This window comes from Acaryochloris sp. IP29b_bin.137, assembly GCF_028285745.1.
In the GTDB taxonomy this organism is placed as follows: domain Bacteria; phylum Cyanobacteriota; class Cyanobacteriia; order Thermosynechococcales; family Thermosynechococcaceae; genus Acaryochloris.
Window position 1 is genome coordinate 1 of sequence record NZ_JANQOP010000186.1, and the last position, 45,562, is coordinate 45,562.

General features: G+C 47.6%; 39 protein-coding genes and 1 tRNA gene. 20 read left to right on the plus strand and 20 right to left on the minus strand.

The annotated features are described in order from the left end of the window. The first annotated feature begins 37 nt into the window (after positions 1-37). Positions 38-928 carry a leucine-rich repeat domain-containing protein gene (locus Q0991_RS13470; protein ID WP_299489285.1) on the plus strand — a complete coding sequence of 297 codons (891 nt, stop codon included), beginning with the start codon at positions 38-40 and terminating at the stop codon, positions 926-928. Positions 929-1,182: 254 nt separating this feature from the next. Here Q0991_RS13470 and Q0991_RS13475 read toward each other — a convergent pair whose 3' ends face one another. From Q0991_RS13475 to Q0991_RS13485, 3 genes are read right to left on the minus strand one after another with little or no spacing between them, the layout of a single operon-like run. Continuing rightward, positions 1,183-2,286, minus strand: a complete 1,104-nt coding sequence (locus tag Q0991_RS13475; protein WP_299489243.1) for a substrate-binding domain-containing protein — start codon at positions 2,284-2,286, stop codon at positions 1,183-1,185. Between the two features lie 8 nt (positions 2,287-2,294). Next, the gene (locus Q0991_RS13480; protein ID WP_299489244.1) at positions 2,295-3,014 is read right to left on the minus strand and encodes a hypothetical protein; all 720 of its coding nucleotides are present in this window, start codon (positions 3,012-3,014) and stop codon (positions 2,295-2,297) included. Positions 3,015-3,056: 42 nt separating this feature from the next. Continuing rightward, positions 3,057-4,772, minus strand: coding sequence for a VWA domain-containing protein (locus tag Q0991_RS13485; RefSeq protein WP_366524954.1), 1,716 nt, complete (start codon positions 4,770-4,772; stop codon positions 3,057-3,059). Between the two features lie 421 nt (positions 4,773-5,193). Here Q0991_RS13485 and Q0991_RS13490 point away from each other — a divergent pair, with 421 nt between their 5' ends. Beyond that, on the plus strand, positions 5,194-5,712 hold the full coding sequence (locus Q0991_RS13490; RefSeq protein WP_299489246.1) for a pentapeptide repeat-containing protein: 519 nt from the start codon (positions 5,194-5,196) through the stop codon (positions 5,710-5,712). Between the two features lie 4 nt (positions 5,713-5,716). Here Q0991_RS13490 and accB read toward each other — a convergent pair whose 3' ends face one another. From accB to Q0991_RS13510, 4 genes are all read right to left on the minus strand, one after another. Continuing rightward, the gene (gene accB, locus Q0991_RS13495) at positions 5,717-6,190 is read right to left on the minus strand and encodes an acetyl-CoA carboxylase biotin carboxyl carrier protein (RefSeq protein ID WP_299489247.1); all 474 of its coding nucleotides are present in this window, start codon (positions 6,188-6,190) and stop codon (positions 5,717-5,719) included. A 15-nt stretch (positions 6,191-6,205) separates the two neighbouring features. Further along, complete coding sequence (gene efp, locus Q0991_RS13500) at positions 6,206-6,763, minus strand: elongation factor P (RefSeq protein ID WP_299489248.1); 558 nt, start codon at positions 6,761-6,763, stop codon at positions 6,206-6,208. A 186-nt stretch (positions 6,764-6,949) separates the two neighbouring features. Further along, complete coding sequence (locus Q0991_RS13505; RefSeq protein WP_299489250.1) at positions 6,950-10,036, minus strand: EAL domain-containing protein; 3,087 nt, start codon at positions 10,034-10,036, stop codon at positions 6,950-6,952. Positions 10,037-10,216: 180 nt separating this feature from the next. Beyond that, positions 10,217-11,311, minus strand: a complete 1,095-nt coding sequence (locus Q0991_RS13510; protein ID WP_299489251.1) for a response regulator — start codon at positions 11,309-11,311, stop codon at positions 10,217-10,219. A gap of 349 nt (positions 11,312-11,660) precedes the next feature. On the opposite strand from Q0991_RS13510, the gene Q0991_RS13515 reads away from it, so the two are divergent. Continuing rightward, entirely contained in the window at positions 11,661-11,837 is a 177-nt protein-coding gene (locus Q0991_RS13515; RefSeq protein ID WP_299489252.1) for a hypothetical protein, read from the plus strand. Between the two features lie 9 nt (positions 11,838-11,846). Here Q0991_RS13515 and Q0991_RS13520 read toward each other — a convergent pair whose 3' ends face one another. After that, complete coding sequence (locus tag Q0991_RS13520; protein WP_299489253.1) at positions 11,847-12,464, minus strand: exopolysaccharide biosynthesis protein; 618 nt, start codon at positions 12,462-12,464, stop codon at positions 11,847-11,849. A 265-nt stretch (positions 12,465-12,729) separates the two neighbouring features. Between Q0991_RS13520 and ahcY the strand changes: the two genes are divergently transcribed. Both ahcY and Q0991_RS13530 read left to right on the plus strand, forming a co-directional pair. Beyond that, a complete protein-coding gene (gene ahcY, locus Q0991_RS13525; protein ID WP_299489254.1) occupies positions 12,730-14,115 on the plus strand; it encodes an adenosylhomocysteinase in 1,386 nt (461 codons plus the stop codon). Between the two features lie 379 nt (positions 14,116-14,494). After that, the gene (locus Q0991_RS13530) at positions 14,495-15,184 is read left to right on the plus strand and encodes a tetratricopeptide repeat protein (protein WP_299489256.1); all 690 of its coding nucleotides are present in this window, start codon (positions 14,495-14,497) and stop codon (positions 15,182-15,184) included. Here the strand turns inward: Q0991_RS13530 and Q0991_RS13535 are convergent. From Q0991_RS13535 to Q0991_RS13550, 4 genes are all read right to left on the minus strand, one after another. Next, positions 15,174-15,563 carry a hypothetical protein gene (locus Q0991_RS13535; protein WP_299489257.1) on the minus strand — a complete coding sequence of 130 codons (390 nt, stop codon included), beginning with the start codon at positions 15,561-15,563 and terminating at the stop codon, positions 15,174-15,176. The genes Q0991_RS13530 and Q0991_RS13535 overlap by 11 nt on opposite strands. 44 nt (positions 15,564-15,607) lie before the next feature. Beyond that, a complete protein-coding gene (locus Q0991_RS13540) occupies positions 15,608-16,576 on the minus strand; it encodes a carbohydrate kinase (protein WP_299489258.1) in 969 nt (322 codons plus the stop codon). A gap of 125 nt (positions 16,577-16,701) precedes the next feature. Further along, complete coding sequence (gene hemC / locus Q0991_RS13545) at positions 16,702-17,670, minus strand: hydroxymethylbilane synthase (protein WP_299489259.1); 969 nt, start codon at positions 17,668-17,670, stop codon at positions 16,702-16,704. 149 nt (positions 17,671-17,819) lie between these two features. Beyond that, on the minus strand, positions 17,820-19,433 hold the full coding sequence (locus Q0991_RS13550; RefSeq protein WP_299489260.1) for a tetratricopeptide repeat protein: 1,614 nt from the start codon (positions 19,431-19,433) through the stop codon (positions 17,820-17,822). Positions 19,434-19,677: 244 nt separating this feature from the next. Between Q0991_RS13550 and Q0991_RS13555 the strand changes: the two genes are divergently transcribed. Continuing rightward, the gene (locus Q0991_RS13555; RefSeq protein WP_299489261.1) at positions 19,678-20,616 is read left to right on the plus strand and encodes an NAD-dependent epimerase/dehydratase family protein; all 939 of its coding nucleotides are present in this window, start codon (positions 19,678-19,680) and stop codon (positions 20,614-20,616) included. Positions 20,617-20,686: 70 nt separating this feature from the next. Here the strand turns inward: Q0991_RS13555 and Q0991_RS13560 are convergent, their stop codons facing one another. Continuing rightward, positions 20,687-21,769: an ATP-dependent 6-phosphofructokinase gene (locus Q0991_RS13560; RefSeq protein WP_299489262.1), complete on the minus strand. Its 1,083-nt coding sequence runs from the start codon at positions 21,767-21,769 to the stop codon at positions 20,687-20,689. Between the two features lie 342 nt (positions 21,770-22,111). Here Q0991_RS13560 and lexA point away from each other — a divergent pair, with 342 nt between their 5' ends. Further along, complete coding sequence (lexA, locus tag Q0991_RS13565) at positions 22,112-22,732, plus strand: transcriptional repressor LexA (protein WP_299489263.1); 621 nt, start codon at positions 22,112-22,114, stop codon at positions 22,730-22,732. A gap of 26 nt (positions 22,733-22,758) precedes the next feature. Here lexA and Q0991_RS13570 read toward each other — a convergent pair whose 3' ends face one another. After that, positions 22,759-23,055: a hypothetical protein gene (locus Q0991_RS13570; protein WP_299489264.1), complete on the minus strand. Its 297-nt coding sequence runs from the start codon at positions 23,053-23,055 to the stop codon at positions 22,759-22,761. A gap of 1,186 nt (positions 23,056-24,241) precedes the next feature. Between Q0991_RS13570 and Q0991_RS13575 the strand changes: the two genes are divergently transcribed. Continuing rightward, complete coding sequence (locus Q0991_RS13575; protein WP_299489265.1) at positions 24,242-25,699, plus strand: NB-ARC domain-containing protein; 1,458 nt, start codon at positions 24,242-24,244, stop codon at positions 25,697-25,699. Positions 25,700-25,763: 64 nt separating this feature from the next. Here Q0991_RS13575 and prmA read toward each other — a convergent pair whose 3' ends face one another. The 3 genes from prmA to Q0991_RS13590 form a co-directional block, all read right to left on the minus strand. Then, positions 25,764-26,705, minus strand: a complete 942-nt coding sequence (gene prmA / locus Q0991_RS13580; protein ID WP_299489266.1) for a 50S ribosomal protein L11 methyltransferase — start codon at positions 26,703-26,705, stop codon at positions 25,764-25,766. Further along, entirely contained in the window at positions 26,705-28,288 is a 1,584-nt protein-coding gene (serA, locus tag Q0991_RS13585) for a phosphoglycerate dehydrogenase (RefSeq protein WP_299489267.1), read from the minus strand. Before serA ends, prmA begins: the two co-directional genes overlap by 1 nt. Before the next feature lie 137 nt (positions 28,289-28,425). Continuing rightward, entirely contained in the window at positions 28,426-30,639 is a 2,214-nt protein-coding gene (locus Q0991_RS13590; RefSeq protein WP_299489268.1) for a Na-K-Cl cotransporter, read from the minus strand. Between the two features lie 1,132 nt (positions 30,640-31,771). Here Q0991_RS13590 and rpoD point away from each other — a divergent pair. Then, positions 31,772-32,887: an RNA polymerase sigma factor RpoD gene (gene rpoD / locus Q0991_RS13595; RefSeq protein WP_299489269.1), complete on the plus strand. Its 1,116-nt coding sequence runs from the start codon at positions 31,772-31,774 to the stop codon at positions 32,885-32,887. A 95-nt stretch (positions 32,888-32,982) separates the two neighbouring features. Here rpoD and Q0991_RS13600 read toward each other — a convergent pair whose 3' ends face one another. Beyond that, positions 32,983-34,698: a SulP family inorganic anion transporter gene (locus Q0991_RS13600; RefSeq protein ID WP_299489270.1), complete on the minus strand. Its 1,716-nt coding sequence runs from the start codon at positions 34,696-34,698 to the stop codon at positions 32,983-32,985. A 385-nt stretch (positions 34,699-35,083) separates the two neighbouring features. Between Q0991_RS13600 and Q0991_RS13605 the strand changes: the two genes are divergently transcribed. From Q0991_RS13605 to Q0991_RS13615, 3 genes are all read left to right on the plus strand, one after another. Then, a tRNA-Met gene (locus Q0991_RS13605) sits at positions 35,084-35,160 on the plus strand. 128 nt (positions 35,161-35,288) lie between these two features. Beyond that, a complete protein-coding gene (locus Q0991_RS13610; protein WP_299489272.1) occupies positions 35,289-36,740 on the plus strand; it encodes a DUF697 domain-containing protein in 1,452 nt (483 codons plus the stop codon). Positions 36,741-36,746: 6 nt separating this feature from the next. Beyond that, on the plus strand, positions 36,747-38,093 hold the full coding sequence (locus Q0991_RS13615; RefSeq protein ID WP_299489273.1) for a GTP-binding protein: 1,347 nt from the start codon (positions 36,747-36,749) through the stop codon (positions 38,091-38,093). Between the two features lie 2 nt (positions 38,094-38,095). Here the strand turns inward: Q0991_RS13615 and Q0991_RS13620 are convergent, their stop codons facing one another. After that, positions 38,096-38,491, minus strand: a complete 396-nt coding sequence (locus Q0991_RS13620) for a hypothetical protein (protein ID WP_299489274.1) — start codon at positions 38,489-38,491, stop codon at positions 38,096-38,098. Positions 38,492-38,644: 153 nt separating this feature from the next. Further along, positions 38,645-39,043, minus strand: a complete 399-nt coding sequence (locus tag Q0991_RS13625) for a pentapeptide repeat-containing protein (RefSeq protein WP_299489275.1) — start codon at positions 39,041-39,043, stop codon at positions 38,645-38,647. Positions 39,044-39,262: 219 nt separating this feature from the next. Between Q0991_RS13625 and Q0991_RS13630 the strand changes: the two genes are divergently transcribed. From Q0991_RS13630 to Q0991_RS13665, 8 genes are all read left to right on the plus strand, one after another. Next, positions 39,263-40,447: an HlyD family efflux transporter periplasmic adaptor subunit gene (locus tag Q0991_RS13630; protein WP_299489276.1), complete on the plus strand. Its 1,185-nt coding sequence runs from the start codon at positions 39,263-39,265 to the stop codon at positions 40,445-40,447. A 9-nt stretch (positions 40,448-40,456) separates the two neighbouring features. Next, positions 40,457-41,611 (plus strand): ABC transporter permease DevC, encoded by a 1,155-nt coding sequence (devC, locus tag Q0991_RS13635; RefSeq protein ID WP_299489277.1) that lies wholly within the window; start codon positions 40,457-40,459, stop codon positions 41,609-41,611. A 1-nt stretch (position 41,612) separates the two neighbouring features. Continuing rightward, positions 41,613-42,323: a DevA family ABC transporter ATP-binding protein gene (locus Q0991_RS13640; RefSeq protein WP_299489279.1), complete on the plus strand. Its 711-nt coding sequence runs from the start codon at positions 41,613-41,615 to the stop codon at positions 42,321-42,323. A gap of 393 nt (positions 42,324-42,716) precedes the next feature. Next, on the plus strand, positions 42,717-43,250 hold the full coding sequence (locus Q0991_RS13645; protein WP_299489280.1) for a ferritin-like domain-containing protein: 534 nt from the start codon (positions 42,717-42,719) through the stop codon (positions 43,248-43,250). A 76-nt stretch (positions 43,251-43,326) separates the two neighbouring features. Next, positions 43,327-43,569, plus strand: a complete 243-nt coding sequence (locus Q0991_RS13650) for an Asr1405/Asl0597 family protein (RefSeq protein WP_299489281.1) — start codon at positions 43,327-43,329, stop codon at positions 43,567-43,569. 10 nt (positions 43,570-43,579) lie between these two features. Beyond that, positions 43,580-43,807, plus strand: a complete 228-nt coding sequence (locus Q0991_RS13655; protein ID WP_299489282.1) for a hypothetical protein — start codon at positions 43,580-43,582, stop codon at positions 43,805-43,807. 44 nt (positions 43,808-43,851) lie between these two features. Then, the gene (locus tag Q0991_RS13660; RefSeq protein WP_299489283.1) at positions 43,852-44,412 is read left to right on the plus strand and encodes a (2Fe-2S) ferredoxin domain-containing protein; all 561 of its coding nucleotides are present in this window, start codon (positions 43,852-43,854) and stop codon (positions 44,410-44,412) included. Between the two features lie 142 nt (positions 44,413-44,554). Further along, positions 44,555-45,562, plus strand: a 1,008-nt coding sequence (locus Q0991_RS13665) for an iron uptake porin (protein ID WP_299489284.1), incomplete at its 3' end; no start/stop codon positions are given.

The window sequence follows — 45,562 nt, forward strand, 5'->3', positions numbered from 1 at the left end:
GGACAGACTCCCCCCTAACATCGGACAGCTTAAGAATCTGAAAAGACTCGACCTCTCGAACAATCAACTGAGTAGCCTGCCGCTGGAAGTCATTAAAATTAAGAGTCTGCAAAAGTTAAGCCTATCAAGGAATCGCTTGACTAGCCTATCTTCTGAAATCACTCAGCTGTCCCATCTGAAAGAACTTAACCTAAGGAATAATCAACTGAGCAGTCTACCCCCTGAACTCACTCAGCTTTCCAAACTGGAAGCGCTCAACCTCGGGGAGAATCAAGTGGACAGTCTACCCCCTAACATCGGACAGCTTAAGAATCTGCTATTGTTAGACCTCAGAGATAATCAACTGAGCAGTCTACCCCCTGACATCGGCCAACTTAAGAATCTGCAGGGGCTATTCCTCTCGAACAATCAACTGAGCAGCCTACCCCCTGATATCGGTCAGCTCAAGAGTCTGCTATCGTTAGATCTTAGAGATAATCAACTGAGTCGCCTACCCCCTGGCATTGGTCAGCTCAAGAACCTCCAAGGACTTGGCCTTGCAAATAATCAACTGAGTCGCCTACCCCCTGACATCGGTCAGCTCAAGAACCTTCAAGGACTGGCCCTTGCAAATAATCAACTGAGTAGTCTACCCCCTGACATCGGTCAGCTCAAGAACCTTCAAGGGCTATATCTTCAGAAAAATCAACTGCGCAGGCTACCACCTCAAATTGGACAACTCACCAATTTGAAATGGGTGTATTTCACTGATAATCGGCTGAATTTCTTACCGCAGGAAATTGGGCAACTGCACAATCTCACAGTGCTATTTCTCGATCGAAATCAGCTCAGCAGCGTACCCATAGAGCTTGAAAAGCTCCGGCCATCAACCCATATAGTAGTGGAGGAAAACCCACTGCCCCTCCATATTTTGAGCCAATATAGGTAGCCTACAGGTTAAGTAGTCTCAAACGGTCAGAGACAGGTGAAGTCGGCGATTTCTTAACGTGAGCTCAAGCATCTAGATTATCCAATCATCTCGTATCCACAATATTTAGTGCGGGACATCGATTCCACAACAAAGACTCCCTCAGGCACGAATCATTCTAGAGTAAATTGCCAGCATTGGTTCCAGATATATCGGCCATGATAAAGCGGAATCTCATTGGGGACCACTTCAGTGTATGGAGATCAGAGACACAATCAAGGTTGAGATCGCTCCCACAATCGCCCTACCTCTTTTAAGACGGGCACAGTCGGCGAGTCCATAACCTGAGCCTGAGGCTTCAATGCTATTCCCGTATCCTGTTTCCACAAGGCTGTTGCATTCTCTTCCAGTTTCACATCAGGATGAACTGGGCGAAAACCATATTCAATCAATACTTTTTGCTGATCTGGCTGTGACAGATATTCAATAAAGTCTTGGGCTTTTTTGGCCGTTTGCTCATCCACTTGGCGGCGAACAATGGCTGCTGTGGGTTTGTTTTCCACTGTCGGGTTGATTTCATAAATTTGATAGGGCTGGCCTTGAGACACCTTGGACTCCTGCCAGCGGTTCAGGGCTACACTTTCGTAATTGGTGATGATGTCGGCATCATTTGCTCCTCGGACTACAAATTCCTGCATCAGAATATCGCTAGAGCGGGCAGGCTGGTAGATCGAACGCTTCAGGGTAGACACCGCCGATTGGGCGGTCGGACTATTCAAGTCAGCTGCCTGCAAGGAAGACTTTTGCAGCTTATGGGAAAGCCAAAGACTTAAGGTCATTTGCCCGCTATTCGAGCGGGTGGGGTCCGTCATCACAAAGTCAAAACTGCCCCAGGTGGCAGAGCCACCGAACGAACCCCACTGCTGGGCCTTCATTGCCGTTTCGAGTCGATTCCAACTAAAGTTGCCGTCTGGGAATAGAGCCTTACCACGCTCCGGCCAGGTAATGGCAACAAGGCGGGTTTTCGCCACCGGGGTCGGGTCACCATAAAAGGCAGGCCCTGGGGCCGTCCATCGCTGCTCCAGGCGTTTAAGGGTGTCCTGATTAGCGGGAATTAATACCGTGGGTTGAAAATCATTGCGGTCATCAATAAAACGATTGACCATATCCAAGGACCCCTGCACCTTGAGATCAATGCGGATTTTGGATTGCTGCTGATGGAAGGTCTCAATCAGCTTTTTTAGGGGTGGCTCTAGTTCCGAGCCACTGACCACTACCAGGGTTTGGACCTGATCATCGGGCAAGGGATAAAACGTCAATCCTAGAGATGCAGCGATAATCGCCAGAGAAATATACAAGGACTGCTGAGACTTCACCATGTTTCTCCCTAGGTCAATACCAACACATCCAGGTTTTCTTGGAAATCTCGCAGCTCATCACTGAGGCTCTTCAGTTCAGCAGATTGACTCGCCTCAGCTAAATCTGTACTGCGCAACTGATTCTGCATGGCCTGCAATACACCGGCCGACTCAGCAATAAGCTGAGACAGACTCAAGAGCTGGGCTTGTCGGGCATCTTGGCCCTGCTGGGCCAGGCTGATATTGCGCTGGAGGCTTTGGTCAAGCTGTTGGAGTTGTTGTTGAGTCGCCCCAGTACTTTGAGCTAACTTCTTTTGGACGGTAACCCGCTGCTGCTGCAGCTCCTGCACGGACAAAATTGAGTCATCACCATGGAGGCGTTCGGCCATGGCTTCGATTTTTCGGGGCAATTCAGTGGTGCGATCGCAGGCATACTGCAACGTCCCCAACAACTCCATTTGTAAAGATTGGGTCAGCAAGCCTTGGGCTTCTGTCTTCAGTGCCTGGGCCTTTTGAGCTAGCTGGCTTGCCTGGGTACGCAAATTACCCAGTTCCTGTTCCACTACCGGACTCCGACGTTTGGGCTTTGCTGCTGGCGAAGACTCAGGTGCAATCACACCCGCTCCAACTGTAGCCACCCCAGCCGCTAGGGGCAGCATCACAAAATGATTGAGCTTAGCAATCCGAACACCACCCACTAAGACAATCCCCCCCGCCAATACTGCTAAAGGGTGGTACAAGGGATTCACCAGTTTCACCACAGCATCCTCATGACTGCCAATAGACCTTCTCTAGAACTCCACTTGTAAGTCTGCCATCAATGTCGCGATTGAAGCTGGATCTCCTTGACGATAATAGCCGCCATTGGCTTCGGCAACCTGTTTCAGCACATCCGGTGCAAACTCTCCCGCATTTCCATATCCAACCGTAAAAATAGCAATCCGCTGCTCGCCTTCAAATCCGCTTTTTCTCAAGGCAGCGAGTAACTGAGGGAGTCGCTGTCTGGAGCCTGAATCTTCGCCGTCGGTCAGCACGATCACGGCATTAATCGCTTGATCCCGTAAATTTTGAGTGAGCCATGTCTGAGCCGCGAGGATGGCATCATACAACTTGGTATTGCCATCGGCCTTTAAGCCAACGATAAAGTCTAAACCTCGCGATTGACCCTCTGGGGTTCCATCCACTAACACAGGCTTTCGAACAGCAGAGTCAAAGTCAATCAGTGTAACTTTCTCCTTGGGGCCTAGGTCTTTTAGGTAAGTCTGGAGGGTAGTCTGTACAGCGGCCAGTTTTGCCCCCGTCATCGACCCAGAAGAATCAACTACAATCACCACCTGAGAGGGTTTCTTCGCTGCAGTTTGCCACGACCGAAGCATTGCTTCAACGACTTCTGGTTTAGGTACTCGATAAGAATCATACTTTGGCTGTGCTTCAACCCCCCAGTTTTTCGTGAATTTTGCCCCCAGGCTTATTCCTGGCGTTCCGGGGCGTAATCCTAACGTGGTGGCAATCTGTTGGGTCTCGGGTTGGCGTAGGTATTGAATAATTTGCTCTGCGGCTTCTTTCTCTGCTGCACTAATCCACGGTCCAGTGGGCAGAATCCCCCGCATATTAGAGGTATAGGTAATGCCCGGGTAAACGGCTTGATAGCGGGGTTGCCCAGCGGGAACTTGGGCATTTGCCGCAATGACGGACGACTCATACACAGACCCCACCGACGCCCAAAAAGGGCCATTAGCTACCATCGCTTTAGCTAGGGAGGTTGTCGATGTCCCATAGCGGGTGATTTTCTGTTGAATCGCGCCTACTTTCCCCTGATGCGTTTTCACATCCGCAACCGTCAGCTGTTCAGGACGCTTTCCCGATACGGAGGCAAACTGGGCTGCCAGTGTCTGTAAACCTGAATTGGACCGAGTGGGGGCCGTATGCACATATCGCAGTGGCAAGGGCTGACTGGCGGCATCTAAGTCTTTATGGCTTTTGGCCGTCAGCAGGGCTTGGAAAGGATCCTTCGTTTTTCGCAGGCTCTCAGCTAAATCATCCCGCACCATAAACACCATCGGACTGTTAGCGAGGAGAGGGGCATCTGCTACGGTTGGCAAATAATTTTGCCCAGGAAAGAGCTGATTAAATTGATAGGCTAACTGGTCTACGTAAATATCACCATCAAGGGAAATCAGTGTAGGCCAGCTTTGATCCTCAGCGGCAAGATTACCATTCTTAAATGTGTCTGCCTGATTTAACAGTTCTGTAACAATATCTCCACTCCCTTTTGCAACGCAGGTCACATAAAAAGGACTGCCGTCTTTTAGTTTGGGGCCTGTTTGATTGAAGCGCTCCATGCTTTTTTGGCAGAATCCTTCCATTGCACTCCCAACCAAAAAGGTGACCTCCATTCCTTGACCACTCGAAGATGGTCCATTGGGGCCACTACAAGCACTCAAGGCCATGAGTAATGTGGCTTGACAAGGCAACAAGATTTGACGGGCAGAAAGTTTCATCACCATTGAGGGATATCCAGTCAGTATGGGAGTTAAGAGCAGTGCATGGCTGGTCCTGGAGAGTGAGTGGTTGGCATGATTATCGTCTCTGTTGGATCCAGTCAGAAAAATAATGCAGCTCTAGTTGAGGGTAGTTTACTCTCGGCTCTAGCATACCCGCTCACTGGGTGCTTGACCTATCGCAATAATTCAGCATCTTGGAAAGTATGCGAGTGACGACAGACCTGCAATGGTTCTTACAGCATGATGTGAGTTGTATATGTATGGGCATTCTTTTGTTATCGCTCAATTGAACCCATGGGTTTACCAATATGGCTAAGGCACAGTGTTCCTGCTGAATGTTATTTGGAATGAGATAGCTCTGACCTGGCACAATAGATCTATGCCATTAGATGTATTACCGGATTGATGATCACACTCAAAGGCTATGACGATTGAAGAACTTCTGCACCGTTATGCTCATGGTGAGAGGGATTTTAGTAGATCTAACTTTTCCAAACAAAATTTAAGTTTGGCACAACTCAATCACATTGTTTTGAAAGAGGCCAATTTAAGTTGTGCAGCACTCCATGGTATCGATCTACTGTGCGCTAATTTATCATCAGCCAATTTATCAGCTGCAAAAATCATTGGCGCCAACCTAACGGGTGCAGACTTAACTAAAAGTAATTTAAGTAACGCCTTACTCAGCAGTACAACTTTGACCGGGGCAAGTTTAGCTAAAGCCAATCTTCAGCGAGCGTCCTTAAATTATAGTAATCTCAGCGGTGTTAATCTCAGGGACGCTAACTTGCAGAATGCGAACTTTAAAGGCGCAGATCTGAGTGGTGCCGATCTTTTGGGAGCTGATCTCCACCAAGCTGATCTCACAGACGCCATCCTCCAAGACACTGTGATGCCTGATGGGAGTATTGCTTCATCCGCATTAGGGGTAGACAACGGGTAGACAACTAGCTGGATGGATTAACCCTCATCAACGTCTGGCCGTATTGAATGGGTTCGCCGTTTTCAACTAAAATCTCGACGATTTCACCACTCACTTCAGCTTCTAGTTCATTCATCAGCTTCATGGCTTCGATGATACAGACGGTCTGTCCTTTGCGGGCAATATCCCCAACTTCAACAAAGGGGGGTTCATCAGGAGCTGGTGAGCGGTAGAATGTCCCAACCATGGGCGAGATGACATCAACCCACTTTTTATCAGGTGTTCCTAAAGGAGGAGATTCTTGTGAAGCAGAGGCTTGTTCTGGGGCAGCATTATCAACCAAGGTCAGTTGTTCAGTAGGAGAGGAGACGATGGTTGAGGACTGATTCGCTTTGTGGATGGTCAGTTCAAAATCATTGCTTTTTAGACTCAGCTCATCAATATCTGTTTGATTGAGAATGGCTAAAAGCTCACGGAGTTGGTTGAGATCGAATTCCACCGTTGATGTTACTCCTTACTCTCGGCCTAGATAGGAATCAGTACGAGTATCCACTTTAATCCGCTCTCCTTCGGAGATGAATAATGGAACCATGACCTGCGCTCCTGTTTCCACGATAGCTGGCTTACTCCCCCCCGTTGCTGTGTCACCCTTGACTCCTGGGTCAGTTTGGGTGACCTCCAAAACGACAGAGGTTGGCAACTCTACTTCTAAAACTTGCTCTCCCCATTGGATAACATTGACTTCCATCCCTTCCTTCAAATATTTGACGCGATCGCCGATTTGGCCTTGGCTTAGGCTAGCCTCTTCATAGCTTTCCATATCCATGAACACAAATTGATCCCCGTCTTTGTAGGTGTGCTGCATAACGCGCTTTTCTAGATTCGCCTGCGGAACAGTCTCACCCGCTCGAAACGTTCGTTCTACGACATTGCCACTTTGCACATTCTTAAGTTTTGTACGAACGAAGGCAGATCCTTTGCCAGGCTTTACATGTAGGAACTCTACAACTCGCCATACTGAACCATCAAGTTCAATAGACACACCCGTGCGAAAGTCATTACTGGAAATCATCGATTTTCGACATGGAAGAACAATCGGCAATTCATTTTACCGTCCAGGGGGGCTGTCTGGACGTCTTGTTCCAGTACTCTTATCAAAACAATGGTGAAAATGCCCAGCAAATCCGTATTTTGCCAGGTCAGATGCTCCTCTGATCAGGGTTCCTATCCTCTTAGAGGACAGCAGAGGTCAAGATTTTTATTGAAAAACCCCTTGTTTCACAACATTCTGTAGGGGCATCAGGGCTGCCATTAGAGATTTACGGTTTAACGGTTGCCACTCTAACGCTTTAAGGACAGTGTTGACTTTAGTTAAGGTATCGACCAAATTTGACAGCACATTATGTTCAGCAAAGCCTGGTAAAAGATCAACCGCACCTTGATCGATCACTCTTTGGTATTCAGACAGCGCAACTTGGGGTTGGTCACCATTCGTAAAGATTAATTTGAGTTGTGGATAGTTGCTTGCACACCACCGACAAACCTCCTCCAGTTCTTCCGATAATGTGTGGGTGTCTATCAAGAGCAAATCAGGCAGAGGGTATCCGACACTATGCATTTTGGCTAAGGTTGCCTTGATGTCTACTTTATCTGCTTGCCAAGTGACGGATAGTCCCTGTGAGGTAAGAGCTGCCTGCCAAATCTCCCCTTGAAACTGAAAAGAATGGCACATTAACACGGATGCTTTGCTGTCACCGTTGACAGGCATTTCCCGGGGCACCGCAGGAGCCGTCTGCGCTTCAAAGAGAAAATTAGTGCCACCAATAAGCAGACGATCGCCATCTTGTAACAAGGTAGGGCGAGAGACGACTTGACCATTGACAACGACACTGTTGATGGGAGAAAGATTCACCAAGTAATAGTTGCCAGTTCCCATAAGCTGTAGCATGGCATGTTTGGGAGCCACATTAGACTCTGCTAATAAAATATCGCAACTTTGGTTGGACCCTATGGTCCAAGATGTTTTGCCGACTAAAGGACGATAAGAGTATGCAGCATTGACTCGGAATTGCAGCCGGGCCAGCGGTAGTATGGCCGAGTCTATGCTTTGAGGCTGGAAATGAGACTGCAGCAAGTGCTCAATAGAACCTGCATCCATCGGTTTAGAGAAGAAATAACCCTGTGCATACTGACAAGTCATTGCTCTTAATTGTGCGGCCTGCTCAGCAGTCTCTACCCCTTCAGCCACTGCTTTCATCCCGAGATTTTGCGATAACATCGTGATCGTTTGAACAATCTGTAAATTCTCATGACTATCCATCTCACTGACAAATGAGCGATCAATCTTCAAAATATCTACAGGAAAGCGATGCAAGTAACTGAGCGAAGAGTAACCTGTACCAAAATCATCAATGCCGAGCTGGATGCCTAAGGCCTTAATTTCAAGTAATTTGGTGGCTGTCGCTTCGGCCTGCTCCATAATGGCACTTTCTGTGATTTCCAGCTTCAAGCATTGAGGCGGTAAACCTGTTTCTTGAAGAATTGCCTCAATCCGAGAGATCAAACCCACTTCAGAAAATTGTTTACTCGAAAAATTAACACTGACAAACAGAGGGGGTTGCGACGGATACTGTTCTTGCCACTGGCTGAGCTGCCGGCATGCCTCATGCAACACCCACCAACTAATCGGAAGAATCAATCCTGTTTCTTCCGCAATGGGGATAAATTCTGCGGGTGAAATTAATCCTCGTATCGGGTGGTGCCATCGCAGTAATGCTTCAAAGCCGACAATTGCCGAAGTTTCTAGATAATAAATGGGTTGGTAATGTAACTGAAACTCTTGTCGTTCAATTGCTCGGCGCAGATCGACTTCCAACTGTAGCTGAGTTGAAGCATTGCTGTGCATATCAGCCGTAAAGACTTCCCACTGGGCTTTACCCATCGCTTTGGCACGATACATTGCTGCATCAGCATTGTGAAGCAGTTGTTCAGGGTCATCGTACCCCATCGTACTCAAGGCAACCCCAGTACTAACCGTAATTAGAACTTCTCGTCCATTTAGACAAAACGGTAAATTTAAGACTGTCTGAATCCGACTACAGACCTGTAGCGCATCACTCAGATCCTTGATCCCTTCTAAGAGAACCGTAAATTCATCGCCCCCTAAGCGAGCTAGGGTATCACTCTCGCGAACGCATGTGGTGAGTCTTTCAGCAATTTCAACCAGTAACTGATCGCCAGCCGTATGTCCCAGACTATCATTGACCACTTTGAACCGATCTAAGTCAAGAAAGAGAACTGCAAAAATTTGGTCAGGGCGTCGTTTCACACGCTTAATGCAGTACTCGAGACGATCCATAAATAAGGATCGATTCGGCAAGCCCGTTAATTTATCAAAAAATGCATCGTGCCGTAATTGTGCTTCTGCCTGCTTCAGTTTGGTGATATCGGTGATAAATCCTTCAACACCTAACACTTGGCTTTGTTCACCGTATATGCCCCTTCCTTGTTCTAAAAACCACTTTTGTTGTCCGGATTTCGTCCGAATCCGATACTCACTGGTGTAAGTGAGCTGTTTTTCGATCGCGGCAGAAATCGATCCCAAAAGGTTGGGTAAGTCATTGGCATCGATCAGCGCGTTATAGGTGAGATTGAACGTTCCTAGTAACTCTTCAGAAGCATATCCCGTAAGTTCCAAGCATCCTCGACTTAACGAACGTCTGGACCAGGCCAAATCATAATTACAGGTGAAAACAATACCGGGTAAAGAGTCAATTAGAGACTGAAGATCACAGCCTGGATAATCCGCATATTGTGCTGTCGGCCAGCCCACGGGAAGTTCAACATTATTTGTCGAAAGCGGATGACTGGAATAAGGCAATTCTAGGGATGAATTTAACCCTGTTGGATGAGGAGGAGACTGAATGAGATACTGTCTGAGTAGTACTGCCTTAAAGCAATGATTTGTATCAGATAAAGGAGTAATATGAAATTGAACAGATTGCTCAATGCTGCCAATAATGAAATGGAACTGCCCCAACGCCTCTTCCTGAACTGACAAAAGGTCAAAAACTTTGCTTATGTCATCGGGGACATTTGGCGCAATCGTTTCATAAAGATATACAGGATTCTGCCACAGTTCATGAACGGATTTTTCTGCTAGTCCCAGTAACTGGTAGTATGCAGAATTTGCGTAGAGAATTCTCGGCCCTTTCGTCTCTCTAATATAAGGTTCTGTGACAACAAGGGCTTCATGAGTTCCAAGGATTGTTTTTTCAAGCAACTCATTGCTATCTAGCTCATATTTTCCAATAAACTCTCGCCATTGGCTTTTCTGTTGAATCACAAAACACCCAACCTTGACCTTGAATCTTTATCCCTAGGCATATTGTTCCCGGTTGATTAACCGAATCTTTCTTGTTCAGCGACTGTCTTGAATGTCAGCATTCTAGATAAAGCAGAGTTCGTTGAAATATTGGGATAGCTCCGAGTCCGCTTATAGCAGATAAGCAGGAAGGCTTCTGGCTTAAGTGATTGGCAAGAATATAGATACTTTAGTGAATTCTTCAGGTATGCTTTCTACTTTTAATTCGCCACCATGAAGCTCAGTGATCAGTTTAGAAATGATTAAGCCTAAACCTTCATGCTCGTGTAAATATGAAGGGCGAGCGAATTGCATATGCGTATCGAAATCAGAAAGTAGTTCTGCCCGAAACCCTTTACCCTTATTAGCAATAATCAATTGAAACGTTTTGCCATGGGCATAGCTCTTTATACAGATAGGAGTACTGACGGATGAATAGTCAAAAGCATTTTTAACGATTTCCTCGACTATCTTTTTGAATTTCGGTGGGGCTAGCTGAACTTGAGCGTCCTCGAGCTCTAACTGCAAATCGGCCATGCGATCGCAGGTCTGAGACTGAACATGAGCAACATCAGTAATGATAGATGCCGTATAGCTTGTGCCTGGATGATTACGAAAAATACTCAAACGTTGAGGATCTTGCTCAATATCTACTAACTCTTTATAGAGCAGTATATTTTGCAATCGTCGGTAGAGTAAGTGCCCGGACTGGCTGATTTCCTTTAAAGCTTGTGCTAAGCGTTCAGGAGAGCCCAACGCATGAGGGCTGTGTAAAGGTAGAGATAGGTCTAAAATATTTTGCAATGGATGGTGGATTGTATCCGGTAATGACTGGATGAGCTCGCAGCATGTGTCATGCCATAAGGGAGGTTGATCGCTCTTTAGTGAAGAGAGCTTGTCTACTTGAGCATTGACTGCTTCTAATAATTCATCCCTTGTGAAGGGCTTTGTAAGATAATCGTTGGCGCCTAATTCCATGCCTAATCGCAAATCTGTTTTACTCGCTTTCGCGGTTAAAAAGATAAAAGGAACAGATTGAATATAGGGATTTTGGCGAAGCTGGGTCATTACACTATAGCCATCGAATTCTGGCATCATAATGTCGCAAATGACTAAATCAGGTAATTCTTCCTGAGCTAATAAAACGCCAATATGTCCGTCTTCTGCTTCTATTACATTAAATTTCTCAGCAGAGAGTATTTCGCAAATGATACTGCGAATATCATCTTGATCTTCTATGACAAGAATTTTGGACATGGTGATGCTATGTCAAGAAATTCATACGGCTTTTACAGCTAAGAATTATAGGTTTTGAAAAGGATATACTCAATGGTTTCCCTTAACTGATTTTATGGTGATTGTTCAAGCCGAACGCCTTTTTAATTTAGAAGGGTTCCCCAGAGCTATTTTAAATTTTGATAGAAAATTTAGAACAAGTATCTTCATGTACATCGATCCTTATTAGCGCTTCTTGCACCTAACAAGTTTTCAGTGTTACCGAGTTAGCCCTGGCGAACTTGAAACAGCCCTGAAAGAGCATCTTACTTAGAATGCCCAAAAAGTCAGTAGCTTATGCTAGTGACGATAGTATGGAATAGCTAAACCGTTGCACAGTCAATCACTAGCGCTGCTTGCTGGTGGAGTCTTGAGCCGCTTGTTGTATGCTTGGCAGCTTGAATCGCCCCATCATTCTTCTCCCTCAGCGATTTTTATCGGTATGCTGTCTGCTAGCGATTTCAAAGGCACCGATTCGTCTCAGGATATTTCGTCTCAGGATATTTAGACAAAGCCGTTAAAGTGACTCTTTGAGCAACTCGATGAGATTGCTCCCTCCCCAAATGAGTGCGATCACGATGGAAAGGGTAATAGCTGCCCCAAGGATGCTAATCACCAAACCCCCTAGGCTGATTGCTCCATCATCTTCTAACAAACCAAAACCAGTTACAAAGACACCGAGTGCAGGCACTGTATTGGTTCCTGGGATTGGAATCATCATAGAAATGCCCATCAATGCAAGAATGCAACCAATCATGCATCGGCCGATTACGCTGGTACAAACGGGGAAGAGGCGAGGCCGAGTGATTGTCTCTAATCGTGTTAGCCAGGGTAATGCTTTCTTAAGAAACCCTTGTACGGTCGTTAGGGCTACTGGATGAGTCGTAAAGCGCCTTGGAAACCAGGGTTGTTTAGACCCGGCTACTAGCTGGATAGAAAGTAGAAAAATGATGATGCCGAACGGAATGGAGTACCCTGGTGCTGGAACGGGTAGCGCTGAGGGTAAAGCTAGTAAAACAAATAGACAGCCAAAAACTTTTTCTTCAGCGAGATTCAGTAATTCCTGTAATGTGACATGAGCGGGATGTTCATGATCGAAGAATGTGCGTTGGAGCTCAGCTGACAGGCGTGCCATAACGATAGATGAAGCGAGCGAACCCAACTATAGTAAGGGATAATCCAATATTGTCGTATGGCTGGCTAAAATCCTGTTTCATGGCCGTCCTCGCTTTATGGTGAGGCAGCAATTCAGGAAAATAAGGTACGCGTAGGGGAAGAGAGCAGTAACCGTTTGTTAAATGCAGGGCCAAAAGATCTTCTCCGACAATTACACGGAGATGGCTCACTATAATTAACAAAGTATCAAATATTTGAGTACACCCGTTGTTGAGAAGGATCACATGAGCCCACAAGTACTGACCCGAGATTATAAGGTTGCGGATATTTCCCTAGCAGATTGGGGACGTAAAGAAATGGCTATTGCTGAGGGTGAAATGCCAGCCTTGATGGCGATTCGTGCGAAATATCGCGATAGCAAGCCTTTGCAAGGGGCTAAAATTATTGGCTGCATCCATATGACGATCCAGACCGCTGTCTTAATCGAGACGCTCTGTGAGTTAGGAGCTGAAGTACGCTGGTCGTCTTGTAATATTTTTTCCACACAAGACCATGCTGCCGCGGCTATTGCGGCGACAGATATTCCTGTATTTGCTTGGAAAGGGGAAACCGAAGAGGAATATATCTGGTGTATTGAGCAGACTTGTCGCATACCCGAGGGGCAGCTTTGGGATGCCAATATGATTTTGGATGATGGCGGTGACCTAACGGGCCATATCCATGAAAACTATCCTGAGATGCTTGAGCATATCCATGGTGTCACTGAAGAAACTACCACCGGGGTACATCGCTTGTTAGAAATGCTGGAGAAGGGAGAGTTAAAGGTTCCCGCTATCAATGTCAATGACTCAATCACAAAGTCTAAAAACGACAACAAGTATGGTTGTCGCCATAGCCTGAATGATGCCATTAAGCGTGGTACGGATCACCTTATGTCTGGGAAAAAAGCGCTGGTGATTGGCTATGGCGATGTGGGAAAAGGGTCTGCGGCTTCTTTGCGCCAAGAAGGCATGATTGTCAAAGTGACTGAGGCCGATCCCATTTGTGCGATGCAGGCATGTATGGATGGTTTTGAAGTCGTGTCGCCCTATGCTAATGGCCAGAATGACGGTACGCCTAGCTGCATTAACAATGACCTTCTAGCAAACACTGACCTAGTGGTCACTACCACAGGTAACCTGAATGTCTGTGATGCCAATATGTTGGTTTCGTTGAAGAAGGGGGCTGTGGTTTGTAATATTGGCCACTTTGATAATGAGATCGACACGGCCTATATGCGCAGAACATGGCGTTGGGAAGAAGTGAAGCCTCAGGTTCATCAAGTGTATCGGAGTGAGGATCCCCAGGACTTTTTAATCTTGCTGTCGGAAGGTCGCTTAGTCAATTTGGGTAACGCGACAGGCCATCCTTCCCGGATTATGGATGGGTCCTTTGCCAATCAAGTCTTGGCTCAAATGTTTTTGTTTGAGCGTAAGTTTGCTGACTTACCCGCCGATCAAAAAGCGTCATCTATTACTGTGGACGTCCTCCCGAAGCATTTAGATGAAGAAGTCGCTCGATATATGGTGGAAGGCTTTGGCGGCGTGATTACGAAGCTCACCCCTGAACAAGCCAAGTACATTAATGTTCCTGTTCAGGGTCCCTTTAAGGCTGAGAGCTACAAGTACTAAGTCTCCAATGAGGGCAAATGATATTAGTCGCCTCAAGCCTTCATTTTATTGGGGTTACTAGGCGCTATTGTCAGGATACAAATGGGGTTGATAGGAGCATAAATGCTCCTATCAACCTTTCGAGTGTTAATGGAAATTATGATCAACGTGCTTGTTGTTGGAACAAAGAATAACTTTGTTCTATCAACTCAAACTGAAGTCTGATATTCTTGCGGCTCACTGAATCAAGGGAACGCCGTTTATATGGAGCACTCTACCGTTCCAGCTAAGAATGTGCGTAGTCACTTGGCTCTTGTGAGAGGCTTAAGAGAGCCGTTATTCAGGGAAATCAGTAGGCAAGTGTCAGATCAGAGTTTTTTTGACGTTTCAAGGAGTATCGATGAAGAATTTGTCTAATTTTGTCATTAAACTGCGAATTGTTTCTCTGTCTCTAACAGTGTTGGGTAGTATCACGATTGGAGTAGGACCCTTGCGAGCTCAATCTATACCTGCAACATCATTGCCTACTGCTAAGGAGCAATTGCCCTCCCCGCCTGAAAGTTTGCCGAAAGCTGAGGTCAAAACACCTCAGACATCCTCGCAATCCTCGGTGACCGAAACAGTACGATTGGGAGATGAACGCTATGGGCAAGCTGATTATCAAGGGGCTGTAGAGGCATACAGTCAGGCTCTACAAGCCTATCAGCTCAACGCTTATGCACTCTATAATCGGGCCAATGCCTACCGACAATTAAAAGACTACGACTCTGCGATCGCAGACTACACTGCATCTTTAAAAATTGCCCCTGATAACAGGTTTGCCTACCTCTACCGGGGGATAGCGCTTTATGAAAGCAAGCAACTAGAAGCGGCGGTTGCGGATTTTTCCCAAGTTATTGCGCAAAATCCCAAGCATGCCCTAGCCTTTCAAAAACGAGGGGAAAGTTATTTAGCCCAAGGAAATCCATCAGCAGCTATTCAAGATCTAGAAAAAGCCGCATCCTTGTACGAAGATGAAGAGAAATTTCGTAAGGTTAGTCAGGTGCAAAAACAGCTTAAAAGGGCCAGAGCCGCAAAATCTAAGCAGTAGGGGGTTGTTCCGTTTCCGTGGAATGATGCTTGGCATACCACCATTGCTGCAAGGGAGAGGGGAGCCGATGGACATAGAGCGTGGTCACCAGAGGGGCAGCGCCCTGGTAGCCAATCAGTTCCACGCAGTACGACGGGTAACGTTTGGCAGATAAATCTGCAATGAGGCGACGGCCAATCCGACGCCAACTGGGCTCTTTTCCCCGCCATTGCAGCCGACAGCAGGGCCAAGGCAACTGCTCTCGGTCAAAGAGTCTACAGCAGGGACCAATGACGCGATAACTAAACTGATTGCCAGGACTTTGAAAAATATATCCTGTTGGCCAGGGATGGCTGATAGGAAGACCAGCCACTTGAGCTGATTTAGGAGATGAAGGCATGGTCCCGGTGGTTGGCATTTTGCATCCCGATTGGTAGGGCCTTGTTAACGCTGGGCTTGGAGAAAGTGCTCAACCTTATCGGCGCTGGGCTGAGCTGCGATCGCACCCGGTTTTGTGGTGGTTAGCGCGCCCACTGCGCTGGCATACGTCATCATAGCCTGCGCTAACTGCGAGGTTGTAGGCGGGCCGCTACGTCCCAGTTGATGAATCATACCTGCCACAAACGCATCTCCTGCTCCTGTCGTATCTTCAACCTCAACGGCGAAACCTGGACATGATCCACTCGTGCCTTGAAAACAATAGGCACATCCTCGAGCACCCGCCGTCACAATAATGCCCTGCACCGAAGGTAGCCGCTTAGCAATGTCTTGTGGCTGATCAGTGTTCCATAACCATAGGGCCTCTTCATCCGCCAATTTTAAATAATTTGCTGCAGGTAGGATCTGCAGAATCATTTGGCGGGCTTTATTCAGATCATGCCAAAATACAGGTCGCCAGTTCACATCAATTAAGATTTGGACCTGATGGCGTTGAGCCAGATGAATGGCTTGGCGGACAGCCGCTGCTGACTGGGGATAGGCAAGTTCTAAGGTGCCCAAGACTAAATAGTCAGCGCTAGCAAAGAGGTCTGTTGGCAACCGATCCGCTTGAAGTTGTGTATCTGCAAAGTCTGACGTGTCATAGTCCCCAAACCCAGCAAAGGTGCGATCTCCTTCTAAGGTCCGTGTTACATACACCTGTCGGGTCGGGGCCTGGGCATGAGTTTGAATCCCTGCCGTGTTCACTTGGAGCCCGTGAAGCAACTCTACTAGTTGAGTACCAGGTCCATCTTCACCGACACAGCCAATAAATCCTGCAGCGGTGCCTAACTTGGTCAATGCGCAGGCTACATTGGCAGGTGCCCCACCTGGATAGGGGGTCCAGGATTCGACATCTTGTAGGTCACGCCCCGGCTGATCAGCAAGACAGTCAAACAGAATTTCACCCAGACATAACACTTGGGGATTGGACATCCTGAAACTCCTGTCAGAACAGCATGACTCTACCACTTCGTCTGACTCGGTAGCGCCAAGCGCTAATTAAGCGATCAAAGAGATTTCAACTGCTGAGCCGAGCCCAACTGGTCACTATCAGACTATCAGAGATCGGAAGGACGAGCGGCGGCAAAAATTTCTTCAAGAATTTCTTGGGCCCCTTGTTCTCGGAGTTTGGTGGCTAAATCAACGCCTAATTGAGTTGCACTACTGATAGAGCCTGTGACGGTATCCTTGATCAGCCGCTGACCATCTAAGCTGGCAACCATACCCACTAGCGTTAATTGCCCGTCACTCAGAGACGTGTTAACCCCGATGGGAACCTGACATCCTCCTTCTAACTCATGTAGAAAGGAACGCTCTGCTGTACAGCGATGGGCTGACGGTTCATGTTCTAACGCCTTGATAAAGGTCATAATTTCTTCATCCCCTTCACGGCATTCAATACCTAAAGCTCCTTGACCCACCGCATGTAATGAGATGTCAGCTGGGATGACCTGATGAATCCGATCTCCAAAGCCCAGCCGCTGTAGCCCGGCAACGGCCAAAATAATGCCATCATATTCACCTGCGTCGAGCTTCTGGAGACGGGTATTTAAATTGCCACGAATATCCTTAAACTCTAGATGGGGATAGTTATACCGTAATTGGGCTAGCCGCCGCAGGGAAGAGGTGCCAATCACCGATCCATTGGGCAAGGTATCGAGTTGATAGTCTTTAAAGTTTTCATGGACCACTAGCGCATCTGCCGGATCAACTCGTTCAGTCACGGCTCCCAAACAAAGTCCTTCGGGTAAGTTAGTGGGTAAATCCTTAAGCGAATGAACGGCCAAGTCTGTCTCCTTGCGGAGCATGGATACCTCTAGTTCTTTAGTAAATAGTCCTTTGTCTCCAATTTTGGCCAAGGCAACGTCGAGGATATTGTCTCCTTGGGTTGACATCGTACAAACTTCAAATTCGCATTCTGGAAAATGCTTTTGCAATTCCCCCTGGACCCAGTGCGTTTGCACCAGAGCCAGTTGACTTTTACGGGAACCAATCCGAATCACTCGGGTAGGGCTGGAGACAGACATATCATTCAGGTCGCTGTGACAAGCAGCGGTAAAGATGAGCGTACTTCAACAGCTTACAGAATTGCGGGGGCACCCGAAAGAGGATACTAGGGTTTCACGCTGATAAAGCCTGTGTGGGATCGTCCAGTTGGCCAGATAGCAAATATCTGCTATGGCTGATCAGAGGATTTCTGAAGCTGAGTTTCCAGGCTTTTGATTAGCGGTTGAAGACGCTCATAATCCTGGGTTGCCCCCTGGGATTGGTAGATCTGTGCAGCTTGCTGGAAGTCGGATAAGGCTTCTTCTCGCTGTCCGAGGGCGGAGTGAACCAACCCCCGATTATTGTAGGCGGCGGCATTTTGGGGTTCCGTAGTAATCGCTTGAGTGTAGTCCTGTAAGGCAGCCTCCCGATCGCCTTGAGAGACATACAAGTTACCCCGATTGGTATAAGCAGCTGCATAGGTTGAATCAAGCTTGAGCACTTGCGTGTAATCTGAGATGGCCGCTTCGTTTTGTCCAGCAACACTGTGGGCAATCCCACGGTTATAGTAAGCCAATACATCATCAGCATTGAGGGTGATCGCCTGGGTAAAATCTGCGATCGCAGCGTTCGCATCTCCTGCCTTTAAATGGGCAGTGCCTCGATTTTTATAGGCGGCAGTATATTTGCCATCCATCGCAATGGCCGTTGAAAAATCGGTGATCGCGGCTGGATAATTGCTTTGATTGAGTTGCAACAGACCCCGGTTATAGAAGGCAGCGATATATTTAGGATCCAATTGGATAGCGGTCGAATAGTCTGCCAGGGCTGTGGTGTTGTCCCCAGTGTTGGTATAGGCGACGCCCCGGTTAAAGTAGGCCAAGGCTGATTTGGGTTGAATTTTAATCACTTGACTATAATCTTGAATTGCCGCTAAATGGTTACCTGTTGCAGCATGAGCCCGACCGCGATTTAAGTAGGCTTCAGGATTCTTGGCGTCACGCTGTAGGACCTGGTTATAGTCATTTAGCGCCGCTTTGTAGTTGCTGGCGGCGGCAAAGGCCAACCCGCGATTGAGGTAGATCCGAGTCAGCTTAATTTTGCTTGGGTTAAGCTGGATAACCTTGGTATAATCTGCGATCGCAGCCTGGCGATTGCCTAAAGCCGTATGGGCATATCCTCGATTCACATAGGCCAGGGCGTAATTGTTATTCAGTTGAATGGCCTTACTATAGTCCGCAATCGCACCTTTATAATTGCCTTTTCCATACTTCTCAACCCCTTGGCGTAAATGCACAATGGCTTGCGGATTGCCCCGCTGAGCGGTGGATTTGGGGGCTGGCTGAGTTTGTTTGACAGATTTAGGCGTAGTCTTCTGGGGCGGTTGGACAACTGGTTTGGCTTTCGTAGGGGGTTCGGCAGTAGGAGCCTGGGGTTTAATGGGTTGCGATTTGGGCTTTGAAGGCGCTGCTTGCTCTGTTGAAGTCTGGGTTTGGGCAGGCTTAGTTTCAGTTTTTTCTGCTGATTTTGAGGGGGTTGCAGGGGACGAAGGGGGGGGGACTTTGCGTGGATCTGGGGTGCGGATTGGGGCGGGTGCCTGCTCAATTAACTTGTTTGGGGGTTGAGCCGGGACATCAGCAGAGGGCGTCTTGGCGGGAGTTGATGATGAAGGAGTCGGCTTAGATTGGGCCAGAGTGCTATCAGGTGTCACTCCGCTTATGGCTGCCAACCCACAAAGGAGAAGCGTTGAGGACAAAAGCTGTTTCTTCAGAGGGGTTGGAGGAAGGATAGAATGACGTACCATCGCTCTAAAAATAAACTAGCCAACGAATATTCTGGCCCTACTATAGCGAGATCTGGGTGAAATGGCATAAGGGAGTCCGTCTTTCGCCTCAAATGATGTCTATGGGACTTGTTGAGAGTTCGGGAAAATCAATTGAAACAATTCGTTAAGCATAGAGGGCAGCACCCAAAAGGACGGCTTTTTGGGGATCGTTTGCCTAGGCTGATATGGTTCAACATGGAGCATCACCAGAGGGATTTGCATAATGCGCATATTGATGATGGGTGGAACCCGGTTTATTGGCGTTTACCTCAGCCAGATTTTAGTGAAGCAAGGCCATGAAGTCGTGCTGTTTAATCGCGGGAACCATCCTCCTGCGGTGGCAGGGTTAGCCCAAATTCATGGCGATCGCACAGATGCTGACCAGTTGCGAGCGAAGCTCGCTCATGAGCCATTTGATGCCGTTTTTGATAATAATGGTCGGAAGCTATCGGATACCCAGCCCTTGGCAGCACTGTTTAAGGACCGGGTGCAACATTTTGTCTATATGAGTTCGGCTGGGGTCTATCTTAAATCGGATCAAATGCCCCATCGAGAAGCTGATCCAACTGATCCAAATAGTCGCCACCTCGGTAAAGCCGAATCCGAGGCCGATCTGGCGGCCCAAGGTTTGCCTTTTACTTCGATTCGACCAACCTATATTTATGGTCCCAAGAACTATAACGATGTTGAAGCTTGGTTTTTTGACCGGATTGTCCGTCAGCGTCCGATTCCGATTCCTGGCAATGGCCAGCATATGACGCAACTAGGACATGTCCAAGACTTAGCTCAAGCAATGGCCTCGGTGTTAGGTAACCCTCAGGCGATTGGCCAAATCTACAATATCAGTGGCCATCGCTTTGTGACCTTTGATGGTATTGCCAAAGCCTGTGCTCAAGCGGTTGGTCAATCCCCAGATAGCTTGAAATTGGTGCACTATGACCCTGCACAATTTGACTTTGGCAAGCGCAAAGCCTTTCCGATGCGTCTGCAGCATTTCTTTGCTGATATTCACAAGGCTTGCCAAGACCTGAACTGGCAACCCCAATACGATTTGGTCAGTGGCTTGAAAGATTCTTTTCAAAAAGATTATCTCGCAAGCGGACGCGATCAAGCCCATATTGATTTCTCAATTGACGATCAAATTTTGGCAGCGGCAGCTTGACCCATACGATCTACAACTTCATACCTAAAAATTCATGAGTTTGGATGATCAAGGGCCGTTGATGTTCGTGCTAGTCGCCGAGGTAGATCCCTAACCCTCGGGCTGTTTTAACCAGTGTTCCGGTTGGATTTACGGCTCGATAATGGGCGATCGCATCCAAAATAGGGACGCTCAGAACTTGGCGATGTTGCCAGGTCACCATTTGGTCAAAATGACCTTCAGCAATCAAATCAACCGCCGCGACGCCAAATGCAGCTCCGATTAATCGATCGGAAGGAGAGGGCATTCCTCCTCGCTGCACATGCCCCAGCACCGTCACGCGGGTTTCTGCTACATGACGATTACAAATTTGTTCCGATAAATATTGGCCAATCCCCCCTAGTCGGCATTCACCTAACCCATCCGTATGGGTTAAAGGTGCCCCTCCTTCCGTGCGGACGGCCTCAGCCACAACAATCAGAGAATAGTTTTTCCCTTGACTTTGGCGCTCTTTGATTTTGGCGCAGACATTATCGATAGTGTAAGGGATTTCGGGAATTAAGATAATGTCAGCCCCCCCGGCAATGCCAGCGCTGATAGCGATATGGCCAGCATCTCGACCCATGACCTCTAGGATGATGACACGGCTATGACTGGCTGCCGTAAATTGCAAGCGATCCAGGGCTTCCGTCGCAATATTGACGGCGGTATCAAACCCCACTGATCGTTCGGTGACCCCCACGTCATTGTCAATGGTCTTGGGAATACCCACCAAGTTCCAATTACCCTGCTGAGCCAGCTTACGTAAGATGGCAATGCTGCCATCTCCGCCAATGCCAATCAGAGCATCCAAACCGAGCTTGTGATATCCCGCAATAATATCTTCCGAACGATCTACAACTGTGCCATCGGGCATGGGAAATGCAAACGGGTTTCCCTTATTCGTGGTCCCCAGCATGGTTCCTCCGGCCGTCAATAGTGGACTCATCTGCTGAGGGGTGAGGATCACGGCTTCGGGTGGGTCTTTTAATAAGCCATGGGTGGCCTGCCGAATACCAATGACCTCCCAGCTATAACGTTCAACTGCTCGGAGAACGACTGCCCGGATGGTGGGGTTGAGCCCTGCACAGTCCCCGCCACTGGTCAGAATACCGACCCGTTTTTGATTACCCATAATTACCCACGATGACCCAGAGGATTGGTATTTGAAGATAGATGTAACCTAAACCATAGACAGCAAAATTTCAGGGAAATCCAGGTTGAATTTATTTTTGTGAGGGTAGGTGCCAGGCCGATGCAAGATTGGCATCATCGGTTCTGAAAACTGGGATAGCGGTTTATCTTCTTCATGTTTGAAGAGCAAAATTTGTCGAAGAATGCATTGTGTCTGTATACTTTAATAGTACAGATGTTTTATGTAAGTATCCGATCGTTATCTTGATGCTCATCTTCATCCAGATATAGACCGCTTGCAAAACACCAGATTGACCCAATATTCATTAGGGCTGAATCAATAGTGGAACCTTTATCCAAAGCTCAGAAAGAATTATTTGATTGGCTAGTTCAATTTATTGAACATCACCAGCATGCGCCTTCTATTCGGCAGATGATGCAGGCCATGAAGCTGAAATCTCCAGCCCCAGTTCAGAGTCGTTTGGATCATCTCCGCAAAAAAGGGTACGTTGACTGGGAAATCGGCCAGGCCCGCACCCTGCGGATTGTTCATCCCGATCATCTCCAGCCCGAGGTAGAGCAAATACCGATCCTGGGTGCGATCGCAGCCGGTGGATTAATCGAGCCCTTTGTTGAAGTCGTGGATTCCTTGGAATTTAGTCCCAAACAGTTACCGCCAAAATCTTATGCCCTTAGGGTCAATGGGGACAGTATGATTGATGCTCACATCACTGATGGTGATATCGTCATTATGCGACCTGTCCAGGAACCCAAAACAGTCAAAAATGGGACTATTGTTGCTGCCAGAGTTGAAGGCGAGGGAACCACTCTGAAGCGTTTTCATTTAAGTAAAAATGAAGTCACCCTTGAAGCCGCAAATCTCAAATATCAGCCTATCAAAGTGGCGGCGACACAAGTCGAAATTCAAGGATCTCTCATTGGAGTTTGGCGGACTTATTTTTAGTTAATACTCAATAGCAAAGTAGCAATCTACTGAATCATCCGCAACTTGGCAATCCACATATCAGCGGGGTCACTGTAGTAGTCAATCTCATCTACTCGATACTCATGTAGCCCATCTACATCCCTAATTTGAATCAGGTCGCCACCTCGAACACCTGACTTACAAGATGTCATTAGGAAACCTGATTGATCCGGGGCGGCTTCTAAGCAAAAATCGCTATTCAGGTCAGCATGTTCATATCGATGGATTTTATTTGTGCGTCTCCGATTAGCAGCACCCCAATGCCGTAGCGAAGCAGGATGAGACAACTGTGTAAATACCATGTGGTAATCCCCCAAAACTCTGAAACCAACCTCCCTTCATATTACTTTATTACACTTGTCTGGTGAACCTATGATGAATAGTCACATACCGTTCACATCCCCCTACTAAGGTTAGTTGGGATAGGTTATAGGGATCAGTCTTTGAGGGAGGGACACCCTTCGTTACCCATGGTTAAGCCCTCTGTATTCGAAGAATTGTTGCTCAAGCGATGCCATCTGGCCAGTGATGTATGCAAATATCAACTGTTTCACGGGAAATAAAGCCTAATCGCTATCATGAAGTCAAATGACTGCAAATGACTATAAATGACGTCCAAAAGTGAAGACTCTCGTCGCCATCAATTTTGGAGGCCGACTGCTAGTCAAATTTAGGGGGAACATTCTTAGGGGCAAGCCATCAAAGGTAATCAGGGATATCGATTATACAAACGTCTCAAAACCCATATCGCTGATGTGATTAATATCACAAGGTCAAGGTTCAAATCGATGTATTTTCTCTGTATTAGCACTCTGCATCTTAATAGTTTAGCGGATAGAGAATGTCCTCTCATCCCTCAAATCCTTTAGTCCTGAGTCCTTCCCTATTGCGTCTTTTTTGAGTAATCTAGGTGTATGATTGTTAAGAAAATGTAAATAACTTAAAATATTGCGTAGATTGTTGTTGATTCATCGATAAAGTTAGTAGGCGGATAAATCTGTATTTATCTATACGGTACCTGACCTGCCAAAAACTCATTACATAATTTCTTCATATATCCCTAAAAAGTCACCTTTTCAGTTTCTTCTGAAATAGACATTGAAGGCGAAATTGTTGGTTTTGTAAAGCGTTTTTAGCGGCTATTTCCCCTCTGAAGTCCTGTTTCAAATTTTAATTATTGGTACCAGGATGGTTTTATTAAGCATGGATTCCATGCTGACGAACAACTTGTTCAGGCTTTATCCTACTGAAAAGCCTTATCGAAATCAAAATTTCGCTATCGGATAAATCGATTAAAGAGCGATGTCCCAATCATGTTTTTTCTGCCGTAAAACGTAATTTAGTGGATTGGCTTGGGCAACCTATTTAGTAGAGGGGCTTCAGTCCCGTTGGTCCTAGCAATTACTAAGACATGAAGATGCATCTGAAAAATCGTTTTAGGCTCCAACAACAAGCTTTTAAAACCAGCTAAGGCCAGGCTATTTAGATATGTACAACGGCGCCCATAACTTTATAAATGAAGCAATTCCCTATCAAGCAAAAGTGGCTGATCCGCTTTATCTAGTGCCATCTCTTCCTCAGGGACAACCAGAATTTAAGCAAGCCTACTTAATTCTGCAACGTCTATTTCCCACCGCCGAACTCAGCAACATTCAAACAACCGTTTTTTTGCAAGCCTGGCAAGGCAAGACGTATCAGCAAATTGCTCAAAGCACAGGATACGATGCGGACTATATCAAAGATGTGGGCCACAAGTTATGGCGAAAACTTTCAGAGCTTTTAGGGGAATCCTTATCCAAACATAACTTTTGCTCTATCCTCAGACGTCGATATCAGCAAATGGAAGATGCTGAGCTTGGCCTCGATGCTTCCAAAGCATCAGGGGTGCGATCATTTCAATCCCACAAATCGAAAAAAGGAGGAGAGGTCTCGCGCCAAGTCTGTGATTGGGGCGAAGCTGCAGCCGTTCCGGTCTTTGTTGGTCGTCAATTTGTGATGACCCAGCTCAAACGTTGGATCATCGAAGATCATAATCGTTTAATTGGCATCTTCGGATTAGGGGGAGTGGGTAAAACCGCTTTAGCGGTTAAATGTGTTGAACAAGTTGAAAGCTTTTTCGATTGCATCATATGGCGTTCGTTGCGCGATCAACCCAATTTCGATGCATTGATGACAGATTTGCTGGGGTCCATTGGGGGGCAAGGGATAGAATTACCGGAAACGGCACAAGAAAAGGTGACCTTGCTGATCAGCTACTTAGATCAGCATCGCTGCTTACTGGTGCTAGATGATTGGTTCTCCGTTCTAGCAGGCAATCAATTGGCAGGAAGTTATCACGTAGGTTGTGAAACCTATGGCTTGTTGTTAAGACGTATTAGTGAAAGCCGCCATAAAAGTTGTGTTCTGATTACGAGTCGCGAGCAGCCAGCAGGGTTAGCATTCACCGATAACGAGGCTTTCCCCAGTCGTACTCTCTATCTAGATGGTTTAGACCAAGATTCAGGGCGAGAAGCCCTCAAATCCTTTGGTCTGGAATGCTCTGATGAATGCTCTGATTTACTGCTTCAACGCTACACCGGGAACCCTCAAGCCCTCAGAGTAGCAGTGAAAACGATTGTCGATTTCTTTGCCGGGAATGTGCCCCAATTCCTAGAACGGGAAGAGTTGATCTATGGTGATATCAAGCGCCTGCTGCATCAGCAATTTGCTCGACTATCTGAACTCGAACGCTCTATTATGAATAGCCTAGCTAATCGAGAAGCGCCCGGTTCTCTAGCGGACATTGCTGCTGCTGGAGATATTTCCTTAGACCAGAATGACTTACTACTGGATGCATTAGAGTCCCTACATCGGCGTTCATTTATCTGGAAGAATAACGGTCGTATTAGCGTTCCTCAACTCCTGCAGGAATATCTGAAAGTATCCCAAAAAATAGGGCAAACTTAGAGAATTTTCTTCCTAGTCTTTGTTCTGAGATTTCTCTCCCAGTTCTTGTTTTGAGACAAATCAATTATCGGCTAATTATCAAGCAGCACCAGTCTTGGTCTTGATCAGTTTTACGAACTTCCCAGTGATGGCTGTGGAGCGCCTCAAAAATCATGGGCTTTTGAGTATCTAGAATGCCGCTGAGGATCCCCCAACTTCCCGGCTTCGCAATGTCAGAGAATTGAGGTATTAAGTCTAGAATCACGGAAGCCAGAATATTGCAGCAGAATCCTTGGACAGGATTCTGGATATGTTGTCTAAGCTGATCAATGCTTCCTTCGGTAACCCATAATTGATTGGAGGTCAGTCCATTTAGAGCGCGACTGGCTTGGGTTGCGCCAATGGCAAGGGGATCCAGATCAACGGCATAAGCTTTATCGGCGCCCAATAAGAGGGCTGCAATCGAGAGAATTCCTGTGCCACAACCAATATCAGCAATGGTGAGCGGATGGGACTGTGGTTCTTGCATCTGCTGTTCTAGAGCTCGTAGGCAAAGTTGAGTGGTCGCGTGGGCACCGGTACCAAATGCAACACCGGGATTGAGACGGATGAGAAGACGGTCACTCTGGTTTGGCACGTCTAGCCAAGCTGGATAAATCAGTAACCGCTTGCCGATTTCCAGCGGATGCCAATAGTCTCGCCAGTTATAAGCCCAGTCTTCCTCTGTGATGATTTGCCAGCTAACTTCCGGGGCAGGTTGTCCCACCGCTTGCACATCCTGGCGCAGACGATCCGCCATTTGCCCCAGCTCAGGGGGTTGGACTCGATCTAGGGATAGATATCCACAAACCGTTAACGCTTGATTGATAATTTGGCTTGATGTGCCTTGGCAACCCTCCTCTTGGAGTCGCCAAAACACCAGATCATCCAGCAGTGGTACCCCCACAATCTTAATTTCCCACCATTGGCTAGGGGTTAACGTTGTGGGGGCGACCGACTGATTTTGACCGTCTGGAGAATCGGCCATTACTGCAAATTCACGATATAGGCATCCCGAATCCCTTCTACATTGGTGATTTCAGATAGAACGCCTTCCGGTAAAGGATCATCCAAGCTGAGCACCATAACTGCAGATCCGCGCACCATTTTACGGCCCACTTGCATACTGGCGATATTGACGTTGAAGCTGCCGAGCTGAGAACCAATTTGGCCGATAATACCTGGCATATCCCGATGCACTGTAAGCAGCATATGGCGAGTCGGAACTACGTTGATGGGGAAATCATCAATATTGGTAATCCGCAGCTCATTTTCACCTAAGATAGCACCAGTGACGGATCGTGTTTCCGAGGGACCTTTGGCGGAAAGTTGAATCGACCCTGAATAGTCTCGAACTGAAGCATCACGGGTTTCAACGACACGAATCCCCCGATCTTTAGCTTCGATGCCAGCATTGACATAGTTGACGCGCTCCCGCAGAGCAGGAGAGAGGAGTCCCTTAAGGGCAGCGACAACAATGGGCTGACTATCGTTTGAGGCCAGTTCTCCTTGCAACCGCACGTCTAGAGATTCAATTCGACCGCCAGCCAATTGACCGACGAGATTTCCCAAGGTCTCGGCTAAGAGCATATAGGGCTTGAGTTTCTCTAAGACGTCGGGGCGCAAACCAGGGATATTCACGGCAGAACGAGCCGGTAATCCTAGAAGAACATCCCGAATTTGCTCCGCTACATCCACTGCCACATTGGTTTGGGCCTCCTCAGTGGATGCCCCGAGGTGTGGAGTCAAAATAATATCTTGCTCTAAGTGACACAGGGGAGAGTCTCCTAATGGCTCATTGGCATAAACATCTAAGGCGGCGGCAGCAATTTGTCCCGATTCCAGAGCTTGGGCTAAAGCCGCTTCATCGATAATGCCGCCCCGAGCACAGTTGATAATGCGGGCCGTGGGCTTCATTTTGCTGAGGTTGTCAGCATTAATCAAATTTTGGGTTTCGGGGGTTTTAGGAAGATGCAAGGTGATATAGTCTGATTCTTGAAAGAGGAAATCCAATTCCACCAAGCGGCAGCCTAGCTGTTCTGCTCGTTCTTGGGATAAAAAGGGGTCGTAGGCCAGTAGCTTCATGCCCATGGCCCGAGCGACTGTCGCCACATGGGAGCCAATTTTGCCGAGCCCGACAACCCCTAGGGTCTTTTTATAGACTTCTACACCTGTAAATTTTTTGCGCTCCCACTTTCCTGCTTTAACGGACTGATTCGCATCGGGGATATGGCGGGAGAGGGACAGCATTAAGGCTAAGGCATGTTCTGCCGCCGCAATGGTGTTCCCTTCGGGAGAATTCACCACCACGATGCCCTTGCGGGTCGCGGTGGGCACATCCACATTATCGACTCCAACCCCAGCGCGGCCAATAATTTTGAGCTGGGTGGCTGCTTCAATCACTGCTTCTGTAACTTGGGTGCCCGACCGAATCATCAGGGCATCGTACTCAGGAATAATTTGGATGAGTTCTTCGGGAGAAAGCTTGGTTTTAACATCAACCTGGGCAACTTGACCGAGAAGGTCAATGCCAGAAGGGTCAATTGGATCCGAGACGAGAACCTTGGGCATAACAGGAAAGGAGAATGAAAGTTCACAGGGATGAACAGAACGGAATGGACCCATTTCTGACACCTCAGTTCGCCATTCTACAAGAACCCCGAGGGAAGAACTAGGGTAAAAAAGATAAAGCTCATGCAGCCGAATGCCTATTCCTTTTCCAGTACGTCAGCAAAGGCTAAATTTTGAGACGCCAGCACAAACAAGGTGGTGGGTAACCCTAAGGTTCGAGTCTGTAAATTCTCGTAATATTCACTAAAGTGTTCATCGGGGCGGGCCATCCCTAGAATAACGAGATCAGCCCCTTTGGAAGAGGATTTTAAGATCTGGGCAAAGGGACGTCCATTGGCAATGATCACTTGGGAAACCGCACGAATACGGAGGCGCTTAACGACATCGTCAAGGTTGCGTTGAGCGGCTTGGGCGGCAGACTGATCGGGGACAACGAGTTTGAGCCAAATTTCGGTCTGCCGCCACACCATACTGGTCCGCAATAAGTCAGCCAAGATCAGCATCAGACCGCCATTTTGCTTTAAACCGCCCCACCAGACATCAATTCGGCTGCAGAAGTTGGGAAAGCGGTTTTGATGATTGTCTTGGTACCGGAGAATGGCAACATTTCGTTGAGCTTGGTGGAAATGGGCAATCATTTGGCAGTAGCGATCTCGACTCGTAGCGTTTTCCGTATTGCCCAACAAAATGGTGTTAGGGACTAAGGCTCCAAGACCGTAAGCTTCGACCAAACGTTCTGCCCCACCAAAGGGATCGCTATCGCGAACAAAACGAACGAGGGCTTTAACTCCTTTGCGATCCAAATAGTCTTTCACCATCGCTTCCATCGTGGTCTGTTGCGCTACGTCTCTCGCCTCTGCCGGGAGAACACTGGAAACAGTAATGAGGCCGCGATTGTGGGTAAGAGCAGAGGCTACCTGGACCAGATGCCATCGGCGAGTGGGAATGCCTGATAACACCAAAATATGTGGTCGCCAGTTTTTCGGGTCGGGGGCATTGCTAATTTGAAACAGTCCCTTGCGGACCACAGTCATCCATATGCCCCGACGGACATCTCCCCAGGCGCTTTCCAACTGCTGGCGCTCTAGCCATAGGTAGATGGCCAATACAATCAGAGCCGCGACAATGGTTGCCAGCCCGTTGATCAAAAACATAACAGCAATACATCCCAAAGCACCCATCAGGGAAAAAATCCAGTGGATGCGGAAGGTGGGACGGAAAGAAGGGCTTTGAAGAAAGCTTTCCACGCCAGCCGCCACGTTAAGGACCATATAGGTGGTCAAGAAAAACATACTGAGAACCGGGGCAATCAAATTGAGATCGCCGATGGAGACTACCGCTAAGGCAATCCCTAAGGTAAACAGCGTGCCCAGTCGGGGTTCATCCGTGGGGCCGCTGCCAATTCCCAGCCACCGAAGACTGCGAGGCAAGATGCGATCGCGCGCCAATGCCTGTAAGACTCGGGGAGCCCCTAAAATACTGCCAATCGCACTGGAAAGAGTGGCGCCCCAGACTCCCAATAAGATGGCATCGCCCCAAAAAGCAATTTCCCGCATCACTAGGGGATTTTGCATCAGGGTGCCAGGTTCGGCTCGCATAGTGAGCAGGATCGGCAATACCATATAGATCACATAGCCGGTTCCCACCGCAGCCAATGTGCCTTGCGGGATCGACCGGGCCGGATCTTTGAGATCGCCGGACATACTGACGCCCGCCATAATACCGGTGACGGCCGGGAAAAAGACGGCAAAGACTTCCCAAAAACTCTTGGCTTGAGGAATGGCATCGGTCCCTGTTTCTGGTGGCACCGCATGACCAAATCCAAAGGAGATCAGGGAGAGGGCAATGGCTGCCATAATCCCAAATTGGGCTTTGATGGCAATATCGGCTGACTTTAAGGCCAAACCCGCCACTAATAGGGTGGTAATGGCAGCCACTAGGGTTTGATTGAGGCTGGGAAAGATGCGAACCAGACTTTCGGCAAAGCCAATGGTGTAGAGGGCCACAGAGACAGCCTGGGCAAAAAATAGGGGAATCCCCACGGCCCCACCTGTTTCAATCCCAAGGGAGCGGCTAATCATGTAGTAGGCTCCCCCAGTCCGCACCACCTGATCGGTGGCAATTGCAGAAATAGACAGGGCCGTTAAAAAGGTGATCGAAGTGGCTAGGGTGACGATCACCAAAGTATTAAACAGACCGACATTGCCCACAACCCAACCAAAGCGTAGGTACATAATCACGCCCAGGATGGTCAGCAAGGAGGGAGTATAAACGCCTGCAAATGTGCCTAGTCCAGGCGTTTCTTCGGTACTAGCCTGGGCCTTAGACCGACGCAGAGGGAATTGGGGCATAGACAAACTTGCACATGGAGGATTGCGGGCCTCAGTTACTATCTCACAAACTTTTGGCGGTAGGATTAATGGCTGAGGTGTGTAGCATTGTACTTCGCTTCCCTCTCCCCTTGCTTAATAAGGGCTACAAACCGATTTGCCTGCCATGTGGATGCAATTGGATATTCTGTATCCCATCTTGCCAGGAGATAAAAATACACGCTAGAAACGCGACAAACTAAGGCAAAGTCCACCGACAACTAAGGACACCGATTGACCGATTTATTTACTGATTTTTCTTATCGGCTTTAAAGAGTGACATGCTGCGTTATTAGCCTTGATGTGTGATTTACAGATGCCCCTTGAACACCATCAGGCCCAACAGGGTACCCAGATAATAAAGTTGAAGCAGAAGAGGTATCAGGTTGTTTGCGTTAGTTGGCTGATGCACAGCAGTTCTGCCACATTCGGGGTGATAGGCCGACCTTCAAAGCAAAGATATGCCTGGGCTGGATCCACTCAGAAATATTTTTTCTAGCCATTCTGGCATACCAGTGCTTTAGCTTGAGTAGTTACAAATCTTAATTATTTTCAAGTTAAGTTAAGTTTTGCTACTTCTTTGCTTCGGCCTCTGCCCTAGCTATCTACGGGTCAATTCCCTAAATCTGGTGAGTGACTTCTGCTACCCTACACTACATCTAGCGCTCTCCTAGGAACGATACTCCAAGACCCTAGTGAATTAGATCACTGGATTGTGGTGATCCACATCAATCAGTGCTCTACTAAAAGAGATAAAGCGCTCACAGTCTTGGGGGACTTGCCAGTATTCCATACTTCATTCTGGAAGTTCAGAGCAAGGGATGTCGTTTTCAATGGTTTAAGTCATAATTGCGGTGGAAGTCACTGTAGACTGTCCCAATTTTCGTGAGAAAGGCTACAATCATGGAGGTTTAGCAATAGCCGAGCGGCCAAAATCCGATTTAGGACGGTACTTGATCCGCTTCTCAGGCTTTGAATTGCCCTGTCCATACTACTGAGGGCAAGTTCAATCGACCTCTGAATTCAACGCCTTAACTGAATTTGTTAGATTCGGTTGTAGTGAGTAAATATGGTTCTCCTATCGTCTTAATTAGGGAGTATTGAGGAATCCGGCATGACCCAAGCCAATAATGTACTAGAAGCTATCCAAGCCCCAGCAAATGATTTAGATCATCTGGTTGAGGAGGCGGCCAGTAGCGCTAGTGAGGATAACCAATCCGATGAAGGAGGGAAAACGAGCAAAGCTCGCACTGCCCGTCGTCGGGGTCAATCCAAGAAGAAGCATTACACAGAAGATTCCATCCGGCTTTATTTACAAGAAATCGGTAGAATCCGGTTGTTGCGAGCTGATGAAGAAATCGAGTTAGCTCGTAAGATTGCAGACTTGCTTGAGCTGGAACGCATTCGGGATGATCTGTATGATCGGCTCGAACGTGAACCCCATCTCCAAGAGTGGGCCACGGAAGTTGATATGCCCCTCAATCGATTTCGCCATCGCTTACATACCGGCCAGCGAGCTAAGGACAAGATGGTGCAGTCCAACCTTAGATTGGTGGTGTCCATTGCTAAAAAATACATGAATCGGGGGCTGTCTTTCCAAGACCTAATTCAAGAAGGAAGCCTTGGCTTGATTCGAGCTGCTGAGAAGTTTGATCACGAGAAAGGATACAAGTTCTCCACCTATGCCACCTGGTGGATTCGTCAGGCCATTACCCGTGCGATCGCAGATCAATCCCGCACCATTCGCCTCCCAGTTCACCTGTACGAAACCATATCTCGCATCAAGAAAACCACTAAACTTCTCTCCCAAGAAATGGGTCGCAAGCCCACGGAAGAAGAAATTGCCACTCGCATGGAAATGACCATCGAGAAACTGCGTTTTATTGCCAAGTCAGCCCAGCTCCCCATCTCTTTGGAAACGCCTATTGGCAAAGAAGAAGACTCCCGCTTAGGGGACTTTATTGAGTCCGATGGGGAAACCCCAGAGGATCAAGTTTCCAAGAGTCTGCTTCGCGAAGATCTAGAAACGGTTCTCGACACCCTTAGCCCCCGCGAGCGTGATGTTCTGAAGCTGCGCTATGGACTAGACGATGGCCGGATGAAGACCTTAGAAGAAATTGGTCAAATCTTTAACGTTACTCGTGAGCGGATTCGGCAAATTGAAGCCAAAGCGTTGCGTAAACTGCGCCATCCTAACCGCAATAGCGTATTGAAAGAGTATATTCGCTAGTCTCAATAATCAGTAAGTCAATAAACAAGAGGATGCCGTACTTCAATGGCATCCTCTTCTTTTATTTCAGCTTCTTAATCTGACAGTCGACCCACCTAAACTTCCTTCTCGCTAGGAAGCGGACTGCGAGATAGGGGCACATAGAGCAGTGCCGCAGCTTCATATAGGGCATCTAATCGGCGAATAAACCAACTGTCTTTGGGGAGATTGTGAATGGATTCAATCCGATGCAAACGTTCTGCGACCTGTCCATGTACGCCTACTAAAAAAACTACTTTTCCTGTATTCTCTGCATCTTTGAGGATATTCTCAATGGCTAAGGAAGCCGTAATGCCTACTCGGGTAACATCACTGAGATCTAAAATCAACACTTTGTAGGCTTTAACAATAGACAGTCGCTGAGAGATAGACTTAGCTGCGCCAAAACTCATCGGGCCGCTAAAGAAAAAGAGCAGAATTTGACCCTTAGCCCTGGCAATAATATCTTTCTCAACCTGACTGATTTGCTGATCATCCGTGGGCCCCGTAATCGTTCGCATAGTTTGTACTTGCAAATCGGTCAAACTTTTAATCGTCAACAGATTAGCCAGAAACGCACCCACGGCCACTGCAGTCACTAGATCCACAAACACGGTCAAGAACATGACCAGATACATGACTCCTGCCCCTTTCAGCGACAGCCGATGAGCCCGTTTGAGAAAACTCCAATCAATAATGTCAATCCCCACTTTAATCAGAATTCCCGCTAAAACAGCATTGGGAATGGGTTCTGTTAAGCGGGAGGCACCAATGACAATCACAGCCAAAACAACCGCATGAATAATGCCAGATAAAGGGGTTTGTCCTCCCGACTTGGCATTAATCACGGTGCGCATAGTTGCTCCAGCCCCTGGTAGTCCTCCCATCATGCCAGCCATAAGGTTCCCTAATCCTTGGCCGATCAATTCTCGATCGGAATCATGCTGGGTGTGAGTGATATTATCGGCAACTAATGAGGTTAAAAGCGAATCGATGGAACCCAACATAGCCAACATCACGCTGTAGCCCAGCATGGTTTTGGCATACTTTAGTTGGAACATCGGCATCTGCAACTCTGGCAGTCCGGCAGGGATCCGTCCAATCACCGGAATTCCACTCTCGGGAAATCCATAAACCGAAATTAAGGTGCAGACGACCAGGGCAATTAACGGTGCCGGCAAAATTCGATTTAACCGGGGCGGAGCAGCAAACACAATCATCAAGGTTAGAAGTCCTAACCCGAGAGCAACTGGATTGATATCTGTCACCACGCCTGGGAGTTGTTGCAGGGCATTGATGGCCTTAGAAGAAGCTTTATGTCCCAGTAATGGCGAAATCTGCAGCGTAATGATGATCAAACCCACACCAGACATAAATCCCGAGATAACGGTGTAGGGCATTAATGTAATGTATTTCCCTAACCGTAAGACCCCAAATAAGATTTGGAATAGCCCTGCCATCATCACAACGGTGAAGGCCATGGCCAGGCCCGTTGCAGGGTCATCCTTCATCAAGGCCGTAAAAATAGTCGCCATGACGACGGACATGGGGCCAGTCGGTCCCGAAATTTGTGAGGGTGTCCCTCCACAAAGGGAAGCAAAGAAACCGACTCCAATAGCGCCGTACAATCCAGCAATAGCGCCTGAATTGGTCGGGACATCTGCAGTAGCGGAGACCCCAAAAGCGAGGGCTAAGGGTAATGCAACAATCGCTGCGGTCATTCCACCCAGCAGATCACCTCGAAAGTTGCGAAAGTGTAGGTTATTCACAAACCTATACTGAGCTGTTGCCATTACGCGGAGCCTGTATTTAATTCTTAGGTGAGTAAGATTATAAGCCCAAGCCCATGAAATCAAGGGTCACGTGACTAGCACGTACAAGTTGAAGTGAGTATTCACTTAACTTAAAAGAAATTTATAAAAACTCAACCCCCACTTATTCACTTATTGGTTTCTACAACCCTTCTAAAACAGATTCTCTCTTACAATGATGCTGGCTTTGAGGATCAACAGATACTGCGTTTTGATGGCTTTTTGACTCCGTTTGATCTGACTCATGTTGGAGCTTGTTCTGTCCCACCTGTTCTCCCAATCTCTTTAAAGAGATAGAAATAGACCCGGAAGGGACAAATTGCAGTTGCCAAGTACACTCATTGATGTCTATACTGAGGTTTCGCGCCGCGGGGTAGAGCAGTCTGGTAGCTCGTCGGGCTCATAACCCGAAGGTCCATGGTTCAAATCCGTGCCCCGCCACCAGTGCTTAGGGGTACCCCAGGGATAACAATCTCTGGGGTATTCTTTTTTAAATAAGTCCTGACATTTCTCAGGGCAATCTGCGAGAATGGCGAGGACGGGATGTCGAGATTGTTGAGGATCTTAAGTCTATGTCTGCTCAATCATCACAACGGATTTTTTGGGGTGCTGGCACCCTTGTCTTGTTTATTTGGTTCTTGATCCCCGGTGGTCATCATGGATTTTCCGAATTTTTAACCGCGGGGATGGTCGTCGGTTTAGGCAGTTTGGCCGTTAGCCTCAAGTTTTTTCCAGGCTTAAAGCGCCAAGTCCCTGACCTAGATGCCACTCAAATTTCTCGACCTATTGTTGAAAAGACTGTAGCCACCAGCGAATCGTTGCTTGAGCAACTTGAAACCCTTGCAGAACCCACACCTCAATCTGCGGCCTTCAAGGAGCAACTCCAGCAAATAGACTTGCATCGACAAGAGCCTCGCCTATTGGTGACGGGAGCACCTGGCGTCGGTAAATCGACGTTAATGGCGTTGCTCCAATCCCGGTGGTGCCAATTTCAGAAAGATCCTTGTGCCGTCACGGAAATAGGAAGTCTATCTCACTCAGCTACCCTAGAGATCTCTCCTGCCATGATGGCGGCGGATCTGATTCTTTATGTGATTCAGGGTGACCTTACGGAGTCTGAACACCAGTGTTTACAAACGTTGCAATCTCTTAAGCAGCGAGTTTTGGTTGTGTTGAACAAGCAAGATCAATATCTGCCGACCCAACGTTTAATTTTGCAACAGAAAATACAGCAGCGATTGCAGCCTTGGCTGTCAGAATCAGATATTGTTGCTGTCTCTGCTCATCCCCAGGCCGTTAAAGTGCGTCGCTTCAGTGAAGATGGTTCCTGTCAGGAAGACTTAGAGCACCCCCAGCCCGATCTGTCCGGCTTAGTCCAGCGCCTTGATCAAGTGATGGCCGCTGAGAAGGAACAACTCATTCTATTTCAGGCGTATCAGCAAACCGTTACCTTACGCACCCAAGTCCAAGGGGCGCTCAATGGTGTCCGTCGTCAGTTGGCGTCACCCATTATTGAACGATATCAGTGGATTACAGGGGCAACTGCTTTTGCCAATCCGGTGCCCACCTTAGATATGCTAGCCGCAGCAGCAATCAGCGCCAAAATGGTGACGGAGTTGGGATCTTTGTATCGGCTGAAGTTTTCGCTGGCTCAGGCCCAGGTCGTTGCCAGCACCTTAGCGACTGCCATGCTCAAACTCGGCTTAGTCGAGGTTTCGACGCAAGCCCTCAGTTCACTGCTGAAAGGACACCACTTTACCTTTGTCGCTGGGGGGCTGGTTCAAGGAGTGAGTACGGCCCATTTAACTCGAGTTGCTGGCTTGAGTTTGATCGAGCATTTTCAGGAACTCAGTGACCTAGCGGTTGCTGCTCCAGAGTCAAATTGGGATCCAGAGAAACTGAAGCAGATTGTGGCAAAAGTCTTTCAGGAGCATCAGAAAGTGGATGCCCTCAAGGCCTTTGCTCAGCAATCTATTGGTCGGTTCCGCCGTCAAGGGGGTCTGTTAGAAGCCCCTGCATCCTAAGCGATTGTGGCTCAGTCTCTACCAGACAACATTCAAACAGCAGTTGAGGAGGCAACCTGCAAACCCATATCGGTTCGCCAACATGCTTGTTTCAGCATTCAACATATTATTCAACAAGTAGAGACCTTTCCTGTTCCGCTGCAAACAGAGCTGCAAAACCAGCTGGGTGCCTTATCCAGCTTGAACTCGAAACTCAATCAAGGGATATTTCAAATTGCGACGTTTGGGTTTGTCAGTCGCGGGAAATCGGCTGTTCTCAACGCTTTATTTGCGGAGACCATTTTTCCCGTTGGTCCTTTGAATGGAGAAACGCAATGGCCCCGTTCTGTGCGTTGGTCGCCTGGTGGAACTTCTTCTCTACCGGATTTACAGATTGAACTGATTGATACGCCTGGTTTAGACGAAATTGAGGGGCAGGGGCGAGCCCAAATGGCTCAGGAAATTGCCCAGGCTGCTGATCTGATTCTGTTTATTATTGCGGGGCCACCCACTGCCTTGGAATTAGACGCACTTAAAGCGTTACGACAATCGGGGCGTCCGCTATTGATTGTGGTCAATAAGGCGGACCTCTATCCTGATTTAGATGCGGCCAAAGTTTATGATCGCATCACTGATTCGTCTTTACAACAGGTTCTAACCCCAGAAGATATCTTGCTGACATCAGCCGCTCCAGCTCCCTTAGAAATTCGGGTAGAATTTCCAGACGGTCGCACCACCACAGAGTGGGAAACACCTCCCGTAAATATTGAGCCCTTACGCTTGGCATTGCTGCAGTTGATTCAGCAAGAAGGCCGCACAATATTAACCTTGAATACGCTTCTGCAAGCCCAAAGGATACAGCGCGATATTGCCGAGCATGTTCAGACCTACGAAGCGCAATCAGGCAAAGCCTGTATGGGGCAGTATGCCCGCTTAAAGGCTGCGCTCATTGCCATTTGTCCGCTCACCTTTCTCGATGTCGGCATCGGTCTCCTGGCTGATTTACTCTTAATTGGCACCCTAGTCAAACTCTACCGCTTGCCCACCCATCGACACCAAGTTAATCAACTTTGGGGCCAAATCCTATTGAGTCTTACTAGCTTAGGTTTAGTGGAGATCATGACTCCCACTTTGTCTGCTTGGACCCATCATCTCTCCCTCGGTTTTCTGCCCTGGGTGAGTACCGGTTTACTCCAAGCCGGGGTTAGTCTATATGGCACGCAGCGGGTGGGTCGTCAAACGCAAATCTATTTAGTCAAGGGCTACACTTGGGGTCCCTTGGGCGCTAGCACCTTGATCCAAGATATTCTCAAACAATTGCAGCCTCAGACGGTGCTGTATCGCCTGCGGGAAGAGTTATCTGCCCAGCTATAAGCCTATTTCGATAGGCAGGCTGGACTGTTTTCAAGAATGACTTCAAACATTGGCATTGCCACCTCTACAGGTTGCTGATAATAGCCCACCATCTCTTGCTCAATGTTGCGGCGAGCTTGATTCGCTTGTCGAGTGCCCGCATACTCAGACAAAATCACGAGATATTGAGCTGCTCGCGACGCTGCTTCGATGCGATCGTTTCGTCGCATGGCCACCTGAAATAAATTCCAAGATTGCCAAGCACTATTGACGAGGGAGGGCCTCGTAATCAACCCTTGAGAGATGGCGCTTTCGTAATTGACCCGGTAAGGGCTACAGGTCTTGGCTGCAAGCGCCGGTGCCACCACTAATTGCAGTTGAATGGGTAATAACAGCCCCAGCAGATAGATTCGTTTCATCACACACCCCACACACTAGAGAGTCATTTTTTCTAGACATGAAAATGCCTAATCGATATGGTGCCCATTGAACGCAGAAATGCGAATGGAAACTCGAGGCATCAGATGAGGAGTAAAACATGCTTTACTCAAAGCTTATCGTCTTTAAAGAATTTATGGGAAAGCAATCGTTCCATTCGGTAACGTGGCTTTTTCAAAACTTAATGCTTGGCCTAATCGCTCTCCGCCTTCAAACTGAGCTTGTGAGAGGTTCGCTCCCTCTAAATTGGCATCGGTGAAGTCTGTCCATGCGAGGCTAGTACCCGTCATCAGAGCATTGGCTAAATTGGCCCCTGTGAGATCGGCCAGATTTAAATTGGCGTTTGTTAGATTAGCCCCTGCTAGATTAGCGTGACGTAAATTAACAGCAGATAAATCAGCGCCTTGCAAGTCACAGCCAGGACAAGACCGCGATTTCACCAATCTTTGCAAATGTTCAGGATTTTCTGCCTGAGCATTTGGGCTGATCCAGAGCATTGCAAATAGGGCCACACCAAGAGTTAAAGATTTCATGGATTAATATTGAATACATACTCTTTGGACATTTTAGAAGAAAGCAAGGGGCAGTTCTATTCCTGACCATACTGTTTGGTAGGTCTGGTAGGGGTCTGAAAGACTTGGGAAAGTGAATACAGAATCGATATCCCCAAAAATAATTAATCTATGAGAATAAAAACAGATTCTTGAGGCAAAATTCTTTACAATTGGAGCATGTTGCATTGAGCCACGCCCGTGGGAGATAAACCATTTCTAAAACCCTCTGGGAAATGGATCATTTCTGGAGCAGTTGTCTTAGCTCTAGGGATTAGTGGTGTCAGTGTCTTTCAAGCTTTACATCCAGGACCCGACAAAACAGAGAATGCGCCGACTCCCTCTGCCAAACAACCCCGAGCGATATCCGCGCTGGGTCGTATTGAGCCAGCTGGGCAAGTGCTAAAAGTCAGTGGTCCGACGGGGGAAAGGGTTTTGAGGTTGTTGGTTAAAGAAGGACAACAACTGGAGAAAGGAGAGACACTGGCTTTCCTAGACAGCTATCCTGAACGGCAAGCTGAAGTAAAACTCGCTGCAAGCCGTTTGTTAGAAGCCCAGAATCGCTTTATTGCGGAAGGTGAGTTGGGAAGGGCGCAAGGACAAGAAGCAAGAACACGCCGCAACCAGGCTGAAAACCCAAAAATCAGAGAGATTCTGGCTCAAGGTGCCCTAGTTCGACAGTCTCGGGTGGAGTATCAACAAGCTCAAACAAACTTAAAAAGGTACCAAAACTTGCAACAGGCCGGAGCGGTTTCTCAGCAAGATTTAGATGATCGGATGCTGTCTTTTCGCAGTAAACAACAGCAACTCAATAATGCGATCGCAACCCTGGCCATGCTGGAAGAAGAACTCAAAACCGATAGCAACAATGCCAAAGCTCAAATCAATCGAACTCAGGCAGGGACCTTGCGATCGCAAGCCCAAATCGACTTAGCCTCAGCCAAAAGCAATCTAGAGCTCGCGAAAGCCCGGATGACGCGGACCATCATTCGAGCCCCCAAATCGGGTCAAGTTCTCAAAATTCTGGTGCGAGAAGGGGAAGCGATTCCTACGATTGCGAACCAAGGCAGTAATGCCCAGCAAGCTATTCTCGAAATGGGTAATACTCGGCAAATGTACGTGGTTGCAGAAGTCTATGAGACAGACATTAATAAAGTGAAAATTGGTCAAATTGCGAAGATTAACAGTCCTATTATCAAGGGAGAGATAGAGGGCACCGTTGATAAGATTGGGCTAAAGATTGGCAAGAACGATGTCGTCGGTACTGACCCTGCGGCCAATACCGACCTCCGGGTTGTAGAAGTCAAAATTCGCCTCCACAACAGTATTGCCGTTGCCGGGCTCACGAATTTGACCGTTAATGTGGATATCCAAATGGAAGGATAGGCAGCGAAGATGCTGCTGGCCATTCCCCTCGCCTGGTTGCAGCTTGCCCGGGAAAAGGTGCGGCTGTTGGTTGCCCTCGCAGGGATAGGATTTGCCGTTATTTTGATGATGATGCAGCTCGGCTTTCAAGAAGCGCTATTTACGGCTGCCGTTAATTTCCATGTCAACCTCAAGACGGATATTGTCCTGATCAATCCCCAAACAACCACCTTGTTTGCGATCAAGAACTTGAGTCGCAGACGACTGTATCAATCAGCCGGGGTGGAGGGTGTGCAATCGGTTACTCCCCTTTATCTAGACTTTGGATTTTGGCGAAATCCAGAAACCCGGAGCACCCGACAAATCATGATTATTGGGTTTGACCCCAGTCAGGCTGTCTTTTCCTTGCCAGGGGTAGAAACCTACTTAGACCAGATCAAATTACCGGATGTGGTGCTGTTTGATGAAAACTCTCGGCCTGAGTATGGCCCGATTGCAGACCAATTCCAACAGGGGCAAACGGTATCCACAGAAGTATCGGGTCGAAAAATTACCGTTGGTGGCTTGTTTCAGTTGGGAGCGTCTTTTTCTGCTGACGGCAATTTGATTACGAGTGATGTTAATTTGATTCGAATGATCCCTGAGCGAACTCTAGGATTGATTGATATCGGTCTGATTAACGTTAAACCGGGGGGAGATGTCAGTGCTGTGATCACTGAACTTCAGAACATCCTGCCAGATGATGTCCTAGTGCTTTCCAAACAGGGGTTTGTTCAATTTGAGCGAAACTACTGGGAAACCAGTACTACAATTGGCTTTATTTTTACCCTGGGCACTATGATGGGATTTATTGTGGGGATGGTGATTGTGTACCAAATCCTATATACCGATGTGTCCGATCATTTGGCAGAATATGCCACTTTGAAGGCGATGGGGTACAAAAGTCGATTCCTCTATTCTGTCGTACTGCAAGAAGCGTTTATCCTGGCTGTATTGGGATTTATTCCAGGATTCGCCCTCTGCTTGGGACTTTATAAACTGGTGCGAGATGGCACTGCTTTACCCATGTTTATGACGTCGGATCGAGTGATCACCGTATTTGTGTTGACCTTGATCATGTGCATGGTCTCGGGCGCGATTGCCATGCGCCGAGTTCAAGCGGCAGATCCTGCCGATATCTTTTAGGATGAGTGCTGCTCCAGTGATTGCGGTTGATCGGGTCAGCCATTTCTTTGGTAGAGGAAGACTCCGTAAGCAAGTCCTATTCGATGTTTGCGCCGATATCCATGCGGGCGAGGTTGTGATTATGTCCGGCCCTTCCGGGTCAGGGAAAACGACCCTTTTGACCTTGATTGGTGCCCTGAGAGCCACCCAGTCTGGTCGCCTGTCGGTCCTAGGCCAACAGTTGAGGGATGCTAGCACCCATGAATTGGTTCAGGTCCGTCGATATATTGGCTATATTTTCCAAGCCCATAATCTGCTGTACTCTCTCACGGCTCGGCAAAATGTCCAAATATCTTTGGATCTGCATACGGACATCGATCCAAAGGTTGCCTACCAGCGATCGGTGGATATGCTCGCTGAAGTGGGTTTAGCAGACTGGGCCGATTATTATCCCCAGGAATTATCAGGGGGACAAAAGCAACGGGTTGCGATCGCACGCGCCCTAGTCAGTTATCCAAAAATCGTCCTCGCCGATGAACCTACGGCTTCTTTAGATAAGCAATCGGGCAGGGAGGTCGTGGAACTAATGCAGCAGCTTGCCAAACAGCAGGGCTGTACGATTCTCATGGTGACACACGATAACCGAGTCTTGGATGTCGCAGATCGACTGATTCAGATGGAAGATGGTCATCTGAAGCCGCAATCAACCCCCTATCCACTCTCCTCCAACTGATTTTTTTATCTGGACAGCCCTTTGAGTCGACGGCAGCAGTTGCGGGACTGATTGTCCTCAGCATGTTTAGAGTAAAAAATCTCAGTTAATGAGTTTTGTCTATGCCAAAGTTTATGATTCATTATGCAGGCTTATTCCATCAATGAAATAGATCGATCTGCCGATAGGGGATCAGCAACAGGGGGCCTATGCTCAGATAGGCCCCTTATTCAGAAAGCGTTACAGCTAATTGCGATTCACAGCTTAACCCTTTACACAGGGTGTAAAGGCGATGAACAGAAATTTTTAATTGAAAATTGATTGCAATAACATCCATTCTCTGTTACTTTTTTGTGTAGAGATTTATTGAAAGATATTTTCAGTTAAAAATTTCTGTTTGAGATGAGAAGCAGTATGCCTGACATACAAACAGCTTGCCAACCTGCTGGGACAGTCGAACCCAACCCCATCGATCTGGGGTCAGAAATTACGGTTCCAGTGTGTGAAGGTTTGAATATTGCCCTAGCCAGTTTTCAAGGACTCTATTTGCAATATCAAAAGCATCATTTTGTGGTCGAAGGTGCTGAGTTCTATCCGCTACATCAGTACTTTCAAGATAGTGGTGAAGTAGTTCGAGGGCATGTGCATGACCTAGGCGAGCGTTTAAATGGCTTGGGTGGTGTCCCCATTGCCAGTGTTAATCAACTGGCTGAGTTATGTGTTTTTACGTCGGAAGCAGAGGGCTGTTTTACCGAACGGCAAATGGTGGAACATAACTTAGCAGCGGAGCAATCAGTGGTTTCTTTACTGAGATCGCAAGCTGCCCAGGCTGAAAGCCTAGGCGATCGCGCAACCCGTTATCTGTTGGAACAGTTATTGCTCGCCACAGAGGAGAGAGCTTTTCACCTTGCTCATTTTTTGGCAAGTGACAGTCTTAAAGTCGCGTAATTCAAGGGTGGCTTGTTGGCTAAGTGGGGATCGTTTCATTCCAGTACAGCGCTATTAAATCGTTTGGAGGTCATGGATGCGCCCATCCGGATATCAGTCCACGGTGGAATCACTTCTTGAGAAAATATGTCTTGGCGATCGGTGGCAAGCCCATCGGCGACTCAAGGAATTATCTCTTAATGCCTGGTGTTCTCCAAATGGACAGTTATGTGTGGAGATTAACAATGATGTTGAAGCCGCTCAAGTTTACAGTGTTCTCCAGCAGTTTGTCGCTTCTCGGGCTGAATTGGTGGGCTGGCTGGAACAATGCTGGGAATAACAGCAATAGCTTGCAGACACTCACTTGCACCCGACAAGAAAATAACGGTTGGGTAGACTTTTTTCTTGGTAAAGCCCAGGCGTTGTCGGGTCCATACCAAAGCATTTTAGATGGCAAAGCGAAAGTGGGACTTCACTATTGCAAAGGTGATTTAGACCGTATCGCCTCAATGCATTGTCCCTCCGCCGATATTCCCAGTTATCTGTGGCAGTCTCTACAAGATCAGCATCTGCCGTAAAGGACATCCATCCCAGCAAGCAAGGAGCATAAACTCTCAATTTCATGGGTAAACACATCGAAAAAACAAATTTCACCCTTAGTGGCCGTTTTTTGACCTATATTCTGTCAAAAGGCTGCAATGTCAAAGGCATCCGTTTGGCAACCGCTCAAGGAGAGCAGTACATAAAATTATCCAAGTCGTTGCGACCCGCTTGCTCCGATATTTTGCAGCCTGGAACATGGATTCAAGTGCAGGGCTGCCAAAAAGTCAACACCAAAACAGGCAAGATAAAGCTAAAAGCCAAGGCCATTATGCCTGCCCTGCCGGGTAGTGCCGTCAACAACATTGCGCAGCCATCCCATGAGAGGGTAGAGGATGTTCAGAAAGGCAAGATTCGAATTTGCCAGAAATCAAGCTGTCGGAAGCGGGGGAGCAAACAAGTCCTCTCTGCGTTAAATTCAGCGTTACAATCCTCAGGCCAAGATAAAGACATTCAGCTACAAGCCATGGGTTGTATTGGCAAATGTAAAGCTGGCCCCAATCTTGTCGTTTTGCCTGACAAGGCTCGCTACACAAAGGTCAAGCCTAAAAATATCACCCAAATTCTCCGACAGCATTTCTGAGAAACATAAGTGATGTTTGATAAGTTTCTTCTACACTTGAAGAAAATAGAGATAATGATTATCATTATCTCTATCGTTTAAGCTGGAGTCCTAGTCTCTCAGGGGTCACCCAGCGTTTTTTAACCAAATGTGTGTGAGGATAATGATGAAATATATTCGCTTGCTAGCCAGTGTATTGGGCCTATCTAGTGCGCTGCTGGTCACTGGCATGGCGAGGGCTAGCACTCTGTCTCCAGACAGGTCTGAAATATCAGTATCAGATTTATCTGCGGAGAATGTATCTGTGGAAAACACTACAGATATTGCTCAAGAAAGTCAGCAAGAGCCCTTGATCCTGGCCGACAATAGTCCAGCCGTCTCTGATCTTATGGCTGAGACAGAAGCGGATTCTGTGGGGCAGGTCACCTCTGTTTCCCAACTATCAGATGTGCAACCGGATGATTGGGCCTTCCAAGCGATTCAATCCTTAGTTGAGCGCTATGGCTGCGTTGCGGGTTATCCCGATGGTACGTTTCGCCCCAGTCGGGCAATGTCCCGACGCGAAGCAGCTGCTCTAGTCAATGCCTGCTTGGATAATCTCAGCAATCGATTTGCCACTAAAGAAGACCTAGATGCGCTTAAAGCCCTTCAAGACGAATTTGCGGCTGAGTTAGCCACGTTACGAGGTCGCGTAGATGGTCTCGAAGCCCGTGTCGCAACTGTAGAAGCCCAGCAGTTTTCCACTACCACTAAACTCCAAGCTCAAGTTGTCATGGCCGCTCAGTTTGGAGATTTTTTGAATAATCCAGGTGACAATATTCCTACTCCAGGCGGGGTAGGAATAGGGACTCCCGTCATTGCCAATAATCCGATTGCTGATTCTCGGGTCAGTGCTATTTCCCGAGTTCGTCTGTCTTTTCTGACCAGTTTTAATGGTGATGATGTTTTAGATCTAACCTTAGAAACGGGTAATGGTGGATCTGATTTCTTTTCAGCAACAGGAATTGCCGATCCAGCCAATAATCCCTTCCCAGTTCCACCTATAGTTGGTGCAAATGCTGGAGCTGTCGGGACAACTCTTGGAGATCCAGGAGTTGTGGACTATACAGGATCTGGTACTGGTGTCGAGTTATATAACCTTGGCTATACGTTCAAACCCGTTGAGAATTTA

What these genes read in the sequence shown, in the direction of transcription:
- Q0991_RS13575 (WP_299489265.1), top strand. Translation starts at nt 24,242, where the DNA reads ATGTACAACGGCGCCCATAACTTTATAAATGAAGCAATTCCCTATCAA.
- Q0991_RS13620 (WP_299489274.1), bottom strand. Translation starts at nt 38,491, where the DNA reads ATGAAACGAATCTATCTGCTGGGGCTGTTATTACCCATTCAACTGCAA.
- rpoD (WP_299489269.1), top strand. Translation starts at nt 31,772, where the DNA reads ATGACCCAAGCCAATAATGTACTAGAAGCTATCCAAGCCCCAGCAAAT.
- Q0991_RS13510 (WP_299489251.1), bottom strand. Translation starts at nt 11,311, where the DNA reads ATGTCCAAAATTCTTGTCATAGAAGATCAAGATGATATTCGCAGTATC.
- Q0991_RS13610 (WP_299489272.1), top strand. Translation starts at nt 35,289, where the DNA reads ATGTCTGCTCAATCATCACAACGGATTTTTTGGGGTGCTGGCACCCTT.
- Q0991_RS13660 (WP_299489283.1), top strand. Translation starts at nt 43,852, where the DNA reads ATGGGTAAACACATCGAAAAAACAAATTTCACCCTTAGTGGCCGTTTT.
- prmA (WP_299489266.1), bottom strand. Translation starts at nt 26,705, where the DNA reads ATGGCCGATTCTCCAGACGGTCAAAATCAGTCGGTCGCCCCCACAACG.
- Q0991_RS13570 (WP_299489264.1), bottom strand. Translation starts at nt 23,055, where the DNA reads ATGGTATTTACACAGTTGTCTCATCCTGCTTCGCTACGGCATTGGGGT.
- Q0991_RS13640 (WP_299489279.1), top strand. Translation starts at nt 41,613, where the DNA reads ATGAGTGCTGCTCCAGTGATTGCGGTTGATCGGGTCAGCCATTTCTTT.
- devC (WP_299489277.1), top strand. Translation starts at nt 40,457, where the DNA reads ATGCTGCTGGCCATTCCCCTCGCCTGGTTGCAGCTTGCCCGGGAAAAG.
- hemC (WP_299489259.1), bottom strand. Translation starts at nt 17,670, where the DNA reads ATGTCTGTCTCCAGCCCTACCCGAGTGATTCGGATTGGTTCCCGTAAA.
- ahcY (WP_299489254.1), top strand. Translation starts at nt 12,730, where the DNA reads ATGAGCCCACAAGTACTGACCCGAGATTATAAGGTTGCGGATATTTCC.
- efp (WP_299489248.1), bottom strand. Translation starts at nt 6,763, where the DNA reads ATGATTTCCAGTAATGACTTTCGCACGGGTGTGTCTATTGAACTTGAT.
- Q0991_RS13600 (WP_299489270.1), bottom strand. Translation starts at nt 34,698, where the DNA reads ATGGCAACAGCTCAGTATAGGTTTGTGAATAACCTACACTTTCGCAAC.
- Q0991_RS13520 (WP_299489253.1), bottom strand. Translation starts at nt 12,464, where the DNA reads ATGGCACGCCTGTCAGCTGAGCTCCAACGCACATTCTTCGATCATGAA.
- Q0991_RS13475 (WP_299489243.1), bottom strand. Translation starts at nt 2,286, where the DNA reads ATGGTGAAGTCTCAGCAGTCCTTGTATATTTCTCTGGCGATTATCGCT.
- Q0991_RS13590 (WP_299489268.1), bottom strand. Translation starts at nt 30,639, where the DNA reads ATGCCCCAATTCCCTCTGCGTCGGTCTAAGGCCCAGGCTAGTACCGAA.
- Q0991_RS13530 (WP_299489256.1), top strand. Translation starts at nt 14,495, where the DNA reads ATGAAGAATTTGTCTAATTTTGTCATTAAACTGCGAATTGTTTCTCTG.
- serA (WP_299489267.1), bottom strand. Translation starts at nt 28,288, where the DNA reads ATGCCCAAGGTTCTCGTCTCGGATCCAATTGACCCTTCTGGCATTGAC.
- Q0991_RS13535 (WP_299489257.1), bottom strand. Translation starts at nt 15,563, where the DNA reads ATGCCTTCATCTCCTAAATCAGCTCAAGTGGCTGGTCTTCCTATCAGC.
- Q0991_RS13550 (WP_299489260.1), bottom strand. Translation starts at nt 19,433, where the DNA reads ATGGTACGTCATTCTATCCTTCCTCCAACCCCTCTGAAGAAACAGCTT.
- Q0991_RS13555 (WP_299489261.1), top strand. Translation starts at nt 19,678, where the DNA reads ATGCGCATATTGATGATGGGTGGAACCCGGTTTATTGGCGTTTACCTC.
- Q0991_RS13625 (WP_299489275.1), bottom strand. Translation starts at nt 39,043, where the DNA reads ATGAAATCTTTAACTCTTGGTGTGGCCCTATTTGCAATGCTCTGGATC.
- Q0991_RS13650 (WP_299489281.1), top strand. Translation starts at nt 43,327, where the DNA reads ATGCGCCCATCCGGATATCAGTCCACGGTGGAATCACTTCTTGAGAAA.
- Q0991_RS13485 (WP_366524954.1), bottom strand. Translation starts at nt 4,772, where the DNA reads ATGGTGATGAAACTTTCTGCCCGTCAAATCTTGTTGCCTTGTCAAGCC.
- Q0991_RS13540 (WP_299489258.1), bottom strand. Translation starts at nt 16,576, where the DNA reads ATGTCCAATCCCCAAGTGTTATGTCTGGGTGAAATTCTGTTTGACTGT.
- Q0991_RS13560 (WP_299489262.1), bottom strand. Translation starts at nt 21,769, where the DNA reads ATGGGTAATCAAAAACGGGTCGGTATTCTGACCAGTGGCGGGGACTGT.
- Q0991_RS13490 (WP_299489246.1), top strand. Translation starts at nt 5,194, where the DNA reads ATGACGATTGAAGAACTTCTGCACCGTTATGCTCATGGTGAGAGGGAT.
- Q0991_RS13645 (WP_299489280.1), top strand. Translation starts at nt 42,717, where the DNA reads ATGCCTGACATACAAACAGCTTGCCAACCTGCTGGGACAGTCGAACCC.